The sequence below is a fragment of the Actinospica durhamensis genome (genome assembly GCF_018139695.1).
Taxonomy (GTDB): domain Bacteria; phylum Actinomycetota; class Actinomycetes; order Streptomycetales; family Catenulisporaceae; genus Actinospica; species Actinospica durhamensis.
Genome location: NZ_JAGSOG010000040.1, coordinates 1 through 43,385, shown reverse-complemented (window position 1 = coordinate 43,385; position 43,385 = coordinate 1). Strand labels below are relative to the sequence as shown.

Below are 43,385 nucleotides of genomic sequence, written 5' to 3'. Positions count from 1 at the left end.
TTCGCCCGGCGCCCCAATCCGCCGGCGATACCCGAGCACGCCTGGATCAACGAACCGAAACCAGAGACAGAACCCGTCCTACGCTATCCATAACAACAGGCCGTCTTACTTGACTTGACAACTTCCGGCAGAACCAGCAACTCATCGCCACATGGGGTACCGGGCAAGGCGACCGTGCGGCGACGATCACCACGCTCGCCCCGCCTGTCGGCGACGCGCACGGCTTGCAACTGGCGCACGTCATGACGATTCTGGCGGACTGTCTCTGGCGCGCCTACACGAAGCCGGCGTCCGACGTCGGAGACGGCGAAGACCACAACAGCCCTGCGTGGCGCCGGGCGAGGGCCCGTGAGTCTTACGGAAGCGTCCCGGACGCCATCACGAACCCCAACCTTCCTGAGCGCGGCATGATGATGGTCAGTTACGAGCCCGTCGTCGAATCCGCGCACCAGCTCGGCAGGCTCCTGCACGAGATCGCTGACGCCGGCCTCACCGAGCGGGTCCGCGCCGAATTCGCTCTGGAGATCAGCGCGATCGAGAACGCCGAGTGCGGAGACCTGCGCGACCGGGCCCAGCAGGCCGTCCTGCTCTCCCGGCCCGAGGCTTCACCGGTCCAGGTGGCTGCCGCGGACGCCATCCTGCGCGACGAGCCGCTCGGCAGTGTCACGCTCTTCACCAGCCTCGACCCCACGGCCGCGGCGGTCGCCGCCGCGCACTGGCTCCACGCCGCCGCCCTCGTCGCGGCCGAGCGATCCGGCCTCGACCCGACGAACGTCGTGGAGGTCGCCGACGACATCGAGGCGCTTCCCCACACCACACCAACCTTCGTCCTCGAAAAGCTCGCCGACGGCGAGAGCGCGTACTCCGTCGTCGTCTCCCTCATCCGCAACACCGCAGTCGTCGCGCACGGCTACGTCCCGGACGTCGAGGCCTACCTCGAGCGGATCGAGGAGGCCGAGCAAGAGGCGGCTAAGTACACCGGCCCCGACCACGAGTACGTGCGGCTCGCAACGCTGCACAGCATCAGGCTCACCCCGCTCGACCCGTCCCGCGCATCGCTCGATCTCCTTGAGGACCTCCTGTCCGGTATCGACGGCTGCTGGATGATCTTCAAGGAGTACACCGACACCGGGGAGGTCTACATCGGCGAGGAAGACGAAGACGAAGAGGACGCCATCGACGAGGCCCACGAAGCTTGGGAGCGCAAGACGCTCTCAGAATTCCGCGAACTCGTGCGACGTCAAGCTCAGCTCACGAGTGTCGGGTTCGAGTAGGACGAGGGCAGAGACGAGGAATACATGGCCGCGCCGTTCAAGCACGCGAGGGGCCGCGTCATCGAGAACATGACCACCGACGGCAAAGCCGCCATGAACCTCTGCAGCGATGCCACGGGTGGCTGAGCCTCTGGCGAAGCCTAGTGAGAAGGCGTCAGCGCACCCACCAGCCTTGGGCGGTCACGAAATCTGTCCTCGACTGAGGTTCCCCCTCTTTTCCAGCGGCCCTCAAGGTCCGCAATGAGCTGGGTGACCATGGCGGGGGTGGGGTGTTCATAGGTGCCTTGGATGCCGTGTGGAGCGTGGCCGAGGCGGTGGTCCTGGAGAGACACGGGCGTGTGGTCTTCGGCCATCCAGGATTTGTGTACGTGTCGGAGCCGGTGGAAGGTCATCACCTGCGGGATCGCGCAGCCGCGCTCTCTGGCCGCGGTGAGCGCCGGCGCCCAGGTGCGGCGTTGGAAGTTCGAGCGGCGCAGCCATCCGCCGCGCGGGCCGCAGAACACGAACGGGTACGGGTGGCCCTGGAGATGCGCGGCGAGGCGCTCGGCAAGGAATGCGGGCAGGTGCACGTCGCGTCCGGCAGCGTGGGTCTTGGGCGGCCCGAGCCAGATCTGCCCGCCCACCTCGTGCAGCGCCCCTACTTCCGCATCGACCCGGATGAAGGGCACGAACCCGGTTCCCGCGCCGGTCAGATGGACGTTGCATCGGTGCAAGCCGACCAGCTCGCCCCAGCGCATGCCCGTATAGGCGCCCAGCAGCACCAGCAGCGCCCAGTCCTCCTCGAGTACCTCGGCGAGCACGGCGATCGCCGCGGGATCGGGTACTTCCCAGTCCGCTCGGCGCGGACGTGGCAGACCCATCTGGCTGGCGGGGTTGACGGGCATCAGGCCGCCGCGGACGGCCTCGGCCAAGATCCCCGACAAGAGAGCCAGGATCGATGCGACCGTGGACGGCGCGTACGTCGCGCTCAGTTTCAGGCTCCACGCCCTGATCTCGGCGCGGCTGATCGCGGACAGGCGCATCCAGCCGAACCGGGGCAGGATATGGACACCCAGCAGACACTCGTAGCGCGCCCTGGTCGCCGCGTTCACCCGCAGTCCCGTGCGCCACGCCGTCACCCACGCCTCGAGCCGCGGGTCCGAACCGGGACGGATCAGCGGCCCCACAGCATGGCCCCGCTCGCGCAGACGCAACGCCCGCCGCTCTCGACGCGCCCCCCGGTCGGGCGTGGCCCGCGGCACCTTCGCCGCGAACGCCACCGCCTCCTCCCGCCCCTGACACCACGCCATCGTCGCCACCCGTCCATCCGGCCCATACGCCCGCACCCGGAACCGGCCGTTCATGTCCTCAACCCACGCCATCCCACACACCTTTCTGCTCAGATCCGCTGCCCGCGGCCGGCGCACGAACGCGCCCAACACCGAGGTGCCCGTCGGCCGCGGAGCATCCGACACGCACACGGCCGGGCGGCGCATAAAGACCACGAATCGGAGCGATCATCAGATAAAAAGGGGCGGTCGCCGCTCAACCGTGACCCCGGCACGGGCCGCATGACCGCTTCCCCGGACGAGGCAGCCCGATGGCAATGACAGCCCGTCTGCTCGATATACATGGCCTCCGCCGACCCTCTGCGCAGGTCAGCGCCAAGACCGAACCCCAGATCGCAGCAGGCGCCACTAGCTCTGCATAAATATCGCCGTCTGGGAATCACTCAGGGCGTTGCTCGGAATCACTCAAAATGAGCGCTTCCGAACCTCTAGCGCAGTGGGCGCCGACAAGGCTCATAATTCCTCACGAGTCGCGCCTCGCACCCCTCAGCGAAATATGACAATCCGTCGACTCGAACCGATTTCTCAAGTCTCAGCAGGTCAGATGGTTGGACATATTTATGCGCAATCATGGTCGATTCGCGAGGCCGAATTGTTACCTTGCCGGCCATCCAGCGATGAGGCGTCGAGCCGTGCTCCACGTTTGATGGAGGAAGGGAGTGTCACGGACCCCGGTAAAAGGGATCAATCGCCCTCGCGGCGGCTACGCCTCAAATGGGATATATTCGAAAACATCACAGGTCATGACACTGGATGACCGGTGGATCCCAGCCCGGAGCCGCAATCACGTTCGCGACCGATTCCCTGACACGGAAGAGGTCACTGGTTCAATCCCAGTATCGTCCACTCGTATTAATGCAGGTAACGAGCCCCACCGGATCTCCGGTGGGGCTTTCGCGTCTGACGCCCTCGATGAATCACCACAGGCTCGGGCATCTATTGCCAAGTCTTTACACACCACCCCCGGCCTGGATGAGGCGGCGGCTAGGGCCACCAGGCCGGGCAGCCTCGCGCCCGCTAGGCCGACTGCCGATCGAGCGGGCGCGAAGCGTGCGGCATGTCCTCTGGCCAAAACAGCACGCAATGGATGCTTATCCTCGCTGAAGGTGACGCTGTAGCGCGAGGATATCTTCGGCGTCCATACCGCCTACGACGGTCGTCGCCTCCTCCAGATCGGCGAGCTGCTGGACCGCCGGGTCATCCAGGATCCGGCCCATAAATTCCAGCTTGCTGCGCAGCCGGTCGGCAACCACCTCGTCGATGGTGCCTTCCGAGGCCAGGACTATGACCCGGGTCTCGGCATCCGGGGGCAGCCCGAGGCGGTGGATACGGTCGAGACTCTGCAGGAAACGCCCGGCTTGGAAGTCCCGGTCCAGGTAAACCGCGTCGTGACACTCGTGGTGCAGGCTGATGCCCTCACCCAAGGTGGCGGGGTTGGAGAGCAGCACCGCGCAGTCAGGATCACGGCGAAAACGCCGGATCTGCTCCTCGCGGTCCACAGTGCCGCCGAATACCACCGCGGGCTTGAAGTCAGCCAGGACGGCCTCCATGGTCGTCAGGTTGCGTACGAAAGTCGACCAGACGATCGTCTTGCGGCCCATCGCGGCGTTGTCCCGCACGATGGCCAGCACTTCCCTGTGCTTCGGCGCGACCTCATAGCTCGGCAGTCTCTCCAGCAGCACATGGAGCGGATCCTCGGGAGGTACCGCCAGGTGCGGGACCTGGTAGTCCAGCGGGTCGTAGCGGCTGACGCCCTCCATCAGGAGCGCCGGGCTCGTGGCCGCCATCAAGAGCCTGAGCATGGTCCGTCCCAGCCTCTCAAGCTCATCGCGGGAGGCTTCGGCACGGGCCGAGAAGCTGCCGGCCAGCGCGCTGTAGATCTCCCCGTGCAGGCCGCCCAAGGGGACGCGCACGATCTTCAAGTCAACGGGCGGCAGACCGAGCTCTGCCTTCGTGGTCCTGGTGAACAGGGGTTTGAGAATCCGGCTGGCATAGGCGAGATCGTTGTCGCCCACGGCATCGTTGACCGTCCGGCTGCCCGAGCCGGGCCAGACGAACCCCAGGAGGCTCGCGAGGTCCGCTGCCCCGTTAGGCGCGGGAGTACCGGTAAGGATCATGCGGCGCTTAGCGAGCGGTCCCAGGGCCATGCAGGCGGCACCGTATACACCTCGCACCCCGCGCTTCATGCGGTGCGCCTCGTCGAGTACGAGCATCGCGGGCTGCGCGGCCAGCCAATCACACAAATCCGGCAGCGACCGGTCCAGGCGCTCGTAGTTGACGAGGACGATGTCGGCACTCGGGTCCGGGTAAGCGCCCATGACCTGGGTGTTCAATGGCGTGGTCAGACACTCCGCCGACTCGTAGCGCCAGGACTCGTAGGCGGATTTCGGGCACACGACCAGGGCTCTGCGGATTTCCCCCTGCTCGCGCAGCGCAGCGAGGACCGCAAGCGCCTCACGGGTCTTTCCAGCCCCGGGAACGCTGAAATCAGCGCCATGGCGCAACGAGAGCAGGCGTGCGGCGTTGCGGCGTTGGAACGCAGTCAGGTCAGCCTTCCATCCCGGCCCCAAGATCGCGGGCAACTGGTCCGCCTCGACGGCGCCGTGGGCGGCTTCCGGGTCTCCGGAAAGCTGCCCCCGGACACGGTCGCCGTCGTCCAGCACCGAGTTGACCAGTTCGACGAGCAACGGCTCCCAGACGACCCCGTCGGGGTCAGGCCAGTTGTCCAGCGCGCCGGCGTCGAGTCCAGCGATGAAGTCGTCGAGCGGAACCACCGCAGTGGCGCTGTCGCGCATCCGCGCGGTGGCCACGCGTCCAGCCACACGCGCCAGGGCGCCCTCGTAGCCGTCCCCGGCGCGCACCAAAACAGCAGTACGGCCGATCTCGAAGCTGATCTCAAGGCTTGCGTCTGTCATCTACGGCATCCGCCCAACGGCAATGAGCCAATCGAGGCCCTCGCCGTCGGAGAAGCTGCGGTGCGCCTCTCCGGCCAGCTTGCCGAGAAGCTTCTTGAGCTCAAGAAGGGAATCATCAAATGTCTCCGCAGCCTCGTCGTCGAGACTGCGGGAGGCGCGCGCGTAGGCCAGATCGCTGATGCACTGTTGGATGTCACTGCATGCGGCTTCGATCCGGTCAGAGGGTGCAAGCTTCTTCTTCTTGTACCTCGCATCGCCGGCGGCGGGCTTGAGTGCTTCCTCAACGGCTTCGCGGGCGGCGGTATAGACCTGCCTGGCTTCTTCGGCCTGCTGGCTCGAGACCGCAGAGCCCGAGACGATCTCCGCCTTCGCACGCAGAACCCTGTCATTGAATGCACGGGCAGCAGCGACCTTCGGACTGGCGGCGCGAGACGTTCGGCCAAGTCCCGGAATCGCAACCGGCGCTACGGCAGCCTGCGGTTCCTTGAGCGGATCGGGCAGCCTGGGGTCGAGGTAGCGCTCCTTGAAGTCGTGCTCGATGAGGCGGACATCCGTCTTGGAGAAGTCAAGGACGATTGCGACCATCTTGGATTCCTTGATCAGCTCGGCCTCCTCGACAGTCTTGGCCTGCGCGACGGCATTCCCGTAGTCGCGCAGATTCTCCTGCGCCCGTTCGAAGTCGACCAGGCGGAGCGAAGCCCCGTCGTGCGCGCTCCTGTCGACCATCTCGTAGATCAGGGACAAGATTTTCAGGTCCCCCTTGACCATTTTGACCGTAGTGCGGAACTGGCGGGCGACTTCATGCTCCGGAACGCCGGCCGCGATCATTTCCTCGTACGCAAGCATCCGGTTGACATAGGAGTAGTCCCGGCGCTTGTCGGGGCGAAGCTGAAGGGAAAGCTCGACCTGGTTGATGTCCTCCCAGGTGCAGGACTCTGGCAGAACGCCGACCCGGATGCTGCGCTTGCCCAGGTTCTTCAGGGCCGCACGCCTCGTGTTGCCGTTGACGAGGATGCCGTCGCGGGTGATCAGGCCCGGCTCCGCCTGGCCTTCCTGATCGAGGCTCTCCACGAGGGCCTTGAGGTCCGGATCGGGCTCAGACGGGTTGGCAGGGTTCGCGCACAGGAGGAAGTGCAGATAGTCCTGGCTTGCGGTCGACCACGGGTCCGATTCTAGGCCCTGCTCAAGCGCCAGGTTGTGGCTTCGCTGGGCGCGGATACGGTGGGTAGCCGGGTTGTAGTACATCAGGTCGATCGGCAGGTCAATGACCTCGACGTGCTTGGGCTGCCCGCGCCAGTCAACGGTGACGGTTTCTTTCGAACCTTCAGCGCTGACAGCCTCGCGCAGCCTCTCCTCGATGACGGCACGGATCTCCGCGGCCTTGGGGGGGAGCTCGTAGGAACGGCTCAAGGCGTTCTCCTTACAACTCGGATGGACGAGGCTGAACTCGGTCGTGACTAGCTAGCTGTCGGAGCGGAGCGTTTCGCGGACCGCATCGCGGGACTCGGCCGGCAAGCTGCGGTACTCGCCCCACAGCCGTTCGATCAGGGCCAGCTCGCGCTTGTCTGCCTTGATCCAGCCGACGAACACGCGGCGCTCTAGCGCGCCGAGGCTGTCGATCCCGGCAAGGAGCTTCCCGAGGTCCGCGACGAGGGCGCGGCCGCCCACCCGGCACCGGTTGCATTCGGCGACGAGCTCGACGGACTCTTCACCGCCGGGCTTGACCACGATGCGCCGGGCGATGTCCAGCTGGGCCGACTCGTAGGAGTCGTCGCTGTACCGGGCGCCGGCCGCGATACCGCAGGAGCGGCAGATGTAGTCGTCGCGCAGGAACACCTCCCGCCGCTGCACTGCGCTCACACTCCCCGTACGCTGGCGCTTCGCCGTGCCCGGCGCCCAAACCGGGTCGCCGGCCTGCGTGAAGCGCTGCTCGTGCGCCTCCAGGTGCGGGTCTTCTCTGCGGGTGTCGATCTGCCAGCCATAGTCGCGCAGGTCCCGCATCCGCCGGTCGATCTGCGCGATGTCGGGGAACGCATCGCGCAGCTGCGCCTTGGTGAAGACACTGCCCTCGCCGACCTCCGCTACGAGCCACAGCGCGGCCCTCTTCACCGTCGAGAGCGACTCGTCCCGCCAGGACGGCAGCTGGTCTGCTTCCACGGCTCTTCCTCCATCACGGTCGCGTACTGGCAAGCGGATGCTGCCGCGCTACACACCTTAGACGGGCGTCTAGTAAAACTCCTGCCAAATAACAATCTTTACAGAAGGCCGAAACATTCAGCGCAATCTGCGGAGCCTTCAAGATCACATAACCCATACTCAGGGTAGCGGATCAATCACAGCAGTATATTGCCAAAAATCGTAAAGATGCCCCCCGGAAAACCCGTTGACCTGCCCAGTTGTGCCGTGCTAGCGTCCATACGCTCAGCAATATTTGACTTTCGAGTATCGCTGGAAATGGGAGGGGAACCATGCCGCGCCGAGGACAGTTAACTGGCAAGGTTGGCCGCGAGAAATGCACTCCTGAGCAGGAGGAATTCGCCGACGCGCTTCGGGGGATATACGACACCAGGCTCGCGCACGCCACGCTCGCGGCGAACGCGAAGCGGCTCTACTGCAGCCCGGGGGCACTGAGCCAGGCGCTGGGAGCGCACCGGGTACCGGCAGAGGATTTCGTGACCAGCATGTACAGGGTGGCCGAAGAGTCGCCGGGGGAGCCGCTGGGCGTGTCCCTGGAGGCACTGCTGGAGCTGCGCAGGAGTGCGGCAGCCGCGGGCCTGCTCGCACGCAAAGGCCTCGCACCCGCTGTCGGCGTTGCGCCGGTCCGGCACCGGCACAACGCCGACAGCGGCATTAACGAATCCGGCGACGAGCCCGCACCCTGTTGGGACGGCACGGCGGCGGCGGCGGAACTCGAGTCCGCGGGCCGGTTCTCCGAGCTGTCCGCCCTGATGGCACACGCCGCCGCAGCGCTGCCGCCCGGAGAGATCGCCCTTGCCTCCGCCGCTCTGACGGCCGCAGGCCTCGACCACGCCACCGATGCCCTGCTTCGGGGGGCGGGACGCCGCGGGCCGGCCTTCGCGCTGTCAGTCGTCAGCTCATTGACACATGTAGGCCTTCACGCCCACGTGCCCGCAGTGCTGGCGGGCTCGGACTCCATGGAAGGACGGTGATTGCCGCCATGACCGACACGGACTCCCACGACGCCGTGGATCCGCCCGACGACGACGCGGCCTGGGCGGAGATCGACCCAGCCACGGGCCAGCTGCGATGTCCGTGGTGCAAGGGCACCGAGGAACTCGACTTCCGCTTCCCCGGCGACGACGACCGGTACCAGAAGAAGGTGGCCCTGGCCGGCGCCGCCCGCGCGGATCCCGCCCTGTTCGAGAAGAATCAGCCCGTCGAGGTCTACTGCTACTGCTGCGAGCACGAGTGCGCCGTCCCTCCGCACTGCCAGCTGGCGCCGCGCGAGCAGTCTGGCAGCCCCGAGCTGGACCCGCCCGCCTGACCAGTCCGCCGGCGCTGCCGGCGGACTGGACCGCCAGGCCGTACGATGGCACGATCGACGCTGTCGACGTCATCGAAACTTTGTTCGCATCCGGCGATTCGGATCTAGCGCCAGATGAAGTCGGGCTAAAGTTGTCGTGCGCACAGCGGAGCTGGGAGAGGGAGTCGAAGTGGCCGGGGAGCACCATACCTTCACGTCAGTGGAGATCTGCGCCGGCGCGGGCGGTCAGGCGATCGGGCTGGAGAACGCCGGGTTCCGCCACCTCGCACTCGTCGAGATCGACCCGCACGCCTGCGCCACTTTGGCCGCGAACTCCAAGCGCATGGGCTGGGGCGGAAACATCTTCGAAGGGGATGTGCGCGACTTCGACCCGGCCGCCTATGACATCAAGCCCGCCACGATCGACCTGCTGGCCGGCGGCGTGCCGTGCCCCCCGTTCTCTCTGGCCGGCAAGCAGCTGGGCCAAGAGGACGAACGGGACCTGTTCCCCGTCATGCTCGACCTGGTCCAGCAGCTCCAGCCCAAAGCAGTCATGATCGAGAACGTGCGAGGGCTGCTGCAGGACAAGTTCTTCGAGTACCGCGAGCACATCCTCGACACCCTGCGCAGCGAAGGGTTCGGCTACGTCCCGGTCTTCTGGGATGTCCTCAACGCCTCCAACTTCGGCACCTCGCAGCTGCGGCCCCGATCCATCCTGGTCGCCGTCAAGCCCGAATACGCTCCGTACTTCCCCCAGCCGCGCGCTGTCACCACAGCCGAAACTGACGACGACATGATCCCGGGCACCGCCGGAGCCGGCAAGCAGCCCATCCCGACCAAGACGGTGGGACAGGCATTGCGTGCATCGATGCGCCGTCGCGGCCTCGAGGGCAAGGACCTAGACCTCTGGGTGAAGAAGGCAGACCGGGTCGCGCCGACACTGGTCGGCGGATCCAAAAAGCACGGCGGCGCCGACCTGGGTCCGACTAGGGCCAAGCGGCAGTGGGAACAGATGGGCGTAGACGGGCACGGAGTCGCCGACGACGACGAAATGGCAACGCTGGATGGGCCGAAGGGCCGCGGGCCGCGTCTGACGGTGAAGCAGGCGGCGCTGCTGCAGGGCTTCCCGGAGAAGTGGGAGTTCTCCGGAGGCAAGACCGCGCAGTACCGGCAGGTCGGCAATGCATTCCCGCCTCCAGTCGCTCAGGCGGTCGCCTCGTGCATCATGGCGGCCCTCACCGCCCACGCCGAAGGGCGCGAGCCGCTCAGCGGGCAGTCGGCCCCGGGCGGCGCGCTGCTACCTCGTCCGCGATCCGCCGCGCGCAGTCTTCCGGCGACTCGTGTTCCCAGTAGCGAAGAACAGACCAGCCTGCTGCCGTGAGCAGCGCGTCGGTCGCACGGTCCCGCTCCCTGTTGCCGCCGATCTTGCCGTCCCAGTAGCCGGGGTTCGTCTTCGGCGGCACGAAGTGCTCTGGGCAGCCGTGCCAGAAGCATCCGTCAACGAACACCGCGACCTTGGCCGGGCCGAAAATGATGTCGGCGCGCCGCCGCACACCCTTGAGCGGGCTGCGGTCCACCCGGTAGCGCAGGCCGGCCGCGTGCAGCAGCTTGCGTATCGCGAGCTCCGGTTTCGTATCACGTGACCGGTTGCCCTGCATCGAGGTGCGGTTGGCAGCCGAGGAGGCCCAGGAACCCGTCGGCCGCACCCAGCTGCCTGCGTCTTCTTTCGTCATTGCCTATACCTGGGGAAGTTTCGGGGCGCGCTCAACCGGGTCGGCCGGGCCGGCCAGCACCCAGTCCTGCCCGTCCAGGCTCGTCCGCGGCAGGTCCCCGTGCAAGCCGGGTCGATAGCGGGCTAGACGGGCGGAGATCGATTCGCCGCCCTGCGGCACGGCCAGTCCCAGGTCAGCCGCGGCGCGCTGATGGCTCTTGTACTGGCCGAAAATGACGATACCCTCCGGCTGCAAGTTCGAGCGCGAGCCGCCGTTGTAGCGCAGGCGCTTCATGTAGTCCCGCTGCCGGGCCACGGTAGCCACCACATTTCGGCTGATAAGCCGGCGCTGGACGCGCCGAAACAGCTCGTCGAGGCCCTTCTGCCTCGAGGGCTGCCCGAGGATCGCCTCGAGGTCCGACACCGACAGGTGCAGCAGTGTGTTCTCCGGCAGCAGCATGTCCCAGAACAGGCGCCGTACCGCCGAGCGCCCCTCGAGCTTGAGGGTCCTCTTGCTGTCCCGGTTCGTGCCGCCGGTGAGAATGCCCTCGTGCGGCCGCACCAGGCCAGCGCACCAGCGGGACTTCTGGTCGCTGGCCCAGACCACGAGGCACAGCTTGCCCACGGCCTCCGGCGGGATCATCCACTTCCAGAGGTCCTGGGAGAACTTGCAGTCGACGTCGATGCCGGCAATCTCGTAGTCGAGCTCGGCGCCGCCGTGGAAATCGAACGCGCGCTGGAGATTGATCTCGAACAGGGTCCCGCAGTGCGTCTTCTCCGTCTTGTACAGCTGGTCCCAGCGATAGCGGCCGGTCTCCTCGCCGTCCAGCAGCCCATCGATGGTCTTCCGCAGTACGCTGCCGATCTTCGAACCGTCCGGGTCTAGCGCGAACAGCGCCGCGGCGACATCTTCCAGCTGGCTGTCACACGAACCCGCCTCTACGCCGTCTGAGTAGTCAGCCACGCGGAGACCCTATCCGCTGAGCGGACGCCGCGGCATCCGAAATCCCACCGCCGGGGGCGCGCACCTGAGTGTGCCTTCGGTGATACGGGCGCCGTATCATGCTGACGTCTCACTGATCGGCCCGGTAGGAGAACAGCACGTGTCTGGCACGACCAAGGCGGCGAAGCAGGGTGACTGGGTGCGGGAGGCCGCGGACCAGGTGATCGCCGAGGCGGAGCGCCGGGGGGCGGGGGCGGCGCTGGTGTGCGCGTCCGGGATCAGCCCGTCGGGGCGGATCCACCTCGGGAACCTGCGCGAGGTGATGGTGCCTCACTTCGTGGCGGACGAGCTGCGGCGGCGGGGGCTGGAGTGCCGGCACATCCTGTCCTGGGACGACTACGACCGGCTGCGGAAGGTCCCGGCGGGGGTCGAGGACCCGGAGTCGTTCGCGCAGCACGTGGGCAAGCCGCTGACGGCGGTGCCGGATCCGTGCGGGGAGCACGCGAACTGGGCCGAGCACTTCAAGGAGCCCTTCCGCGCGGCGCTGCGGGCGCTCGGGGTGGAGATCGAGGAGATCAGCCAGACCGCGATGTACGCCGCGGGGGCGTACCGGGAACAGATCATGCTGGCCATGACCGAGCGGGCCCGGATCGACGCGGTGCTCGGGCGGTACCGGACCGCGAAGAAGGCGGCGCCGGTGAACGCCGAGGGCGAGGAGGTCGAGTCCGAGGCCGAGGGCGACGACGACCGCGCGGTGGGCGCGAGCTACTACCCGTTCAAGCCCTACTGCTCCGCCTGCGAGCGCGACCTGACCACCATCACCGCGTACGACGCGGAGACCTTCGTGGCCGACTACACCTGCGCGTGCGGGCACGCGGACGCGGTGGACGTGCGCGTGGGCGGGGTGGGCAAGCTGGTGTGGAAGGTCGACTGGCCGATGCGCTGGGCCTTCGAGGGCGTGACCTTCGAGGCGGGCGGCGTGGACCACTCCTCCCCCGGCTCGAGCTTCACCGTCGGCTCGCAGCTGGTGCGCGAGATCTTCGGCGGGCAGCCGCCGTCCTACCTCGGCTACTCCTTCGTCGGGATCAGCGGCTCGGCGAAGATGAGCAGCTCCAAGGGCGGCGCGCCGACGCCGGCGGACGCGCTCGAGATCCTGGAGGCCCCGCTGCTGCGCTGGGTCTACGCGCGGCGCAAGCCCAGCCAGGCCATCACCGTGGCGTTCGACCAGGAGATCAACCGCGTCTACGACGAGTGGGACGCGCTCGGCCGGAAGATCGCGGACGACGCGGCGAGCCCGCTGGAGGCGGCCGTGTACGCGCGTTCCGCCGGCACGGCGGGCCACACGCTGCCGGCGACACCGGTGGCGCTGCCGTTCCGCACGCTCGCCTCGGTCGTGGACGTGACCACCGGCGACGAGCACCAGATGCTGCGCATCCTGCGGGACATGGCCGAGGGCGGCGAGGGACGGCTGGAGAGCCTCGACCAGACCAGGCCCCGGCTGGACCGGGCCGAGGCCTGGGTGCTCGGCTATCTCCCGGCCGAGGAGCGCACGCACGTGCGGGCCGAGCCGGACGCCGAGCGGCTGGCCGCGCTCACGCCCACCCAGCGCGAGGCGCTCAAGCTGCTGCTCGACGGCCTGGACGCGAACTGGTCGCTGCCCGCGCTGACCAGCCTGCTCTACGGCGTGCCCAAGCTGCAGGCCGGCCTGAGCCTGGACGCCCCGGCCAGCCCGGAGCTCAAGGTCGCCCAGCGCGAGCTGTTCGCCCTGCTCTACGTGCTGTTGGTGGGCCGCGACACCGGCCCCCGGCTGCCCACGCTGCTGCTCGCGCTCGGTGCCGAGCGCATCCGGGACCTGCTCGCGGCCGGCTGAGCCGGCCGGTCTCCACGGCCGCACCGCATCCGCGCCGCATCCACCCGTGCTTACGAGCGGGCGGGCGACCTCGCGCGCCCGCCCGTAGGCTCGGAGGTATGTGTGGTCGTTATGTCGCGGTACACAGCCCGCGGGAGCTGGCCAAGGAGTTCGACGTCGTCCGGATCACGGTCGAGGGATCGATGGAGCCGGACTACAACGTCGCGCCCACTAAGCCCGTCCTGGCCGTGCTGACCCGGGAACGCCGGGCCGAGACGGACGAGGAGGGCGGCGAGGGCGCGCGGGTGCCGGAGCGGCAGCTGCGCATGCTGCGCTGGGGACTGGTGCCGTCCTGGGCCAAGGATCCCTCCATCGGCAACCGGCTGATCAACGCGCGGGTCGAGACGGCGCCGGACAAGCCCTCGTTCCGCAAGGCCTTCGCCAAGCGGCGCTGCATCCTGCCGGCCCTCGGGTTCTACGAGTGGGAGCAGGTCGGCGCCGAGGACGCGGCCGAGGAGGGCGGCGGCAAGGGCGCGAAGGCCGGCAAGCCGTACAAGCAGCCGTACTTCATCCACCGCCCGGACGACGCCACGCTGGCCATGGCAGGGCTCTACGAACTCTGGCGCGATCCGGAGCGTGAGCGCGAGGATCCGGACGCCTGGCTGTGGAGCGCCACCGTGCTCACGACGCAGGCCACTGACGAAGCCGGCCGCATCCACGACCGGGCGCCGCTGCTCGTCCCGGCCGAGGCGTACGACGCCTGGCTGGACCCGGAGCCGCCCGAGGACACCGATCTGCGCGAGCTGCTGGTGCCGGCCACGACCGGGATGCGGGCGGATCCGGTGAGCACGGCGGTCAACAACGTGCGCAACAACGGGCCGCAGCTGATCCAGCCCGCGCTCGAGGTGCCGGACCGGCCGGTCGAGCTGCGCTGACCGGCCGCCGGAGGAAACCGGGCCGCCCGCGTGTCGCGGACGGCCCGGCGTATTTCAGCGGGTCACTTCCCGAGCTGGTGCGGCAGGGACTGGGTGGCACCGGGGCGGGTCGGCATCGGCTGGGCCGCGGCCGTGGTCTGGGCGGCCAGGTTGGCCGCCGTGGTGTCGGCGTCGAACTGGGTGTTGCCGGGGGCCGGCTTCTTCTCGTTCAGCCGCAGCGCTCCGGTGAAGTCGCCGAAGGTCTCGCGCCGCCACGTGCTGATCGGGCCGAAGGTGACCGGGCCGTGCCCGGACAGGCCGCCCGCCTTGGTGATCGACTCGATCAGGCGCAGGCCCGAGGTGTGGTCGGAGACCTCGGAGAAGACCCGGCCGCCCACGGTCCACGGGGAGACGATGATGCACGGGACCCGGAACCCGGCGCCGACCGGCAGGCCGCCGCCCGGCGTGCCCTTCGGCGAGGCCTGGTCCACGAACTCCTCGGGGTGCTGGTCGTAGCGCGGGGTCGGGGGCACCACGTGGTCGAAGAACCCGTCGTTCTCGTCGTAGTTGAGCACGAACACGGTCGAGTTCCACAGGTCCTCGTTGGACGCCAGCGCCTCGAGCTTGGAGGCCAGGTACTGCGCGCCGGCCGCCGGGAGGTTCGGCGGGTGCTCGTCGGCGGCGCTCGGCATGAACAGCCAGCTCACGTCGGGCAGCACGCCGTTGGCGCAGTCCTCTTCGAAGGCCAGCGTCGGGTCGGCCGCGAGGGTCGGGCTGAGCGGGTCGCCGACGCCGCCGGGGGTGGCGTCGCCGTAGAGCGTGTCACCCGTCATCACCGAGTTGTACAGCCCGGCGGGCACGAGCCCGGTGCCCTGGAAGTTGGCGAACCAGGCGAAGACGTTGAAGCCGCTGGTGGCACCCGAGAAGTAGGTCTTGACGCTGTATCCGGCGTGGTACAGCGTCTCGGCCGCGGTCGGGTAGCCGAGCGGGTTCGGCGTCACGGTCTCGAGCACCGGGCCGCCGTACTTCCCCTGCGGGTCGTTGTTCCCTGACATCCACACCAGCCGGTTCGGGTCCGTCGGGCCCATCACCGAGCAGTGGTAGTTGTCCAGCAGGGTGAAGGACTCGGCCAGCGCCCAGTGGAACGGGATGTCCTCGCGGGTGAAGTAGCCCATGGTGTACGAGCCGTTCACCTCGCCGTCGGAGGCGAGGTGGGTGGTCAGCCACCCGTCCATGGCGCCGTGGTTCCACGCCGCGTGCTGGTCGCGCCAGTCGTGCGAGAGTGAGGGGACCGCGGCCGCGCCGGTGGTGATGGTGGACATGTGGAAGGGCTCGAGGTACCCGTCCGGGTTGGCCGGGTCGGGCTGCTGGAAGACGGAGTTGCCGTTCGGCAGCCGGATCGCGGTCCTGTCGTCGAAGCCGCGGGCGCCGGGGTAGGTGCCGAAGTAGTGGTCGAAGGACCGGTTCTCCATCATCACGTACACGACGTGCTTGATCTGGGACAGGCTCGCCGTGCCCGGGTTCGCCGCGCCGGCCGCCTTGGCGGCCAGGTTCGCCGGCAGCACGCCGGACGCGCCCGCGGCGCCGGCCAGGGCGGCCGCGCTGGTGATGAAGCGGCGGCGGGACAGGGCCGGGCTCAGCGGAAACTGCTTGTCGTTCATGATCTCTCTCCTCCTGGGGGCCGCTGTCAGGACCCTGACGGGGCCGTCGGGCCCGCGGCGCTGCCGGGCCGGGCCAGGCCGAGCACCTCGGCCACCGCGCTGTTGCGCGTGTCGGCGATGTAGAGCAGGTCCGTGGACGGGTCCACCGCGACGGCCTCTGGCGTGTTGAGCTCGGAGGCGGTCGGGGCGGCGCCGCTGGTCTCGCCGCCCTGGGTGGCGGTCGCGTTGACCACGGTGCTGATGGTTCCGGCCGGGGTGACCTCGCGGATCGCGTTGTTGAAGGTGTCCGCGATGAACAGGTCGCCGGCGCCGTCCAGCGCGATCCCCTGCGGGTCGTTGAGCTGGGCCGCGGTGGCCGGTCCGCCGTCGCCGGAGAATCCGCCGAGGCCGTCGTTCGCCTGGGCCGCGGCGTAGTCGCCCGCCACGGTGCTGATACGCCCGGTCTTCGCGTCCACCCGGCGGATCAGGTTGTTGCCGGAGTCCGCGATGTAGAGGTTGCCCTGGGCGTCGAGGGCGAGCCCGGTCGGCTGGTTGAGCTGCGCGGACTGCGATGCCCTGCCGTCACCGGCGCAACCGGCGTGGCCGGTGCCGATCACCTGCAGCAGCGCGCCCTTGGGGGAGAACTCGAGCACGCGGTTGTTGTAGGTGTCCGAGACGTAGACGTCGCCGGACGCGTTGACCGCGACGGCCTCGGGGTGGTCGAGTTCCACGCCCTTGACCGCGGAGCCGGTCTTCTGGTCCCCCGCCACGCCGCTGCCGGCGAAGCGGTGGATCACGCCGTCCGGGGTGATCTCGCGGATCACGTTGTCCCCGGCGTCGGCCAGGAACACATCGCCGGCCGCGTCGAGCGCGCTGCCGGCGGGCTGGTAGAGCGTGGCGTCGACGGCCTTTCCGCCGTCGCCCGCCTCGCCGTCGGCCTCGAGCGAACCGCCGATGACCGAGGTGGCGCCGTTCTGCAGCCGGGCCAGCACGTTGTCACCGGTGTTCGACACGTACACCGAGCCGTCGGCCGCGGAGATGCCCACCGGACGGTAGAGCGAGCCGGGCACCACGTTGGCCACGACGGCGCCGCTGCCCGGGTCCACGTGCGTGCCGGCGTCCTCGCCCACCGAGGAGTACTGCATCGTCTGCAGCACCGGGCCGGCCGGGACCGCGCTGGAGCCGATGGTCAGGCTCAGGTTGTCCGCGGTGCCGTCGCTGTTGGCGCCGCTGCTGACGCCGACCGTGCTGATCGTCACCAGCACCGACTTCGCGCCGGCCGGAACGTCGCCGTACCAGGCCTGCGGGATCAGGCTACTGATGTTGTTGCGCTGGGCCGCGGTGACCGGGCCGATGGCCGCCGTGCTCAGCGTGTTCCCCTGGGCGTCCTTGAACGTGGCCGAGACGGTCGCGTAGTCGCTCTGAGTCGAGTAGCCGCCGAGCGAGCCGGACAGCTCGAACGGCTGGCCGTCCACCGCCAGCGAGCTCAGGTCGATCGTCTGGGTGCCGGTGGTGGCGATGCCCGGGATGGAGACGGTGCTGGGGTTGGTGCCGCCGTAGAACACCCGGCTGCCGGTCACGCCCGGGTAGGTGGACGTGCGCGACTCCTGGGTGCCGTCCTGCGGGCTGAGCGGCGAGCTGCTGGTCCAGCAGTCCGCGATGGTCTGGTCGTCGCCGATCGGGGCGCCGAGCGCGGTGGCCGCCGTGTAGTCCTCGGCGCCGCCGTTCTCGATCAGGTTGCCATCGAGCGCCGGGGTGACCACGTCCGCGGCCGGGCAGGGCGCGGTGTAGTTCTGGCCGGTGGCGCTCTGACCGATGGTCAGGTTCAGGTTGTCCGCGGTGCCGTCGCTGTTGGCGCCGGCGTTGATCGCCTGGGTGATGATGGTGACCAGGACCTTCGCGGTGCCGGTGGGAACGGTGCCGTAGTCGCCGTCCGGCAGCAGTTCGGAGACGCTGCCGCGGTCGGCCGCGGTGGCCGGGCCGATCTCGGCGGTGCCGAGGCTCGCGCCGTCCGCGTCCTCGAAGGTGGCCTGGACCACGGCGTAGTCGCTCTGGGTCGAGTAGCCGCCGACGTCACCGGTCAGCTTGAACGGCTGCCCGCCGGCCTTGAGCGCGCTCACATCGATCAGCTGGCTGCCGGTGGTGACCACGCCCGCCACCGCGACGGTGCTCGGGTTGGTGCCGCCGTAGAAGTCCCGGCTGCCGGTGACGCCCGGGTAGCTGGAGGCGGCCGACTCCTGGGTGCCGTCCGGGGCGGTGAGCGGGGAAGAACTCGACCAGCAGTCCGCGACGGTCTGGGTGTCACCGGCGGGCGCGCCGAGGTCCGTGGCCGCGGTGTAGTCCTCGGCTCCCGGGTTCTCGATCAGGTTGGTGTTCAGGGCGGGGGTCACCGCGTCCGCGGACGGGCAGGGCGCGGCGTAGCTCTGGCCGGACCCGCTCGCGGCGATGGTCAGGTTCAGGTTGTCGGCGCGGCCGTCGATCCCGTAGCCGGCGCTGACTCCGGTGGAGTCGATGGTGACCAGGATCTGCTTGGTGCCGGCCGGAACCGTGCCCGTCGCCGCCTGCGGGATCAGGCTGGTGACGCTGCCCCGCAGGGCCGGGGCCACCGGGCCGAGGGTGGCCGTGCCGAGCGAGGTGCCGTCGGCGTTCTCGAAGTTCGCGGTCACCGTGGCGTAGTCGGTCTGGGTGGTGTAGCCGCCGACCTCGCCGGTGAAGGTGTACGCGCCGCCGTCGGCGTTCAGGGAGCTGACATCGATCAGCTGCGTGGCGGTGGTGGTCACGCCCACGATCGAGACCTGCGGGGAGTCGTAGTCGTAGCCGCCGTAGAAGGTGCGGCTGCCGGTCGCGCCGGCCACGCCCGAGGAGGAGGCCGACTCCAGGACGGCGCCGGGCGCGCTCATCGGGGACGTGGCGGTCCAGCAGTCGGGCACGGACTGCGTGTCGGTGGCGGGCTCGCCGAACGCGGTGACGGCGGTGTAGTCCTCGGCGCCGGCGTTCTCGATCAGGTTGCTGCCGAAGGCGGGCGCGACCACGTCCGCGCTGGGGCACGCGGCGGCATAGGTCTGCAGAATGCTGGCCGCGGCCGCGGTGCCGCCGCCGGAGCCGAGCGCCTCGACGCCGGCCGCGGTCGCCACCGCGAGGGCTGCCGCCACAGCCGTCCAGCGCAACTGTCTGGGAATTCTCATGGATCCCATTAACCGAGCCCGCCACGGACGAAGCAGAGATCTTTCGTGGCCCGGGGACGACTCCCGTGTGAACGTTCGCATCACGCGTCACAGATGGCGGGTGACGATGCGTCAGACAGGGCGGATTCCGGCCGCGGGCAAGGCCGTGCTCACCGGAGCTCGAAGACCTCGCCACGTGGGGTGAACGGCAGGGCTCGACCACGCGGCAGCAGGTAGGCGTGCTCGCGCGGCCGGACGGTGAGCGGCTCGCAGTCCCCGTCGGTGATGACCAGGATCGGCGCGTCCGCCGGGAAGTCCCCGGCGCGCAGCAGCAGGTCGATGCCGGGCTGCAGCCGGGTGCCGCCGCGGCCGCGGACCCTGACCCGGCCGGCGATCTGCTCGACCGGCAGGTATCCGGCGTCGTACGGGGCGGCGTCGCAGTACACGATGCGGGCGGCCGGGACGTCGCGGGCCAGGGCGTAGGAGGCGATCGCGCCGAGGGCCTTGCCGAGCAGGCGCGCGGGCATGCTGCCCGAGGTGTCGAGCACGACGCCGAAGGTGCGGCGCGGGACCTCCTCGGTGGGCCGGTACCGCCCCGGGCGCGCGATGTCAGGGGTCGCGCTCTGGCGGCGGGAGGCGCGGGCGTAGCTGCGCCGCGGCTCCTCCGGCTGCACGTGCTCGTCGAACCACCGGGCCAGCCGGGCGTCCCACGGGATCGGCGGGTGTTCCAGGGTCCTGATCTCCTGGTCCAACCCGGACGGGAGCAGCCCGCGGCGGGCCAGGTGCAACACCCGGCCGTCGATCAGGGCCTTGCGGTAGAAGTCGTCGAGGTCCACCGCGGCGACGGCCTCGCCCGGGCGCGGCAGCGGCTCGGTCAGCACGTCGCCGAGGCCGCGCCCGCGCAGTGTGGCCAGCTTGCGCAGGCGGCGCAGGTCGTGCGCGATCCGGTCGTAGACCTGCTCGGCGGAGGAGCCGGCCAGTTCGGCGTCGTAGAGCACGCCGTCCGGCATCTCGCCCACGCCCAGCTCCACCAGCCAGCCGTTGATCACGTAGTCGCAGGCCACGTTCCACAGGTACGGGTCGCGCCCGCCCACCCGGTCGCCGTGGCGCAGCGCGGCGTGCAGCATCTCGTGGGCGAGCACGAAGCGCCACTCCGGCGGGCGCAGGCCGGCCAGGGGATTGATGTAGATCTCGCCGACGGACGCGTCCACGGCCGCGATCGCGATGTGCTGGGTGCGGGCGAACTCGGCGTCGGCGACGATGCGCAGCCGCGCGGCGATCGCGCCGAGCAGCGGGAAGGAGGAGACGAACCATTCCAGCGCCGCGTCCCACACCCGCTTGCGCTCGGTCTGCTCCCGCCCGCTGGCGACCAGGATCGAGGCGGCCAGGGCCTCGTGCAGCTGCCGGGCGAAGGAGGCGGTCCAGTCCGGCGGATCCACCTGCCCGGTGTACGGGACCTGATCGTGGTCGCGCTCCTCGCCCGCGGTGCCGCGGCCGAGGAAGTGCTCCGGTATGCCCGTGGCCCGCCAGTACCCGGCGAGCGTCTCCTCGTCGCCCTCGGGCCACTCCTGCGCGGCGAACGGCGTGTGCCCCACCTTGAAGCCGCTCAGGAAGCGGTTGACCACCACGCAGCGCGCGGCGGCGAGCGCGGCGTCCGGCTCCGGTCCGGGCGTGCGCTCGGCCGGGATGTGCCCGAAACCGAGGTGCAGCCGCGCGTGGGCGATCGCCCAGGCCCACACCTCCGGCTCCGCACGTGTCCAGACGTTGAGATGGAGCGAGCCGGACGAGTCGACCCGGACCAGCCCCGTACGCGGCAGCCGGGGGCACGAGGCGTTGCCGCAGGAACTGCCGAGCCTGATGTGCTGGAAGGCGCGATGCGCGTTGAGGATCTCGTGGCCGCGCAGGGCGTCCTGCGCGCCCGGCGGGGCCTGCGCGGGGCCGCGGGGCCGGGCCATCAGCCGCGCGCCGCGATCAGGCCCGGCAGGTCGCGGGCCGCCTCCACCAGGAACCAGCCGGGCAGGGCGCGCTCCTCGTCCGCCTCCGGCGCGATCACCGTCTGCGCGACCTCGAGCGAGATCTCGGCCAGCTCCACCAGCAGCGACTTCGCCCGGAAGGCCAGGCGCCGCCCGTCCGCCGAGCCGTGGCCCTTGCTCACCGGCAGGTCCCGCAGCAGCCGGACCCGGAAGACCTCGGCCAGGTAGTAGAGCAGGTCCCGGTCCTCGGGCCGGTGCGGCCAGCGGGCCTCGCCCTTGAGGATCGCCTCGAAGCCGTAGGCGTGTCGCACGATCTTGACATAGCCGCAGAAGCCGGACGCGTGCACGGGGCTGAGCGTGCCGTTCGCCAGCACCCGCAGCGACTCCGGGTCGAGGTCCGGACCGTAGGAGTGCAGCGTGTCCGAGAGCATGTGCCAGGAGCGCGGGGTGGAGAAGGCCTCCTCGGTCTTCGGCGCCGGCGCCCACAGCTGGTCCGGGCGCTCGGTCAGGTAGTCCAGGATCCACGGGTGGATCCCGGCCGGGCCGGCCCAGGCCAGCCAGTCCGCGGCGCTGGCCCGCAGGTGCAGGTGCACCAGCCGGTTGGCCAGGGCCGAGGGCATCGGCCGGGCCAGCGCGTTGTCCGTGGCCCGGTTGCCCGCGCCGATCACGACCGAGCCGGCCGGCAGCTCGTACGCGCCGATCCGCCGGTCCAGGATGAGCGAGTAGAAGGCCTTCTGCACATCGGGCGCGGCGGCGTTGAGCTCGTCCAGGAACAGGCAGTACGGCGCGTCCCTGGCGATCATCTCGGGCGGGCAGAAGCGGCTGCGCTCCCCCACGATCTGCGGCACCCCGATCAGGTCCTCGGGCGCGAGCTGCGTGCCGAGCAGGGAGACGCAGTCGAGCCCGAGGCTCGCCGCGAAGTCGCGCACCAGGCTGGACTTGCCGATGCCGGGCGCCCCCCACAGGAAGACCGGCCGCACCACGGCCACGTTGAGCAGCACCCCGGGCAACTGCGCCGGCGTGAGCGTCACGGCAGACTGCATGCGGTTTCCCCGTCCCCCTCAGGACTCTGTGTGCCTCCCCGAACGACAGTATCCTGCCGTCCGGGGCGCCTCGCGGTCCAACGGTTTGCGGGCTCGGGCCGTCCGTCGCGGGCCCGGTGCGCGCGGCTCAGCCCAGCTTGCGCGCGACCGCCACGTAGGTGGAGGACTCGGAGTCGGTGATGCCCGAGGCGACGGTGGCGGCGTCCGGGTGCCACCGGTGGGTGAGCGTCACGCCCGGCTCCACCAGCTCCCAGCGCTCGAAGAACCGGGTGAACCTGGCCCGGTCGCGGATGCCCACGGCCGTGCCCACCGACCGGTAGACCCCCGCCGCGCTCTCCAGGGTGTCGCTGAAGTCGGGGGTGCCGTGCGAGATCACCAGCGCGCTGCCCGGGGCCAGCGCGTCGGTGAACGTGTCGACGATCCGGTAGGCCTGCGCGTCGTCCGTGACGAAGTGCAGCACCGCGTTCAGGCTCAGCGCGACCGGCTGGGACAGGTCGAGCGTCTCGTGCAGAACGGATGTTTTGAGGATCTCCTCGGGCTGGGCGAGATCCGCCTCTATGTAGGCGGTGCGCCCCTGCCCGCTGCTGATCAGCAGCGCCTGCGCGTGCGCGAGGACGATCGGGTCGTTGTCCACGTACACCACCCGGGCGTCGGGCACGATCGCCTGGGCCACCTCGTGCAGATTCGGCTGGGTGGGGATGCCGGTGCCCACGTCCAGGAACTGGCGCAGCCCGTGCTCGGCCAGGTACGCCGTGGCCCGGCGCATGAAGCCGCGGTTCGCCCGCGCCGCGATCAGCGCCTGCGGGAAGGCCGTGACCACCCGGCTGACCGCCTCCCGGTCCGCCGGGAAGTTCGTGGTGCCGCCGAGGTAGTAGTCGTACATACGGGCGGAGTGCGGCCGGTCGAGCTGCAGGTCCACCGCGGAGTCGTCCATGAGCAGGCCTTTCCGTGTCCGGGCTGGGATCCGGGATGCGTCGCGCGCGGGCCACCAGTATCGCCGAGCGCTGATGGCGGCGCTACGGGGCGTGGACGGCGGCGCGATGCCCGCTCCCGCCGCCCGGTGATCAAGGTACTGCGCTGCGTAAAAAATCTTGCCCCGCCGTTGAATCCGGAGGCCCCCCGTTCGCCAGGATGGACCTATGGATCGCGACCGCGCGCCCGCACCCCCGCACGCCCTCACCCCGGCTCCCGTGCACGAGTCCGGCGACGCGCCCGCACAGGTCGACCTCGCCTTCGACGCGTTCGTCCAGTCGAACTTCCCCAGCTGGGTACGCCTGGCCCACCTCTACGTCGGCGACCGCGACGAGGCCGAGCTGATCGCCTGCGAGGTCACGCTGCAGCTGCACGAGACCTGGGAGCAGGTGCTCGGGCGGGTCAGGAACCTGCCGCTGCACGCGTTCGCCCTGCTGCGCGGCGCCATAGAGGACCGCATCGCCCAGCGCGCCGGCGACCAGATGGTGGAGAACGCCGCGTTCCTGCGCGCGATGCGCACCGCCCGCGAGGAACTGGCCGTGCTGGCCGAGTCCATCGGCGTCTACAGCGCGATCTCCCGCCTGCCGGAACGGCAGTTCCAGGTCATCGCACTGCGCTACGTCCTCGGCTACGACGTCAAGCGCGCCGCCGCGCTGATGGGCGTGTCCCACCAGACGATCAGCAGCCTGACCCACTACGCGAAGCGCGCCCTCGCCGACGACCTCGGCAGCGCCGTCCGCGAGCCCGAGCGGGAGCACGTCCGCGAGCCCGAGAAGGAGAAGGAGGACCGAGCGTGACGACCTACCTGTCCGCCGAGCCGACGCGACTGGACGCGCTGCTGGCCGACCTCACCCTGCTCCAGGCCGAGTACCGCGGCTACACCCCGCCGCCGACCCCGGACATCCTGGACCGGGCCAAGCGCGTGCGCGCCGAGCGCACCGCCGCCCGCACCGCCCACCCCGCGCCCGGCGCCCTCGGCGGCCGCTCGGAGATCGAGCAGGCGCGGCACGAGCTGAACCTGGCCGCCACCCTCGTCCTGCACCAGCACGGCGCCGCCGGGGGCCTGGCCGAGCTCACCACCCAGCCCTACCTCGACGCCACCGGCGCACTCGTCCTGGCCAGCCTGCTCCAGGTCTCCGGCCGCCCGCTCGCGGCCCGCTTCTGGTTCAAGTTCTCCGCCGGCCACGGCCACCCCGAGGCCGCGTACTGCCTCTACCTCGTCCACCGCGGCGACGGCCAGTTCCACGACGCGGAGAACTGGCGCCGCCAAGCCGAACACCTACGCCGCGAAGCCGCCGCCGGCGCACCCGCCCGCCGCGTCCGCGTAGGCGCCCCGCCGCGCCTGGCCCGCGAGGTACGCAACCTCATCTCCCAGTGCTACCGCGGCGCCGACCCCCGCGTCTCACGCGCCCTCGAATCCACCATCGCCCGCCTCAACCTCACCGACACCGACGACTTCCCCCGCGCCGACCCCCGCCCGGCCGGGGAGCTCATGGAGGCGCTGGTGCCGCGGCGGAGGGCGTGATCTTCGTGCACTGCGACCGTGGCGGCGGTCCCGCGAACGCGGCGGCTACGCCTCCGCGCGGTCGAGCTTCTCGTCCAGCACGAGGGCGGCCGAGATCAGGGCGAGGTGGGTGAAGGCCTGCGGGAAGTTGCCGAGCTGCTCGCCGGAGGGGCCGATCTCCTCGGCGAACAGGCCCACGTGGTTGGCGTAGGTCAGCATCTTGTCGAAGGCGTAGCGGGCCTCGTCGATCCGGCCGGCCTGGGCGAGTGCCTCGACGTACAGGAAGGTGCAGAGGTTGAAGGTGCCCTCGCTGCCGCGCAGGCCGTCGGGCGAGGTCCCGGGGTCGTAGCGGTAGACGAGGCTGTCGCTGACCAGCTCGCCCGCCATCGCGTCGAGGGTGGAGAGCCAGGCCGGGTCGGTCGGGGTGATGAAGCCGACCCGCGGCATCAGCAGCAGGGAGGCGTCCAGCGCGGTGCCGCCGTAGGACTGGACGAAGGCGCCGCGCTCCGCGTCCCAGGCGCGGTCGAGGATCTGGTTGAACACCTCGTCGCGCACGGCGGTCCAGCGGACCAGGTCGGCCGGGCGGGCGTGCTCGCGGGCGAGGCGCACGCCGCGGTCGAAGGCGACCCAGGTCATCAGGCGGCTGTAGGTGAAGTCCCGGCGGCCGCCGCGGGTCTCCCAGATGCCCTCGTCCGGCCGGTCCCAGTGGTCGCACAGCCAGTCGAGCAGCCCGACCATGGCGCGCCAGCCGTGCACGGCGCCGATGTCGCCCATCTCGCCGAAGGCGTAGGCGGCCTCGCCGTAGATGTCGAGCTGGATCTGGTCCGCCGCGGCGTTCCCGGCCCGCACCGGGGCCGAGCCGCGATAGCCCTCGAGGTGCTCGAGGACCTCCTCGGTCAGGTGCGGGTCGCCGTCGACGCGGTACATGATCTGCAGCGGCTCGCCCGACGCGGTCTCCCCGGCGACCAGCCGGTCGCGCAGCCAGCGGCGGAAGTCCAGGGCCTCGCGTTGGAACCCGAGCGCCGTCAGGGCCCTGACGGACAGCGAGGCGTCGCGGACCCAGGTGAAGCGGTAGTCCCAGTTGCGCTCGCCGCCGATCTGCTCGGGCAGGCCCATGGTCGCCGCGGCGATCGGCGCGCCGCTCGGCGCGTACGTCATCAGCTTGATGCTGATCGCGGACCGGTTGACCATCTGCTGCCAGCGGCCGTGGTAGGTGCTGTGGCGCAGCCAGCCGGCCCAGAACCTGCGGGTGGTGTCGAACGCGGCGCGGGCCTCGTCCATGCTCAGCGGTTTGGCGGGCACGCCGCCGGCCGGCATCGAGGTGAGCATGAACACGGCGAGCTGACCGGCCGTCAGCACGAAGCGGGCGGTCACGTCGGTGCCGTCGCGCTCCAGCGTGGCCGGCCCGATCGCGTGCACGGCCAGGTCGGTCTCGGCGCCGCGGATGACGGCGCCGCCCGCGTCGTCGAGCTCGAGCGCGGTGGGCGCGGACCGGCCGTAGTCGAAGCGCGGCCGGCAGGCGAACTCGAACGGCAGGCTGCCGCGTACCACCCGGGCCACCCGGAACAGGCAGTGGCGGTCCTTCGGCTCGGCGGACTCGTCCGGGAGCATGAAGTCGGCGACCTCGCCCACGCCCTGCTCGGTCATGAACCGCGTCACCAGGATCGCGGTGTCGGGCAGGTAGAGCTGACGCACGGTCGGCTCGGCCGCCGCGTCGCCCTCGACCACCGCGGCCAGCCGGCAGTGCCCGCCGCGCGCCGTGTCGAGCAGCGAGGCGAAGATGCTGGGCGAGTCGAAGCGCGGCGCGCACCACCAGTCGACGACGCCGTCGGTGGAGATCAGCGCTGCGGTCTGCAGGTCGCCGACGAGGCCGTGGTTGGCGATGAGCGGGTAGTCGTCCATGGCGGGCCCTTCCACCGTCGCGGCCGTCCGCGGCTGCGACGGGACCGATGCTCCGATGCTGTCAGCGCCGCCCCGCCCCCGCCTGAGCGGCCGACCAGCCGGGTGAACGGCGGTGCGGCGCGCGGCGGGAACGCGGCGGGCGGCAGCGGGGCGGCGCCTATCGTGTGAGCGTGGCGAACGCTGAGCAGCCGACCAGGTCGCGCCGGACCGACTACGCCGGCGCCGTGTACGGGTCGATGCTCGCGGCCTCGGTGGCGGCCACCGCGGGCGCGGGCGGCGGAGACCTGAGCGCGGCACGGATGGCCGGGATCCTGATCGTCACCGGCGTGGTGTTCTGGGCCGCCCACGTCTACGCGGACCTGTCCGGCGAACGCCAGCTCGACGCGGAGCGCGGCCAGACCTGGTCGTTCGAGGAGATCAGCCGGGTGGCGCGGCACGAGTGGGGGCTGGTCGAGGCCGCGGTCCTGCCGGCCGTCGCGGTGATGGCCGCCTCCGCGCTCGGCCTCGGCCTGCTCGGGTACGCGTGGGTGGGCCTGATCGTGGCGGTGGCCCAGCAGGTCACGTGGGCGTGCGTGGGCGCGGTGCGCGCGGGCGTGAAGCCGCTGCAGGTGGTGATCGAGGGGCTGATCAACGTGCTGCTCGGCTTGATCATCGTCGAGGCGAAGGTGGCCGTGGGGCACTAGGGGCTAGGGACTACCGGGGAGCGCTGCGCCCGCGCGGCAGGAAGGCTGCGGCGACCAGGCCCAGCGCCCCGATGCCGGCCAGCGTGAACATCGCGGCCGCGTAGGAACGGTTGCTCAGGCTCGAGGCCAGGATCGTGCCGGCGATGGCGGTGCCGAGCGAGGAGCCCAGGTTCGAGACGCTGCGGGAGAGCCCGGAGATCTCGCTCTGCTGATCCTCCGGGAAGCTGGACTGGACCAGGTTGACCGAAGGGGTGAGCATCGCGCCGAGGCCGAAGCCGAGCAGGAACAGGCCCGGCACGAAGGCCCACGAGTCGTCGGTGGCGCGCACCAGCAGGACCAGGACCACGATGCCGAGGATCGCGATGACGAACCCGGCGAGCACGAGCGTGCGCTGGGTGTGGCGGCGGGCCAGGCGCTCGGCGGCCAGCGAGGAGACGAGCAGGCCGACCGTGGCCGCGGTGAAGGTCACGCCGGTCTGCACCGCGCCGTACCCGCGCACCACCTGCAGGTAGGCCGACACGGTGAAGGACGAGCCGAGCAGCATCAACCACTGGATGTTCTGGGTGATCAGGCCCAGGTTCGAGGTGCGGTCCCGGAACAGCGCGAGCGGCAGCAGCGGACGCAGCCCCCGCCGCTGCTGGGCCCGCATGGACAGCAGGAACCCGCCCAGCACCAGCGCGCCCGCCGCCATCAGGCCCACCGACGCCGCCACGTTCTGGTCCAGCGCGAGCACCCCGGCCACCAGCAGGGTCAGGCCGACGGCGCACAGCACGGCGCCGAACCGGTCGAAGCGGCTGTCCGGATCGGCCCGCAGCGGGTCGACGATCCGGCGGCTGAGCAGCACGATCACCGCGATCACCAGGGCCTGGAAGACGAAGGCGGCCCGCCAGCTGATGGCCGAGGTGATCACCCCGCCGATCAGCGGCCCGGCCGCGGCGCCCACCCCGCCCATGGCGCTGATCACGCCGAACGCGCGCGCCCGGGTGGCGAGCGTGGTGAAGGTGAGGGTGGCGAGGATGTAGACCGGCGGGATCAGCATCGCGGTGCCGACGCCCTGGAGGATCGAGTTGCCCAGCAGGAGCACCCCGAGGCCGGGCGCCACGGCGCTGAGCAGCGCGCCCACGCCGTAGACGACCAGGCCCGCCCGGAAGAGCCTGACCCGCCCGTACCGGTCGCACATCTTCCCGCCGGGGATCATCAGAGCGGCCATGACCAGCAGGAACACGGTGATCACGACCTGCACGCCGTGGACGGTGGTGTCGAGGTCCGTGCTGATATCGGTGATCATCACGTTCATGTTCGAGCCGGCGAAGCTGCAGATGAACTGCGCGAGCGCGAGCGGCACGAGCACGGCTCGCGGCCCCGCCGCCCGCCCCGCCGCCGCGTCGTCCTTGGCATCGTCCATTGCGCGCTCTCGCTCGGGGGCCGTCTCCCCACCTTTCTAAGCGAGGCGGCGCGCGAGTGCCCACCCGAGACCGCCGGAGTGCTGAGTGCGCGGTGCCGAGTCGGAGTACTGCGGGCGGACATTCTCGGCCGAGTCGGTGGCGCGGCGACGGGCGTTGGCCCATGCTGGTGGCCGTGGTGGGGATTGACGATTCTGCGATACAGGCGGCCCAGGTCACACCGGCCGCAGTGGACACATCGGGCACACTAGCCGCTCCAGTCGCGCCGGTTCCGGACACGCCGTCGGTACAGGAGAGCGTGGCCGCGGCGGACGCGTTGACGGCGCACGGGGAGTTCGGGGCCGCGGCGGATCTGCTGCACGAGGCGATCCGGCGCGAGGGTGAGCTGCCCGCGTTGCTGTGGCCGCTGGCACTCGCGACCTTCCGACTGCAGGACTACGACCTTGCGCTCCACCTGCTGGGCGAGGCGGCGCGGCGCGAGCCGTCCGCGACGGTGGCGGCCGCCGAGCAGATCAGGATTTTGAGCAGAGCCGGTCACGTACGGGAGGCGGTGGCCGTGATCGACGCGTTGCCGCCGCAGGTCGTCAGGGAACCGTTGGTACGCCAGGAGGTCCTGTCCTTCTACGACGAGTACCACTGCTCTTTCCACGCCGCCGAAATCCGTCTGGGGCCGGACATCGAGCCACACTTCCGCCGCATCCTGGCTCCGCTCACGTGGCTGGCCCGGCAGGCAGCGGCCTGGGAGGACCGGGTCGTTCTCGGACCGGTACGCCGTACGCCGCGGCAGTTCGAGCATCTGCGGCAGGCGACTGGCCTCGCCGGGAGCCCGCTCACCAGGTTGCAGGTCATGATGGACAACGCGCTGCTGGAGACCCGCTTCGTCACCGAGGCGCTCTCGGTCGTCATCAAATATCAGTACTGGGTCTTCCTGGGCTTCTTGACACTCCCGTTGGCGGTATGGCTCTCGATCGCGGCGAACAAGATCACCCGTGGGTATCATCCGGCCGCGACCGGCTGGCCCGCTCTGGGCAGCGCAACAGTCGCGATGGCCTTCGCCGCCGTGGTCTTCGCGCTGGTCCGCTCCCGACGGTTCTGGCGCATCACCTCCGTCCGGACCGGCGCCTGGTACAGCGCCCTCGGCGTCGCGGCGACGGCCGGTGCCGTCGAGGCCTACTTGCGCCACATCGGCCCGAACTCCGGCTGGCAGTTCTGGGTCTGTTACGGCCTGATCCTCGCTCCCGCGGTCACCCTGGTGCAGTTGGCCCTGCACAGCTACATATCCTGGGCTTCCTACGCGCGCTGGCGCGGGCAGATGGAGAGCGCGGCCCACTTCGAAATCCTCAACGACCTGCTCTGGCTGCTCTACCGGGTGCGCTCGCCCGGGCTTCGGACCGTCGCCATGGAGGTCAACGACGCGAAGACGGCGGAGAACGCCGCGCTCAAGCTGGGCGTGTTCCTGATGCCGCGCAAGCGCATGGCCGGTCTGGCCGAGAAGGGCTGGATCGGCGAGCGCTTGGCCGGGTGGGCCAGAGCTCTGCGTCAGCTGGAGCGCGGGCTGGTGGCGGCGTCGCCGGAGGCCACGGCGGAGGTGGACCGGGCGCTGTGCCACGCGATCGGCTGCCTGGCCCGCGGCGACCTGGGCTCGCTGGAGTGGCTGGCGCCGCCGGACTCGGCGCCCAGCCCGGCCCAGCGGCGGCGCAGGGTGCTGACGATCGTGCGGGACGTGCTGGTCGCGGTCCTGCCGATCGGGGCGACGTTGACCGCGCACGCGTTCGGGCATCTGAGCGCGGGGGCGTTCAACTGGGTGCTGATCGGCACCGGCGCGTGGGCGGTGCTGAACCTGATGATCGTGCTCGATCCCGATCTCAACAAGAAGCTGACACTGGTCGGGCAGGTCGCCGACGTGGTACGCAGCGCCCGGTCGAGCACGCAGGACTCCTCGGGCGGATGAGTACGGGCCGCGGCGCCGGTTCCCGGACTCACAGGTCCGGGAACCGGCGTCGCCGCTACGCGCTCGGCAGGGTCCAGACCTGGCCCACCGCGCCGGTGCAGGTGGCGATCTGGAGCTGGGTCTTGTTGGTCGCGCCGTTGCTGGTGTCGGTGAGACAGAGCCCGGATTCAGGGTTGACGATCTCGCCGGCACTGTTCTGATCCCACTGCTCGGCGCCGGTGCCGTTGCAGGTGTGCAGCTGGACGAGGGTGCCGCTGGTGGTGCCGCTGTTGACCGCGTCCATGCAGTCGGTGAGTACCTGCAGGGTGTGGTCCGGGGCCACGGTCCAGCTCTGCGCACTGGTGCCGTTGCAGGTGTAGATCTGGATCGCGGTGCCGTTGGAGGTGCCGGAGCCGTTGTCGTCGACGCACTTGCCGGTCGCGGTCTCCTTGATGGTGCCGACCGGCTGGGCCACGCCCGTGCCGGGCGTGCCGCCGTAGGAGGGCGGGGCGTCCGCGGCGGCCGCGGCCCAGGAGGTGTCGGCCGCGGTGCCGAGGGTGAACGCCAGGGTGGCGCCGCCGAGCACGTCGGCCGCGGGCAGGTAGGCCAGCGAGGACGCGGTGCCGTTGACGGTCAGGGCCTGCACGTACGGGTCGGCGTCGGCGGCGGCCGGCGCCTGGATCGTCAGTGTCTTGCCGGCGCTGCCGACCGAGACGACCGCCTCGGTGAACAGCGGGCTGCCGATGGCCAGGTCGGCCGTGCCCGGGGTCTCCGGGTAGAGGCCGAGGGCGGACCAGACGTACCAGGAGCTGGTCTCGCCGAGGTCGTCGTTGCCGGGGATGCCGCCGGCCGCGTCGGACCACAGGCCCTGCTCGATCGCGCGCACGCTGCTCTGGGTCTTGTACGGCTCGCCGGCCCAGTCGTACTCCCAGGGCAGTTCGAAGCTCGGCTCGTTGCCCATGTTGGACTGGGTGCCGATGACGCTGCCGAGACCCTGGTAGCCGCTGAGGACGGTGTTGAGGTAGCTCACCAGCGATGAGTCGCCGCCCTCGAGCGTGGCCAGTTCGGCGAGGTTGAACGGGACGTCCGGGGTGTAGGTGAGCGCGTCGCCCTCGGCGAAGTCGTTGTCCGCGGTGCTGGTGATCAGCGTGGCGTCGAAGCCGTCCATCCAGCGGCCGTTGGAGTGGCGCGGCTGGATGTAGCCGCTGGAGGTGTTGAAGATGTTCTCCCAGTCCTGGGCCCGGTTCTGGAACTTCGTCTGCACCGCGCTCTGGCCGAGCGCGCCCGCGAAGGCCGAGAGCGCGAAGTCGTCGGTGTCGTACTCCAGCTGCGTCGACGCGGTCGCGTACTCGTGACAGCACCCAAAGATGCTGTTCGTGGGCAGGTAGCCGAAACTGTCCAGGTACGTCACGCCGGGGGTGACGTCCGTATCCGTGGTCTGCTCCGTCTCCATGGCGCTGAGCGCGGTGGCGGTGTCGAAGCCGGTGCCGCCGAAGGCGTAGTAGTCCGCCAGCACGGGAACGCCGGAGTCGCCGACCATGATGTAGGTCTCGCCGTTGTCCATGCCCCACTTGGTGAGCGTGCCGCCCTGTTCGTAGTCGTCCACGATCGACTGGGCCATGTCGTCGGCCGCGGCCGGGTTGATCAGGGCCGTGAGTTGGGCCTGGGAGCGGTAGATGTCCCAGTTGGAGAAGTTCGCGTACTCGGCGGAGTGGCCCGCGTCGACGGTGTGGACGGCGCCGTCGAAGCCGCGGTAGCTGCCGTCCGCGTCGCTGATCACGCTCGGGAACTGCTGGGCGTGGTAGAGCGCGGTGTAGAACTCGGCCTGCTCGGCCGCGGTGCCGCCGGCGATCTCGATCTTGTCGAGGGCCGTGGTCCACTGCGCCTGGGCGGCGGCCTCGACCTGGGCGAAGCTCTGCCCGGCCACCTCGGCGGCCAGATTCGCCTGAGCCTCGGCGACGGAGGTGTAGGAGATGCCGACGCGCGCGGTCACGGTCTGGTTGGAGGTGGTGTTGAAGGTCGCGTAGGCGCCGCCGCTGTAGGTGCCGGAGGCGGTGAAGCTCTGGTCGAAGGCGATGGCGTAGTAGAGCGTGAAGTCGTTCGTGGCCTCGCAGAAGCCTGAGCTGGTGACCGAGCCGGTGACCTCGCTCGAGCCGGCCGTGGCGAAGGTGGAGGAGACGTACACGTTGTCGGTGTCGTTCAGCTTGAGCAGCAGGGACGCCGAGGTGGTGGCGGGGAAGGTGAAGGTGCCCACGCCCGCGTGCGTGGCCGCGGTGAGCGCGACGCTCGTGCCGTTCCCGAGCGCGACGGAGTAGTAGCCGGGCGAGGCCGTCTCCGAGCTGTGCGAGAACGACTCGTCGTCAGAGCCCGGAGACGACCCGAGCGAGCCGGTGACCGGCAGGATCGGCACGTCGCCGGCGGCCTGGCAGCCCACGCCGGAGACGTGGGTGAGGCTGAAGCCGGTGATGTCGGAGTCGGCGTAGTCGTAGCCGCCGCCGTTGGGGCGGGAGGTGGTGTCGGGGCTCCACTGGAGCATGCCGTGCGGCACGTCCGCGCCGGGGAAGGTGTTGCCGGCGCTGTAATCGCTGTTGGAGCCGGTGCCGACGAAGGTGTTGACCAGCGGGTCGGGCGCGGTGACCAGGGTCGCGGCGTGCGCGGTGACGGGGACCGCGGCGCAGACCCCGAGCACGGCCAGCGCGCTCGCGGTCAGCAGCCGCAGCCCCGCCCGCGCCGAGCGGCGCGGGCGGGAGCGGGGCAGGTCAGCCACGGGGCAGGACCTCGCTCAGGACGCCGTCCGCGGGCGAGGTGATCCAGTCGGTCGAGACGTACGACGCTCCGTCGGCCGCGAGCTCGGCCACCCGCGCCTGGGCGTCCGCCAGGGCCGGGTCGCTGCTGCTGAGCGCCGGGGCGACGTCGTAGGCGTCGGTGACCACGGTGAGGTAGTGGTTGGTGTCGTACCACTGGGTGCCGCCGTCGGAGACCCAGGTGCCCGCGTCGCCGTCGAAGACCACGAACCAGGGTCGCAGCGCGGTGTCGCTGTAGCGGGTGCGCGGGTCCCCGGTCTGGGCGCCGAGCACGGACGGGAAGACGGCGGCGTCGGCGATCTCGCCGCTGTCGTAGAGGTCGAGCAGGTGCTGGGCGTAGACCACGTCCACCCAGGTGCTCGAGGCGGTCACGGCCTGCTCGACGGTGCCCGGGATGATCTCCACGATCACCTTGCCCTCGAGCGAGCCGTAGCTGCCCCAGTTGTCGGCCTTGGCCGCGGTGTCCAGGTCCGGGTAGAGCGTGCCGTCGGACTTGGTGAGCAGGTCGGCCGGGGTGTACAGGACGCTGCCGAGGTGCGCCTTGACGTAGGTGTCGAACTCGGTGGGGTTCAGGCCGAGGGTGTTGTAGAACCCGTTCTTCATCTCGATCTTGACCATGAGCGGGCCGTGGGTGGGGTGGGCCTGCATCCAGATCCTGATGTCGTCCAGGCAGCTGTCCAGGTTCTGGTTGCGGTCGCCGGTGTAGAGGTCGGCCGCGGTGGAGGCCTGGACGCAGTTGTTCGAGCTGCCGAGCGGGTTGTCGTGGCTCACGTCCCACTTGCCGTTGAGCACGTTGGCCCAGGTGTCCAGCTCGACCAGCGAGGTGCCGGTGTCGAGGGCGTTGGCGAGGTAGGTGTAGGTGGAGGAGTCGTTGTAGGTGTTGTGGATGCCGGTACCGGTGACGCCGGCGAGGCTCAGCGAACTGACGTCGGCGGCCTGGGCCGGCGCGGCAGCGGCGCCGAACGCCGTGCCGAGCAACAGGGCGGCGGCCAGCAGCCGGGGAAGCGTCGTACGGCGAAGGAGCGTGGGCAGGGGCATGGTCGTCTCCAGGAGAGGGTGTCCGTGGGGGCGGTGCCGATAGGGGCCGGGGCCCGTGGGGAGCCGGAGCCAGCACGCATCCTGACACAGCCGGAGGGCCTCGCCAAGGGCGCACAGGAAAAAATGGACTTCCGTTCATCTTCATGAGAACTTGCAGTTCAAGAGGACTGAGAGCGTTCACACGCGGGTTCCCCCCGGTTTGCTCCGCCGTGTTGCGCGCCCCCCATGCTGCCGCCGGGACGGCCTCCGCCGCACCCGTTCTCCGCCGCCGAGAAGAGAGCCGCAGATGACTTCGAGTTCTTCGACCGCGTTCAGCCGCCGCGGGTTTTTGGCCGCCTCCGCCGCCCTCCCGGTCGCCCTCTACGCCGCGCCCTCCGCCTCGGCCGCGACGGGCTCACCGCTCGGGTCCTCGGCCGCGTCCGCGTCGGAGCGGTCGCTGGCCGACACCGTCACCGGGCTGCCCTTCGTCGAGTCCTACCAGACCAACCTCTCGGCGAACCTCACCGCCGCGACCAACGCCGCGGTGCGCGCGCTCGACGGCATGGCCACGGCCTGGCAGACCGGCACCGCGTGGAACAACGGCACCGTGCTGCTGCCGGACTACCTGCGGGCCAACATGCGCCTGAGCGCGCGGATCACCGCGGCGCGCACCGAGGCGCAGGCCAAGGAGGCGTTCGTCTTCGACCGGCAGGATCAGAGCTATGCGATGATCACCGGACTCGGCCCGCTGGCCGAGCTCTACAAGTCCGGCGCGCTGGCCGTCACCAGCATCACCTCGGCCCCCGACGGCACCCCCGCCACCACGATCAGCGACGCGGTGCCCGTCGGCGCCCCGGCCGGCTCGGCCACCGGGCCCGGCTCGCCGAGCTCGCAGCTCGGCCTGGTGGTGCAGCTCGAGCAGACGCTGCGCGGCAACTACGCCTCGGGCAACCCGTCGAAGGCCGCGTACAACTACCCGCGGCCGTGGCGGATGAACGAGGAGAGCGAGGTCGTGGACACCGGGGCGGTGGACGCGTACGGCTTCCCGGTGTACGAGACCGACGTCACCGTCTGCCCGCAGCTGCTGCTCCAGCGCAGCGCCACCCCGGCCAGCGACGGCGGCTTCCCCAGCGGCCACACCAACGCCTTCACCCTGGCCGGGATCGCCTACGCGTACGCGGTGCCTGAGCGGTTCCAGGAACTGATCGCCCGCGCGTCGTACTGCGCGCACACCCGGATCGTGGCGGGCATGCACTCCCCCAACGACGTCATCGGCGGCCGCGTCCTGGGCACCGCGCTGGCCGCGGCCACGCTCTACGACCCGGCGAACGCCGAGCTCAAGGCGGCCGCGCGGGCCCAGGCGCTGGCCTACTTCGAGGCGCAGACCGGCACCGACGCGGACACCCTGTTCGCCTACGCGCACTCCCAGGGCACGGATCAGGACCCGTACGCCGACCGGGAGGCCAACGCCGCGCTCGTCGCGGCCCACCTCACCTACGGCCTGCCGACGCAGGGCTCGGACAAGCCCGCCACGCCGTACCAGGTGCCGCTGGGCGCCGAGGTGCTGCTCGAGACCCGCCAGCCCTACCTCACCGCGCAGCAGCGGCGCGACGTGCTGGCGAGCACCGCGATCGAGGCGCGCAACGTGATGCTGGACGGCTTCGAGCAGTGGGGCCGGATCAACCTGTTCGCGGCGGCCGACGGCTACGGCGCCTTCGCCCAGGACGTCACGGTCACCATGGACTCGAGCCAGGGCGGCTTCGGCGCGGCCGACGCGTGGCGCAACGACATCGGCGGCCGCGGCGGCCTGACCAAGCAGGGCTCCGGCACGCTCACCCTGACCGGCGCGAACAGCTACGCGGGCGGCACCCTGATCGCGGGCGGCACGCTGGTCGCGGCCGGCGCGCAGGCGCTGGGCACCGGCGACGTGGAGGTCTCGGGCGCGACCCTCGGCGTGAGCCTCGCGGCCAAGGGCTGCCAGGGCGGCCTGACCGTGCACGGCCGCCTCACCCTCGACTCCGGCGCGGCGCTGGCGCTGACGCTGGACCCGGAGTCCCCGCCGCGGATCGGCAGCACGGCCCAGGTCATCACGGCCCGTCAGGTGCGCGGCTGGTTCAGCGCGGTGACGACGAACGTGGCCGGGATCGGCGCGGTGCCGGTGCAGACCGCGCAGGGCGTCGCGGTGCGCTTCGTCAAGGGCTGAGCCACCGGGCTGATTCGGTCCGAGCGGGACCGGGGCGGGTGTCAGACCGTCCAGACGAGCGCGGCCGAGCCGTCCTCGCGCAGTCTGACGCCCGCCTGCACCGCCTCGAGCGCGCGCTTGCGGGAGGCCGCCACGGCCTCGGCCGCGGTGGCGTACGGCAGCAGCTGGCGCAGGGTCGTGACGGTGGGCGGGAGCATCAGCACCGTGCCCTGCTCGTAGTCGGCGACGGCCTGGGCCGGGCTGGTCCACGCGGTCGTCTCGGTCTCGCCGGACACGTCCCTCGCGCTCTGGCCCTCGGGCAGCGCGGCGACGAAGAACGCCGTGTCGTAGCGGCGCGACTCGAACTCCGGCGTGACCCAGCGCGACCAGCCGCCGAGCAGGTCGGCCCGCAGCAGCAGGCCGCGCGAGGCGAGCGCGTCGGCCAGCGTGGTGCGGCGGGTCTCGATCCGGTGGCGCTCGTCCTCCCACGCCGTGCCGGAGACGTCGCCGAGCACCCGGCTGCGGTCCGGACCGGCGAGCAGCACCCCGGCCTCCTCGAAGGTCTCGCGCACGGCCGAGCACACCAGCGCGTGCGCCTGCTCCGGTGCGACGCCGAAGCGCTCGGCCCAGGCCTCCGCGTTCGGACCGGCCCACGGCGTCGGCAGCGCGTCGCCCGGATCCACCCGGCCGCCCGGGAAGGCGTAGCGGCCGGCCGCGAAGGCCATGCTCGCGGCGCGTTTGACCAGGTAGGCCTGCGGCCCCGACGGCGTGTCGCGCAGCAGCACCACCGTCGCGGCGGGCTGGGCGGGCACGATCTCCAGACTCCCGTCGAGGTAACGCCGGACGCGCTCGTCCCACTCCGCGGGCACGGGGAACTCGAAAGTGCTGGCCACGGCGCCACCTTAGCGGTGATCGGGCTCCGCGGTGATCCGGCTCAGCGGTGATCGGACTTATCGGCGCTCGTGACGCGCCGTGCCTCGCATCTTGCGTGCCATGATCGGGCTCGTGACCAGACCTGCTGTGCGTACTCGGGCGGAGCGTCTGTCGGGCTATCGACGTGTGCTGGAGGCACGCAGCCCCCAGACCTCGGTTGACAGACTCCGCGTGCTTGCGACCGACGAGGTTCGCCCCGTCCGGTTGTGGACCGCACGCAATCCCGCCACGCCTGCTGACGCCCTGGACCGACTCGCCCGGGACTGCGACGCCTCGGTTCGGTGGAACGCCCTGGTCAATCCGCTTCTGCCGGACGAGGCGCTGAGCTGGATGGCCGAACGCGAGGAGGGAGAACACGGCTCGCGGTGGTTCCACGAGCGAAGTCTCATCGTGCACCATCCGAACGCATCGGAGGGTTTGCGGGCGGAGCTCATCGCCGCTGGAGCGTGTCGCTGTCCCGAGTGGTGCAGCGGCCGGAGCACGTTCGCGGCCCGCTGAGTCAGCGCATGGATGACGGCGCCAGGCGGCTCGGTCACGAGCCGTGCCCGAGTTCTTTCTCCGCATCCACGACGACGGCACCACAGGGTGGCGCTGGGACGACAAGCCGTTCGACAACGACGAGCCGTTCGGCGAGCCGCAGTAGTGCGGCCGGCATCACTCAGCGGTGATCGGGCTCCGCGGTGATGCGGCCGGAGCGCAGCGCGGCGCGCATCGCGTCGTAGTCGCGCTCGTTCTGCTCGGCGTAGGCCTCGGCGAACTCGGCGATCGCGTGCGCGAAGGTCGCGTCCTCGCCCAGGTACGCGGAGAGCGCCACGCGGTCGCCGGATCTCGCGTGGGCGCGGGCGAGCGTCCAGCCGCAGAGGCGGCCGTAGGCGGTCATGCCGCTCGGCACCATCTCCTCGATCGCGACCGAGCCCTTCCAGTCGGCGAGTTGGCGGGCGTAGAAGTCGCGCTGCTGCCCGTCGATCCCGTCCACCGTGGCCCAGCCGAGGAAGATGTCGCTCACCGTCTGCATCAGCCGCTGGCCGTCCACCACCCGCCGGCCCTGGCAGCCGGTGTCCATCCGGCCGGCCCTGACCCCGCCGTACTCGGCGATCACCGACCGCTGCGCCTCCTTGACCTGCAGGAACAGCGGATCCTGGGAGTCGCGGCCGAACATCAGCACGATCCAGCAGCGGGTGCCGACGCTGCCGACGCCCACGACCTTGCGGGCCAGGTCGGCGAAGACGAACTGGTCGAGCAGCCGGCGCCGGTCGCTCTGCAGGGTGCTGCGGTACTGGCCGAGCATGCCGCGCATGGCCGCCACGAACGTGTCCTGCTCGCCGTCCGGGAGCAGGTCCTGCACCGGGACCACCAGCGGCGGGTCTGCGGTGATCCGGCGGTGCGCCCCGACCAGCTCGGTGAGCTTGGCCATGGACCGCTGGCTGTCCCTCGACCTGGCCTTGGCCACGGTCTTGTCGAACGCGGCCTTGCGCCGGGACTTCTTGAGCTGGTCCCTGAGCATGTCCTTGATGTCCTCGACGTCCGCACGGGCGTACCAGAGGTCGAGCTCGTGCATGCCCGCGAAGCTGTTCATCGCCTGCTGATACGCCCGGACCGTGGCCAGCTGGATCGCCCGGCGGTGCTTGTGGCCGAAGTCGTTCGAGCGGGCGGCGATCTCCAGACTCGCGGCCAGCCGCTTGACGTCCCATTCCCACGGGCCGGGGTAGGTCTCGTCGAAGTCGTTGAGGTCGAACACGAGCCGGCGCTCGGGCGAGGCGAACATGCCGAAGTTGCACAGGTGCGCGTCGCCGCACAGCTGGGTGCGCAGCCCGGAGTCGGGCGTGGCGGCGAGGTCGTGGGCCATCATGGCGGCCGCGCCGCGGAAGTAGGCGAACGGCGAGGCGAGCATCCGGCCGTGGCGCACCGGCACCAGCTCGGGCACGCGCGAGACGGCCTGGCGCTCGAGCACCGCGACCGGGTCGGGCCGGTCGGCCGGCAGGTCGAGCGCGGCGTGTTCCACCGGCGGGCAGGCGGCGCGGGCGGCCAGGCCTGCTTCGGCCGAATCGCGGACGGTGGTCTTCACGCGTGCCTCCCGACGTCGATGCGGTGTTCGTCATCCTGCGGCCCGGCCGCGGCGGCGGCCACCGCACGGGCGGGCGCGGCGCCGCCGAACGGGTGACCCGTCCGGCGCGCGCCATGCCCCGGATCCGGCGCGGGAGCGCGGTGGCTCCCGCGGCGCGGGTCCGGGCGGGCCGGCCGGTACCCGTTCTCAGTCCTCGCTGAAGGCGGAGCGCAGCGCCGCCTCCTGCTCGGCGGAGAGGTTCGTGCGGATCAGCTCCGCGTGCAGGCTGCCCACGTGCTCCTTGACCTTGTCCAGCACGGCGTCGGAGGAGAGCAGGAACAGCGCCGAGGTGCCCGGCGTGACCTTCTGCTTGACCTCCTTGATGAAGGAGTCGTCGATGCCCACGTCCGCCATGGACCCGCCGAGCGCGCCGGCCGCGGCGCCGAGGGCGAGGCCGATGAGCGGGATGAAGAACAGGATGCCGAACAACATCCCCCAGAACGCCCCGCCCAGCGCGCCCGCGCCGGCCAGGTTGTGCAGCTGGGTGGTCTTCGGCTTCTTCTCCCCCTCCGGCCAGGACACCACCGCACCGTCCTGAACCGTGATCAGCTGCTGGCGCTGGAGGTCCTCCAGCGTGCTCAGCGCCCGCTGGGCCGCGTCGGCCTCCGCGAACTTCCACACCGTCAGCGTCGCCATGCCACACTCCTTGTCGTCGGGCTGCTGGGGAACTGCTCGTCAGATCGCGTCCGGGCCCACGTTGTGGAACAGGGCCCAGATCGCGAACACCCCGAAGGCGATCGTGACCGCGGACCAACCCGGCTGGTAGGGCAGGGCGAGGAGGCTCGCGAACACCACCAGGGCGCTGAGCGCGATGCCGAGGGCGCGCGCCACCACCGAGCCGGTGAACAGGGCGAGCCCCGCGAGCAGCACCAGGACGCCCGCGATCAGGTGGATCCAGCCCCAGGTGGTGAGGCTGAACTTGTAGACGTACGTGCCGACCAGCGCGTACACCCTGTCCTTGGCGATGGCCGCCACGCCCTGGGCGATCCCGAGGACTCCCTCGAGGATCATCAGGACCGCGGCGAGGGCGGTGCCGGCCTTCGCCGCTCCCCATCTGGTTCCGTGGCCTGCCATCCGCGCCTCCTTCGCCGTCCCCGGGCCGCGAGCCGCGTCCCGCGCGTCGCGGTCACCGTCCCGTCCAGGCTGGGTGAGGACGGTGGGCCGCGCACGGCGGGTTGGTCCGATCAGGGTGTGACGACGGGGAAGCGCGGATCCGGGGTGTCGAGCAATCCGAGCAGGGCCCGCAGCACCGCCGGATCGCCGCTGTGCACGAGGTCGCCGCCGTGTTCGAGTTCGTCGATCCGCCCGCCGCTCCCGAGCAGGCCGAGCAGCTGAGGCTTGGTCAGGGTGAGCGTGAGGTCGGCCGGGTCGGCGGGGTCGGGGGCGCCCTCGTGCGGGCGCGGGATCAGCGCGCCGTGGGAGAGCGCGAGCCGCCAGGTGCGGGCCTCGTCGGTCACGTGCAGGTCGATCCGCATCCGGGCGTCGGCCGCGCGGGGGCCGTCGAGCCGCACGGCGAGGGAGTCGATCACCTGATCCACGCTCAGGGCGAGCATCATCTCCGGGCCGGTGGTCGTGGTCGCGGCCGGACTCACCCCGCCGCGCAGCTCGCTCGCGCCGACCAGGAAGAAGTTGCGCCAGGTGCCGTTCTCCGCCGCGTAGCCGAGGTGCTCGTATACGTCGGCCAGGGCCGAGCGGGCGGCGGCGTCCTGCGGGTCGGCGAACACGGCGTGCTGCAGCAGCGTGGCGGCGAAGCGCGGATCGTCGCCGCTGACGTAGTGTTCGGCCAGCTCGAGCACGGCCTGGGTCCCGCCGAGGCTCTCGACGTAGCGGACGGCGAGCTCGACCGGGGGGTGCTCCCACAGGTGCGCGGGATTGCCGTCGAACCAGCCGAGGTAGCGCTGGTAGATCGCCTTCACGTTGTGGCTGACCGAGCCGTAGTACCCGCGCGTGGCCCAGGACTGCTCCAGCGCGGGCGGCAGCTCGAACTCCTCGGCGATCTCGGGCCCGGTCAGCCCGCGGTTGAGCAGGCGCAGCGTCTGGTCGTGCAGGTAGGCGTAGAAGTCGCGCTGGAGCTCGAGGTACTCCACGATCTCGGCCCGGCCCCAGGTCGGCCAGTGGTGCGAGGCGAACGCGACGTCGCAGGAGTCGGCGAAGGTGACGATCGCCTCGTCGAGGTAGCGGGCCCAGACCCGGGCGTCGCGCACGAGGGCGCCGCGCAGGGTCAGGATGTTGTGCTGGGTGTGCGTGGCGTTCTCGGCCAGGCACAGCGCCCGGTGGTCGGGAAACAGGAAGTTCATCTCCGCGGGCGCCTCGGTGCCCGGGGTGAGCTGGAAGACGATGCGGATGCCGTCGACCGTCTCCTGCTGCCCGGTCGCGGTGATCTCCACCGTCGGCGGGATCAGCGAGACGGTGCCGGTCGAGGTGGTCATGCCAAGGCCCGCCCCGATCTGCCCGTCCGGCGCCTTGGGCAGGGTCGCGCCGTACATGTAGACCGCGCGCCGGGCCATGGCGTTGCCAGCGTAGACGTTCTCCGCGACGGCGTGCTCGAGGAACCCGGCCGGGGCCAGGATCGGCACCGGCGGGTGGCCGGGCGGCAGCACGCCGCGCACCCCGCCGAAGTGGTCGACGTGCGAGTGGGTGTAGATCACGCCGGTGACCGGGCGCGGGCCGCGGTGCGCGCGGTAGAGCCCGAGCGCGGCCGCGGCGGTCTCGACCGAGATCAGCGGGTCGACCACCAGCACGCCGCTGTCGCCCTCGACCAGCGTCATGTGGGACAGGTCGAGGCCGCGCACCTGGTAGATCCCGGCGGTGACCTCATAAAGGCCCTGACGCGAACACAGCCGGCCCTGGCGCCACAGGCTGGGGTTCGCGGTCGGCGGGCAGTCCGCGGACAGGAAGGCGTAGGCGTCGTTGTCCCACACCGCCGCGCCGGTCGCGTCGCACACCACGCCCGGGTCGAGATCGGCGACGAACCCGCGGTCGGCGTTGCGGAAGTCGGTGTGGTCGCCGAATGAGGGCATGGCCATACGAGGGCTGTTCCCCGTGGCACCGGGATTCAGGCCGGGCTTAGCTCGGCCGGGCTAGCCCGGGCTGCGCGGCGGCGGGCGGGCGACGAGAGTCGTGGGGTGAGCCCGGTGCCCCGTTTCGCCGCCGCCGCGTTCGGCGCGGCCCTGCAGGGTGCCGACGGACTGGCCGAGCTGGCCGCGGAGTCGGCACGCCGGGCCGGCCGCGGCGCGTCGGCCGCGGCGGCGGTGGCCGATCGCGCGTATCGGGACGCGGTCCGGCGCGGCGACCGCGCGGCCCGCCAGTGCGCGGCGCACACCGCCCGGCAGGCGCAGGCCGCCGCGGACGTCTCGGCGCGCTGGCTGGATCGCGAGGTGGTGCGCCGGGTGGCCGCGTCGATGACGCCGTACCTGGTCGAGGAGCTCGTCCCCACCGTGATCGAGGGCGTGTTGCCGCTGATCCGCAGCCGCGTGGTACCGCTCATCGTGGCCGACCTGGCCGAGGACGAGCAGATCAGGGAGATGATCGCGCAGCAGAGCCGGGGCATGGCGGCGTGGACGGTCGGCGAGGTGCGCAAGGTCTCCACCGCCGCGGACGACCGGGTCGAGCTCGCGGCCCGCAGGGTGCTGCGGCGCCGGAGGCCAACCGATGCAGGGGACTGACGAAGTCGGCGCGGTCCCTCCCGACACCCCGTTCGCCCGCGCCGCCCC

The 43,385-nt window shown here is 70.9% G+C and carries 33 protein-coding genes; 13 read left to right on the top strand and 20 right to left on the bottom strand.

Annotated features, from left to right (window positions below):
• Nucleotides 1-407 precede the first annotated feature (407 nt).
• Complete coding sequence (locus KDL01_RS11165) at nt 408-1,274, top strand: hypothetical protein (RefSeq protein WP_212528348.1); 867 nt, start codon at nt 408-410, stop codon at nt 1,272-1,274.
• A gap of 140 nt (nt 1,275-1,414) precedes the next feature.
• Here KDL01_RS11165 and KDL01_RS11160 read toward each other — a convergent pair whose 3' ends face one another.
• The 4 genes from KDL01_RS11160 to KDL01_RS11145 form a co-directional block, all read right to left on the bottom strand.
• Nucleotides 1,415-2,635, bottom strand: a complete 1,221-nt coding sequence (locus tag KDL01_RS11160) for a site-specific integrase (protein ID WP_212528347.1) — start codon at nt 2,633-2,635, stop codon at nt 1,415-1,417.
• Nucleotides 2,636-3,693: 1,058 nt separating this feature from the next.
• Entirely contained in the window at nt 3,694-5,517 is a 1,824-nt protein-coding gene (locus tag KDL01_RS11155; RefSeq protein ID WP_212528346.1) for a DEAD/DEAH box helicase, read from the bottom strand.
• On the bottom strand, nt 5,518-6,927 hold the full coding sequence (locus KDL01_RS11150; protein ID WP_212528345.1) for a ParB N-terminal domain-containing protein: 1,410 nt from the start codon (nt 6,925-6,927) through the stop codon (nt 5,518-5,520).
• Nucleotides 6,928-6,978: 51 nt separating this feature from the next.
• Nucleotides 6,979-7,674 (bottom strand): KpnI family restriction enzyme N-terminal domain-containing protein, encoded by a 696-nt coding sequence (locus KDL01_RS11145; RefSeq protein ID WP_212528344.1) that lies wholly within the window; start codon nt 7,672-7,674, stop codon nt 6,979-6,981.
• Between the two features lie 311 nt (nt 7,675-7,985).
• Between KDL01_RS11145 and KDL01_RS11140 the strand changes: the two genes are divergently transcribed.
• From KDL01_RS11140 to KDL01_RS11130, 3 genes are all read left to right on the top strand, one after another.
• A complete protein-coding gene (locus KDL01_RS11140) occupies nt 7,986-8,687 on the top strand; it encodes a hypothetical protein (protein WP_212528343.1) in 702 nt (233 codons plus the stop codon).
• Nucleotides 8,688-8,695: 8 nt separating this feature from the next.
• Nucleotides 8,696-9,022, top strand: a complete 327-nt coding sequence (locus KDL01_RS11135) for a hypothetical protein (RefSeq protein WP_212528342.1) — start codon at nt 8,696-8,698, stop codon at nt 9,020-9,022.
• A 169-nt stretch (nt 9,023-9,191) separates the two neighbouring features.
• Nucleotides 9,192-10,382, top strand: coding sequence for a DNA cytosine methyltransferase (locus tag KDL01_RS11130; protein WP_212528341.1), 1,191 nt, complete (start codon nt 9,192-9,194; stop codon nt 10,380-10,382).
• Here the strand turns inward: KDL01_RS11130 and KDL01_RS11125 are convergent.
• The gene (locus KDL01_RS11125) at nt 10,267-10,659 is read right to left on the bottom strand and encodes a very short patch repair endonuclease (protein ID WP_246576268.1); all 393 of its coding nucleotides are present in this window, start codon (nt 10,657-10,659) and stop codon (nt 10,267-10,269) included. The two genes, KDL01_RS11130 and KDL01_RS11125, sit on opposite strands and share 116 nt — an antisense overlap.
• Before the next feature lie 78 nt (nt 10,660-10,737).
• Nucleotides 10,738-11,676 (bottom strand): NaeI family type II restriction endonuclease, encoded by a 939-nt coding sequence (locus KDL01_RS11120; RefSeq protein ID WP_212528339.1) that lies wholly within the window; start codon nt 11,674-11,676, stop codon nt 10,738-10,740.
• Nucleotides 11,677-11,815: 139 nt separating this feature from the next.
• Here KDL01_RS11120 and lysS point away from each other — a divergent pair, with 139 nt between their 5' ends.
• Both lysS and KDL01_RS11110 read left to right on the top strand, forming a co-directional pair.
• Nucleotides 11,816-13,525 (top strand): lysine--tRNA ligase, encoded by a 1,710-nt coding sequence (gene lysS / locus KDL01_RS11115; RefSeq protein WP_212528338.1) that lies wholly within the window; start codon nt 11,816-11,818, stop codon nt 13,523-13,525.
• Between the two features lie 98 nt (nt 13,526-13,623).
• Nucleotides 13,624-14,439 carry an SOS response-associated peptidase gene (locus tag KDL01_RS11110; protein WP_212528337.1) on the top strand — a complete coding sequence of 272 codons (816 nt, stop codon included), beginning with the start codon at nt 13,624-13,626 and terminating at the stop codon, nt 14,437-14,439.
• Nucleotides 14,440-14,501: 62 nt separating this feature from the next.
• Here the strand turns inward: KDL01_RS11110 and KDL01_RS11105 are convergent, their stop codons facing one another.
• The 5 genes from KDL01_RS11105 to KDL01_RS11085 form a co-directional block, all read right to left on the bottom strand.
• Complete coding sequence (locus KDL01_RS11105) at nt 14,502-16,079, bottom strand: phospholipase C (RefSeq protein ID WP_212528336.1); 1,578 nt, start codon at nt 16,077-16,079, stop codon at nt 14,502-14,504.
• Nucleotides 16,080-16,105: 26 nt separating this feature from the next.
• Nucleotides 16,106-19,243 carry an NHL domain-containing protein gene (locus tag KDL01_RS11100; RefSeq protein ID WP_212528335.1) on the bottom strand — a complete coding sequence of 1,046 codons (3,138 nt, stop codon included), beginning with the start codon at nt 19,241-19,243 and terminating at the stop codon, nt 16,106-16,108.
• A 149-nt stretch (nt 19,244-19,392) separates the two neighbouring features.
• Entirely contained in the window at nt 19,393-21,177 is a 1,785-nt protein-coding gene (locus tag KDL01_RS11095) for a vWA domain-containing protein (protein ID WP_212528334.1), read from the bottom strand.
• Nucleotides 21,177-22,238: an ATP-binding protein gene (locus tag KDL01_RS11090; RefSeq protein ID WP_212528333.1), complete on the bottom strand. Its 1,062-nt coding sequence runs from the start codon at nt 22,236-22,238 to the stop codon at nt 21,177-21,179. Before KDL01_RS11090 ends, KDL01_RS11095 begins: the two co-directional genes overlap by 1 nt.
• Nucleotides 22,239-22,365: 127 nt before the next feature.
• Nucleotides 22,366-23,172, bottom strand: a complete 807-nt coding sequence (locus KDL01_RS11085) for an SAM-dependent methyltransferase (protein WP_212528332.1) — start codon at nt 23,170-23,172, stop codon at nt 22,366-22,368.
• 205 nt (nt 23,173-23,377) lie between these two features.
• Here KDL01_RS11085 and KDL01_RS11080 point away from each other — a divergent pair, with 205 nt between their 5' ends.
• Complete coding sequence (locus tag KDL01_RS11080; RefSeq protein WP_212528331.1) at nt 23,378-24,007, top strand: sigma-70 family RNA polymerase sigma factor; 630 nt, start codon at nt 23,378-23,380, stop codon at nt 24,005-24,007.
• Nucleotides 24,004-24,735, top strand: coding sequence for a hypothetical protein (locus KDL01_RS11075; protein ID WP_212528330.1), 732 nt, complete (start codon nt 24,004-24,006; stop codon nt 24,733-24,735). The genes KDL01_RS11080 and KDL01_RS11075 overlap by 4 nt, the downstream gene beginning before the upstream one ends.
• A 45-nt stretch (nt 24,736-24,780) precedes the next feature.
• Here KDL01_RS11075 and KDL01_RS11070 read toward each other — a convergent pair whose 3' ends face one another.
• Nucleotides 24,781-26,616: a glycoside hydrolase family 15 protein gene (locus KDL01_RS11070; RefSeq protein ID WP_212528329.1), complete on the bottom strand. Its 1,836-nt coding sequence runs from the start codon at nt 26,614-26,616 to the stop codon at nt 24,781-24,783.
• 170 nt (nt 26,617-26,786) lie between these two features.
• Here KDL01_RS11070 and KDL01_RS11065 point away from each other — a divergent pair, with 170 nt between their 5' ends.
• Nucleotides 26,787-27,299, top strand: coding sequence for a hypothetical protein (locus KDL01_RS11065; RefSeq protein WP_212528328.1), 513 nt, complete (start codon nt 26,787-26,789; stop codon nt 27,297-27,299).
• 10 nt (nt 27,300-27,309) lie between these two features.
• On the opposite strand, the gene KDL01_RS11060 is transcribed toward KDL01_RS11065, so the two are convergent.
• Complete coding sequence (locus KDL01_RS11060; protein ID WP_212528327.1) at nt 27,310-28,704, bottom strand: MFS transporter; 1,395 nt, start codon at nt 28,702-28,704, stop codon at nt 27,310-27,312.
• Between the two features lie 296 nt (nt 28,705-29,000).
• Here KDL01_RS11060 and KDL01_RS11055 point away from each other — a divergent pair, with 296 nt between their 5' ends.
• A complete protein-coding gene (locus KDL01_RS11055; RefSeq protein WP_212528326.1) occupies nt 29,001-30,653 on the top strand; it encodes a hypothetical protein in 1,653 nt (550 codons plus the stop codon).
• Nucleotides 30,654-30,708: 55 nt separating this feature from the next.
• On the opposite strand, the gene KDL01_RS11050 is transcribed toward KDL01_RS11055, so the two are convergent.
• A complete protein-coding gene (locus tag KDL01_RS11050; protein WP_212528325.1) occupies nt 30,709-33,399 on the bottom strand; it encodes a lectin in 2,691 nt (896 codons plus the stop codon).
• A complete protein-coding gene (locus tag KDL01_RS11045; protein WP_212528324.1) occupies nt 33,392-34,474 on the bottom strand; it encodes a Ca2+-dependent phosphoinositide-specific phospholipase C in 1,083 nt (360 codons plus the stop codon). The genes KDL01_RS11050 and KDL01_RS11045 overlap by 8 nt, the downstream gene beginning before the upstream one ends.
• A 286-nt stretch (nt 34,475-34,760) precedes the next feature.
• Between KDL01_RS11045 and KDL01_RS11040 the strand changes: the two genes are divergently transcribed.
• Complete coding sequence (locus KDL01_RS11040; protein WP_212528323.1) at nt 34,761-36,656, top strand: phosphatase PAP2 family protein; 1,896 nt, start codon at nt 34,761-34,763, stop codon at nt 36,654-36,656.
• Nucleotides 36,657-36,697: 41 nt separating this feature from the next.
• Here KDL01_RS11040 and KDL01_RS11035 read toward each other — a convergent pair whose 3' ends face one another.
• A complete protein-coding gene (locus KDL01_RS11035) occupies nt 36,698-37,528 on the bottom strand; it encodes an NUDIX hydrolase (RefSeq protein WP_212528322.1) in 831 nt (276 codons plus the stop codon).
• 100 nt (nt 37,529-37,628) lie between these two features.
• Here KDL01_RS11035 and KDL01_RS11030 point away from each other — a divergent pair, with 100 nt between their 5' ends.
• Nucleotides 37,629-38,066 (top strand): hypothetical protein, encoded by a 438-nt coding sequence (locus tag KDL01_RS11030; RefSeq protein ID WP_212528321.1) that lies wholly within the window; start codon nt 37,629-37,631, stop codon nt 38,064-38,066.
• A 160-nt stretch (nt 38,067-38,226) separates the two neighbouring features.
• On the opposite strand, the gene KDL01_RS11025 is transcribed toward KDL01_RS11030, so the two are convergent.
• From KDL01_RS11025 to KDL01_RS11010, 4 genes are all read right to left on the bottom strand, one after another.
• Complete coding sequence (locus KDL01_RS11025) at nt 38,227-39,633, bottom strand: DUF2252 domain-containing protein (RefSeq protein WP_212528320.1); 1,407 nt, start codon at nt 39,631-39,633, stop codon at nt 38,227-38,229.
• A gap of 186 nt (nt 39,634-39,819) precedes the next feature.
• Entirely contained in the window at nt 39,820-40,308 is a 489-nt protein-coding gene (locus KDL01_RS11020; RefSeq protein ID WP_212528319.1) for a DUF1269 domain-containing protein, read from the bottom strand.
• Nucleotides 40,309-40,347: 39 nt separating this feature from the next.
• Complete coding sequence (locus KDL01_RS11015) at nt 40,348-40,746, bottom strand: DUF7144 family membrane protein (RefSeq protein WP_212528318.1); 399 nt, start codon at nt 40,744-40,746, stop codon at nt 40,348-40,350.
• Nucleotides 40,747-40,856: 110 nt separating this feature from the next.
• A complete protein-coding gene (locus KDL01_RS11010; protein WP_212528317.1) occupies nt 40,857-42,698 on the bottom strand; it encodes an alkyl/aryl-sulfatase in 1,842 nt (613 codons plus the stop codon).
• Between the two features lie 99 nt (nt 42,699-42,797).
• Here KDL01_RS11010 and KDL01_RS11005 point away from each other — a divergent pair, with 99 nt between their 5' ends.
• Entirely contained in the window at nt 42,798-43,337 is a 540-nt protein-coding gene (locus KDL01_RS11005) for a hypothetical protein (protein ID WP_212528316.1), read from the top strand.
• Nucleotides 43,338-43,385: the final 48 nt, after the last annotated feature.

Bases quoted from the DNA above. Each gene is read 5' to 3' on its own strand.
- KDL01_RS11070 (WP_212528329.1), bottom strand. From the start codon at position 26,616: ATGGACGACTACCCGCTCATCGCCAACCACGGCCTCGTCGGCGACCTG.
- KDL01_RS11140 (WP_212528343.1), top strand. From the start codon at position 7,986: ATGCCGCGCCGAGGACAGTTAACTGGCAAGGTTGGCCGCGAGAAATGC.
- KDL01_RS11040 (WP_212528323.1), top strand. From the start codon at position 34,761: ATGACTTCGAGTTCTTCGACCGCGTTCAGCCGCCGCGGGTTTTTGGCC.
- KDL01_RS11045 (WP_212528324.1), bottom strand. From the start codon at position 34,474: ATGCCCCTGCCCACGCTCCTTCGCCGTACGACGCTTCCCCGGCTGCTG.
- KDL01_RS11090 (WP_212528333.1), bottom strand. From the start codon at position 22,238: ATGCAGTCTGCCGTGACGCTCACGCCGGCGCAGTTGCCCGGGGTGCTG.
- KDL01_RS11085 (WP_212528332.1), bottom strand. From the start codon at position 23,172: ATGGACGACTCCGCGGTGGACCTGCAGCTCGACCGGCCGCACTCCGCC.
- KDL01_RS11135 (WP_212528342.1), top strand. From the start codon at position 8,696: ATGACCGACACGGACTCCCACGACGCCGTGGATCCGCCCGACGACGAC.
- KDL01_RS11110 (WP_212528337.1), top strand. From the start codon at position 13,624: ATGTGTGGTCGTTATGTCGCGGTACACAGCCCGCGGGAGCTGGCCAAG.
- KDL01_RS11060 (WP_212528327.1), bottom strand. From the start codon at position 28,704: ATGGACGATGCCAAGGACGACGCGGCGGCGGGGCGGGCGGCGGGGCCG.
- KDL01_RS11030 (WP_212528321.1), top strand. From the start codon at position 37,629: ATGATCGGGCTCGTGACCAGACCTGCTGTGCGTACTCGGGCGGAGCGT.
- KDL01_RS11020 (WP_212528319.1), bottom strand. From the start codon at position 40,308: ATGGCGACGCTGACGGTGTGGAAGTTCGCGGAGGCCGACGCGGCCCAG.
- KDL01_RS11125 (WP_246576268.1), bottom strand. From the start codon at position 10,659: ATGCAGGGCAACCGGTCACGTGATACGAAACCGGAGCTCGCGATACGC.
- KDL01_RS11010 (WP_212528317.1), bottom strand. From the start codon at position 42,698: ATGGCCATGCCCTCATTCGGCGACCACACCGACTTCCGCAACGCCGAC.
- KDL01_RS11160 (WP_212528347.1), bottom strand. From the start codon at position 2,635: ATGGCGTGGGTTGAGGACATGAACGGCCGGTTCCGGGTGCGGGCGTAT.
- KDL01_RS11105 (WP_212528336.1), bottom strand. From the start codon at position 16,079: ATGAACGACAAGCAGTTTCCGCTGAGCCCGGCCCTGTCCCGCCGCCGC.
- KDL01_RS11100 (WP_212528335.1), bottom strand. From the start codon at position 19,243: ATGAGAATTCCCAGACAGTTGCGCTGGACGGCTGTGGCGGCAGCCCTC.
- KDL01_RS11155 (WP_212528346.1), bottom strand. From the start codon at position 5,517: ATGACAGACGCAAGCCTTGAGATCAGCTTCGAGATCGGCCGTACTGCT.
- KDL01_RS11095 (WP_212528334.1), bottom strand. From the start codon at position 21,177: ATGGCCCGGCCCCGCGGCCCCGCGCAGGCCCCGCCGGGCGCGCAGGAC.
- KDL01_RS11015 (WP_212528318.1), bottom strand. From the start codon at position 40,746: ATGGCAGGCCACGGAACCAGATGGGGAGCGGCGAAGGCCGGCACCGCC.
- KDL01_RS11165 (WP_212528348.1), top strand. From the start codon at position 408: ATGATGATGGTCAGTTACGAGCCCGTCGTCGAATCCGCGCACCAGCTC.
- KDL01_RS11080 (WP_212528331.1), top strand. From the start codon at position 23,378: ATGGATCGCGACCGCGCGCCCGCACCCCCGCACGCCCTCACCCCGGCT.